Source organism: Rummeliibacillus sp. TYF005 (assembly GCF_003844195.1).
In the GTDB taxonomy this organism is placed as follows: Bacteria; Bacillota; Bacilli; order Bacillales_A; family Planococcaceae; genus Rummeliibacillus.
Genome location: NZ_ML122547.1, coordinates 57,672 through 98,803, shown reverse-complemented (window position 1 = coordinate 98,803; position 41,132 = coordinate 57,672). Strand labels below are relative to the sequence as shown.

Here is a 41,132-nt window from a genome sequence, read left to right as displayed (position 1 = left end):
GGTGCTGCACCCCAAAAGTTAGAGTAAAAAATCTAATTTTTGGGGTGTTTTTCTATGGCTAAATATAGCGAAAAATTTAAATTTAAAGTAGTACAAGATTATTTAAGTGGTCCATTAGGTTACACTTTGACAGCCAAGAAACATGGTATAGTTACTTCTCAATTAAAGAGGTGGGTACGTTCATATAAAGAATTTGGTCGAAATGGCTTATCTGTAAAGAAAAAGAAGCAGTTTTATTCTGTTCAATTTAAATTAGATGTATTAAACTTTATGAAACAAACAGGTGCTTCTTATCAAGATACGGCAATTCAATTTAAGATGAATAATTTAAGTTTAATCGCAAATTGGAACAGTAAATTTCTAAAAGAAGGGATAGAGGGCCTGCAAGAAAAAGCAAAGGGGCGTCCGTCTATGTCTAAGAAACCAAAATTAACATCGAAGAAACAAGAAAAAATAATGTCACGTGAAGATCAGTTAGAACGTGAAAATGAACTACTTCGTTTAGAGGTGGCGTATTTAAAAAAGTTGAAGGCTTTTCGAGAGAATCCGGATGCCTTCCTCGAAAAGCACAAGCAATCATTGCGTTCGAACTTAAAGAAGAGGGATTCCGATTAAAAGATGTTATAAAACAAGTGGATATTCCTGAGGCAACGTACCATTATCACATCAAGCAAATGCATCAAGAGGATCCGGATGAAACCTGGAATACCTTGATATTAGAGACTTTTGAGAAACATGAAGGTCGATATGGTTATCGCCGTATTCATGCGGAATTGAAAGCACAAGGATACACAATTAATCATAAGAAGGTACAGCGTATCATGCAGAAATTAAACTTGAAATGTGAGAAATTTGTACGCAAATCACGCTATAAATCTTATAAAGGGACGATAGGAAAGGTGGCAAAGAATCGTTTAAACCGCCGTTTCAGCACACCGAATCCCCTTCAAAAGCTTGTAACAGACGTAACGGAATTCAAATGTACAGATGGTGAAAAACTTTACTTAAGTCCAATCATGGATTTATATAACGGTGAAATCATTGGGTTTAGTATGTCAAAACGTCCAACACTAGATTTTGTGATAGATTCACTTAAACAAGTACTTCCTGTTATACAAGATCATGCAAAATATCGGACAACCATTCACTCAGATCAAGGCTGGCATTATCAACATAAAACATGGGTCAAAACATTAAAGCAGAACAAGATTTTCCAAAGCATGTCTCGAAAAGCAACGTGTGCAGACAATGCCGCAATGGAGAACTTCTTCGGCTTACTTAAACAGGAAATGTATTATGGGGAAGAATTGATTGCTTACGAAGCATTAAAAAAGAAAATTGTTCAATATATAGATTATTATAATAACGAGCGAATTAAACAAAAACTGGCCGGTATGAGCCCGGTAAAATACCGAATTCATACCAGCCAATTAGCTGCATAACAAAAACTCTAACTTTAAGGGGTCACTACCAAATGTATCTTAAGAGGTAATTTCAAAGAAATTATTATTTTTTAGCAATAATATGAATTGGGTTACCTAATGCAACTTCTGCAGTTTCCATTGTAATTTCACCTAAAGTAGGGTGAGCATGGATTGTCATTGCTACATCTTCAAGTGTCATACCAGCTTCAATTGCTAAGCCTAATTCAGCAATCATATCTGATGCACCAACACCAATAATTTGAGCGCCTAGTAATAAACCATCTTCTTTACGAGCAACAAGTTTTACAAAGCCTTCTGTTTCGTTTAATGCTAGAGCACGGCCATTAGCTGCGAATGGGAATTTGCCAGCAGATACTTCAAAGCCTTCTTCTTTTGCTTGTGCTTCTGTAAGACCTACAGTAGCCATTTCTGGATCTGTGAAGCATACAGCTGGAATAGCTAGATAATCGACAACTGATTTTTGTCCAGCAATAGCTTCTGCAGCAACTTTACCTTCATAAGATGCTTTATGGGCAAGTTGTGGTCCAGGAACGATATCACCGATTGCATAAATGTTTGGTATATTCGTACGACCTTGTTTGTCAACTTTTAATAGGCCACGTTCGCCAAATTCAATACCAATTTCTTCTAAGCCCATATCATTTGTATTTGGACGACGACCTACTGTTACTAATACATAATCAGCATCCAAAGTTTTTGCTTCGCCTTTTACTTCGTATTTAACTGTAACACCTGTTTCAGTTTCTTCAACACCTTGTGCTAAAGCTTCTGTTTCAATTGTTACACCTTTTTTCTTAAGACCTTTTTTAACAATAGTTGTCATTTGTTTTTCAAAGCCAGCTAAGATATCTTTACCGCCTTCAAGAATTGTTACTTGTGAACCTAGATTTGCATATGCAGAACCAAGTTCAGTACCAATGTAACCGCCACCAATTACAACAAGTTTTTCAGGTACTTCTTGTAATGAAAGTGCACCAGTTGAGTTTAATACACGTTTTGAGAATTTAAATGTTGGAATTTCAACGGGGCGTGAACCAGTTGCAATAATAGCATTTTTAAATGTATAAGTTTGTGCAGAGTTTTCAGTGATTACTCGTAAAGAGTTAGCATCATGGAAATAAGCTTCGCCTTTTACAACTTCAATATTATTTCCTTTTAATAAGCCTGATACTCCACCAGTTAATTTTTTAACTACAGAATCTTTGAATGCTTGAGCCTTTTTAAAGTCCATTTTAACTTCTGGAACAATAACGCCCATATCATCTGAGTGTTTTGCTTGTTCGAAACGATGTCCGACAGAGATTAATGCTTTTGATGGAATACAACCAACATTCAAGCATACGCCTCCTACGTATTCACGTTCTATAACTGTTACTTTTTGTCCAGTTTGTGCTGCGCGGATTGCTGCTACGTATCCACCAGGGCCAGCTCCTATAACAATTGTATCTGTTTCGATTGGAAAATCTCCTACTACCATTTTAATTACGCCTCCATTAATAATAATTCAGGTTCGCTTAACAAACGTTTAATATGGTTTAACGCATGTTGAGCTGTTGCGCCGTCGATCATTCGATGATCAAAGCTCAATGATAATGCTAACACAGGTGCCGCTACAATTTCACCATTTTTTATCACAGGTTTTTCAGAAATCCTACCGATTCCCAAAATTGCTACTTCAGGGTGGTTAATTACTGGAGTAAACCATTGACCACCTGCTGAACCTATATTAGTAATTGAGCAAGAAGCACCTTTCATCTCATTTGAAGCCAATTTTCCTTCACGAGCTTTTGTCGCTAATTGATTGATCTCATCTGAAACGGCAAATACTGATTTACGATCAGCATGTTTGATAACAGGAACAAGTAATCCTTTATCTGTATCTGCTGCAATACCTATGTTATAGTAATGCTTTTGAATAATTTCTTGTGTTGCATCATCCAAGGAACGGTTAAACTCTGGGAATTCACGAAGAGTACTTACTAGAGCTTTTACCACATAAGGAAGATAAGTTAGCTTAATACCTTTTTCTGCGGCAATAGCTTTGAATTTTTTGCGATGTGCCACTAATTCAGTTACATCTACTTCATCCATTAGCGTTACATGAGGTGCTGTTTGTTTAGAGTGAACCATTGCTTTTGCGATGGCACGGCGAATGCCAGACATTTTTTCTCGTGTTTCTGGGAATTCACCTTGAAGTTCAACAGGTGTTGATGTAACTGTTTCAGTCGAATTTTCATCAATTGCAGATGACACATCCACTTTTTCTGCGTCTTCTTTTGCTCCGCCATTTTTAAATGCCTCAATATCCTCTTTTAGGACACGACCATTTTTCCCTGTTCCTGCAACTGATTTAATATCCACACCGTTGTCACGAGCAAATTTACGAACAGATGGCATCGCAATTACACGCGCTGGTGAATCTGCTTCTACTGCTTTAGTTTCAGGTTCTTTTTGTTCTACAACAGGCGCTTTTTCTACCTTTTTGCCATCTTCAGCAGTCGCTTGTACTTGTGCTTCTGTATTTGCTGCTTCCTCATCTTCCTTATGCCCATGAAGCTCAAGATCTTCGTATCCAGGCGCATCAATTTCTAAAAGAACCGTACCAACTGTTGTTAATGTACCCTCTTCAACAAGAACCTTTTCAACTGTACCTTCAACTGGAGAAGGTATTTCTACAACTGCTTTGTCATTTTGCACTTCTGCCAATACCGTATCTTCTTCAATTTTATCACCTGGTTTAACAAACCACTTTACAATTTCTCCCTCATGGATACCTTCTCCTATATCTGGTAAACGGAATTTATATGCCATGTAATTCACCCTTTCTTTGTATTAGTTAAATTAGAATTCTAAAACTTTTTTAGCTGTTGCAACAATATCTTTTGAATTTGGTAACCATACAGCTTCCGCTTGTGGGAATGGGTAAACTGTGTCAGGTGCTGTTACTCGTAAAACTGGTGCTTCAAGACTTAAAATAGCACGTTCTGTAATTTCACTTACAACATTTGCAGCAATACCAGCTTGTTTTTGAGCCTCTTGAACAACAATTGCACGGCCTGTTTTTTCAACAGATGCAATAATTGTTTCAATATCTAATGGCTGTATAGTTCGTAGGTCAATCACTTCAGCTGAATAATTTTCTTTTTGCAATGCTTCAGCGGCTTTTAACGATTCATGAACCATAGCACCATAGGCAAAAATAGAAATATCTGACCCTTCACGTTTAATATCAGCTTTACCAAGAGGAATTGTATAAGATTCTTCCGGTACTTCTTCACGGAATGAGCGATAAAGTTTTAAGTGTTCTAAAAATACAACGGGATCATTATCACGAATAGATGAGATTAAAAGACCTTTTGCATCGTAAGGAGTTGATGGAACGACTACTTTAAGTCCCGGTTGAGATGCAACTAAACCTTCTAAACTATCTGAGTGCATTTCAGGCGTATGTACACCGCCACCAAATGGAGAGCGAATTGTAACAGGTGCTCCTAGGCTTCCCCCTGAGCGATATCTCATACGCGCTAATTGACCACAAATCGAATCCATTACTTCATATACGAAACCGAAAAATTGAATTTCAGGTACTGGTCGGAATCCTTGAAGAGCGAGTCCAATAGACAGACCACCAATTCCAGATTCAGCAAGTGGTGTATCAAATACACGATCCTCACCAAATTCTTTTTGAAGACCTTCAGTTGCACGGAAAACGCCTCCGTTTACACCTACATCTTCACCGAATACTAACACATTTTCGTCTTCTTTTAATTCACAACGAAGTGCATCTGTAATTGCTTGAATCATTGTCATTTGTGCCATCGGTTACTTCGACTCCTTCTCAGTGTAGATTTGAAATTGTTCTTTCAAGTTGAATGGAAGATCTCCATCATTCATATTACGGATAAGATCTGTTACTTTTTGTTTTGGTGTTTCATCTGCTTTTTTGATAGCAGCTTTAATTTCTTCTTTTGCATTTGCAATCACTTCTGCTTCTTTTTCTTCACTCCATAATCCTTTAGACATTAAGAATTTACGGAAGCGAACAATAGGATCTTTCTTTTCCCATTTAGAATCTGTTTCAGAAGTACGATAACGAGTTGGATCGTCTCCTGCCATTGTATGTGGACCATAACGGTAACAAACTGTTTCGATTAATGATGGACCTTCACCTGCAATTGCACGTTTGCGAGCATCACGAGTTGCCACATAAACTGCCAATGGATCCATACCATCTACTTGAATACTTGGAATACCTGCTGCTATCCCTTTTTGAGCAATTGTAGAAGCAGCTGTTTGCAATTCACGTGGAGTAGAAATTGCATATTGGTTGTTTTGGACGATGAATATTGCCGGTGCTTTAAATGCTCCTGCAAAGTTGATTCCTTCATAGAAATCACCTTGTGATGAACCACCATCACCTGTATATGTTACGGCAACTTCTTTTTTGCCGCGTTTTTGAATACCTAGTGCAACTCCCGCTGTTTGAACATATTGGGCACCAATAATAATTTGAGGTGATAACACATTCACATCTTCAGGAATTTGACCGCCTACGAAATGTCCACGTGACCATAGGAAAGCTTTCCAAAGTGGAAGTCCGTGCCATACAATTTGTGGTACATCACGATAGCCAGGTAAAATATAATCTTCTTTTTCAAGTGCATAATGTGAAGCAATTTGAGAAGCTTCTTGACCAGCAGTTGGTGCATAGAACCCTAAACGTCCTTGACGATTCAATGAGATTGAACGTTGATCCAAAATACGTGTAAAGACCATACGACTCATCAATTCAACTAATTGTTCATCGGATAACTGAAGGTCTACCTCCGTGTTAACAATTTCCCCTTCTTCATTTAAAATCTGGAACATTTCAAATTTCTCTTCGATTTCCTGTAAATTTACTACCGGATCGAATTGTTGAACTTTTTTAGAAACCATGCTATCACATCTCCTTCATTTCTGTATTATAACTTTATACTAATTTCAGTAATACAGCAACCATTTATAATAGTATACCGAATAGTCACTCAACGGTCAACGTAAGTATATATAATATCCAATAATAAGCGTAAACTTTTAGATAACATACTGTATCATACAGAATCGGCACACTGTTATATATAACAGTATTGTTTCATCATTCTTTACTAACACAGTTTTAACAGTTCAATTATTACCTTTTCTTTCATTCCTAAAACAATCTTTTATGTATATTAGTTACTTTCCATTGAATGCAAAGGTTCTTAGGTTATAATAAATAGGAACTATTATTGAAAGGGAGAGCACTATGATTTTAATGCACGATATCATTCGAGAAGGTCATCCAACTTTAAGAGAAGTTGCAAAAGAAATGACTTTCCCTCTATCTATAGAAGAAAAGCAACTAGGTGAAGATTTACTTCAATTTTTGATTAACAGTCAAGATCCAGAAATAGCAAATAAGCATAGCTTACGTTCAGGCATTGGTATTGCAGCTCCACAAGTAAATGTCTCTAAAAGAATGTTTGCTTTGCATTTACCTGATAGTAAAGGCAAACAAATTAGCATGGTTGTCATCAACCCTAAAATTGTCAGCCATTCTGTAGAAGGATCTTATGTATCCTCTGGAGAAGGTTGTCTTTCAGTTGACAGGGATGTACCGGGATATGTTCCCCGTCATGCACGTATTACAGTAAAATTCTTTACACCAGATGGTGAAGAAAAGAAAATGCGTTTAAAAGGTCTACCTGCGATAGCATTTCAACATGAACTAGACCATCTAAACGGCATCATGTTCTACGATCACATTAATAAGGACAATCCTTTCGCTGAAATACCAAATGCTAGTCCATTAGAAGAATAAAAAAGAGGCTATACAAGAGTGAAAATCCTTCACTTTTGTATAGCCTTTTTTTATAACTAAATTTAATACATTAACATAAACCTAATTTTTTCATAGCTAGCGCTAATCCATCGTGATCAACATGATCGGTTACAAATGTTGCTGCCTCTTTTGCTTTTTTATGGCCATTCCCCATTGCAACACTAGTTCCTACAGATTGAAGCATTTCTACATCATTCAATCCATCACCAAACGCTATTGCATCCTCAATATCAAAATCCGTATTCTTTAAGAACTGTTTTATTCCGTATGCTTTTGACACGTCTTTATTAATAACATCTACAGAAAATTTATGCCATCTAATAAATTTCAACTCAGGAAACAGAGATGCATATTTCCCCTCTTCTTTTTCATTAACATATAGCAATATCTGATAAATATCTGAATGCTTATAATATTCTTCGTCGACTTCTGGCATCGGATAATACAAAGAATCCATACTAACTTGTACTCTCTCATCATCTTTTGTTGCTGAAGTCATTTTCACATCATCTAAATAGACAATAGGGACATTTTCATTTGTAGCTTGTGCCACAAGTTTATCAATTGTCTCCATCGGAATTGGTCTTTTTGAAATTACCTTTCCTTTGTATACAACATATTGTCCATTAAAGCTAACAAAGGAATCTAAACCGAGCTCCTCTAATACTGGTTTCAAAAAAAATGGTGATCTGCCGGTCGCTATCGCTATCTCATGTCCATTCTCCTTCGCCTTCTGAATAGCATTGTAGGTTGCTCTTGGTAACTTTTTTTCTGAATTATATAAAGTTCCGTCAATATCAAAAAATAAAATTTTATTTTTCATAAAATTTTGCCAACCCTCTTTCATATTTTCACTGTTAAGGAAATTATCTTTACATTTATTACCTAATTTAATATAATAAAAATAAGGAGTGATATGCCATGTTCAAACGTCTAAAAAAACAACTGTTGAAAAGGCTTCGTGGCTTACTCGAGAAAAAAACAATCGCATAAAATCACTTTGCCCTTCATAATTTGGAGGGCTTTTCTTTATTTTAGTTTATCTACATGATAATATAAAGGAAATGCAATTATTTTGAACGTGTTAAAGGAGAGCAAAAAAATGATTTACAAAGTTTATTACCAAGAAAATGTGCTTGAAGTACCAGTTCGCGAAAATACTAAAAGCTTATACCTTGAAGCAGAGGATGTACGTGAAGCCCGTGAAAAGCTTCAAGGTCGCGGTTACAACATCGAATATATTCAATTGCTTGAAGGAAATTATTTAGAATACGAACAAGCAAGTGAAAATTACAAATTGGAGAACTTCTAATTTAATGAAGTTTGTCAAAAATGACCAAACTGCAGTTTTCGCACTCGGCGGACTGGGCGAAATCGGTAAAAATACTTATGCAGTTCAATTCCAAGATGAGATTATCTTAATAGATGCGGGTATTAAATTCCCCGAAGATGATCTTCTTGGTATCGACTATGTCATACCTGATTATACTTATCTAGTACGTAATGTCGATAAAATTAAAGGTCTTTTTATTACTCATGGTCATGAGGATCATATTGGTGGTGTACCTTATTTACTTCGCCAAATTAACATTCCTGTTTACGGAGGCAAATTAGCACTCGGCTTGTTACGCAACAAATTGGACGAGCACGGCTTACTCCGTCAAACAAAACTGATTGAAATTAAAGAAGACGACGTTATTAAATTCCGTAAAACATCTGTAAGCTTTTTTAGAACAACACACAGTATTCCAGATGCATTCGGTATCGTTGTAAAAACACCACCTGGTAATATCGTTCACACAGGTGATTTTAAATTTGATTTCACTCCTGTAGGAGAACCAGCAAACCTCACTAAGATGGCTGAAATTGGTCGCGATGGAGTTCTTTGCTTATTATCCGATAGTACAAATGCTGAGCGTCCAGAGTTTACAATGTCTGAACGTAAAGTAGGAGAAAGTATTGATGAAATACTTCGTAACGTAGAATCTAGAATTATTTTTGCAACATTTGCATCTAATATTCATAGATTAAAACAGGTTACAGATGCAGCGGCCAAACACGGTCGTAAAGTAGCTGTATTCGGTAGAAGTATGGATAATGCGATTACAATAGGTCGAGAATTAGGCTATATTACGGCACCTAAAGAAACATTTGTAGATGCACAAGCATTAAATCGTTTACCAGCTAACGAAGTTATGATTCTTTGTACTGGTAGTCAAGGTGAACCAATGGCTGCTTTATCTCGAATCGCAAATGGTACACATCGTCAGATTCAAATTCAACCTGGTGATACAGTCGTATTTTCTTCTTCTCCAATTCCAGGAAATACGATTAGTGTAAACAAAACCATTAACTTGTTATATCGTGCTGGAGCCGAAGTTATTCATGGTTCACTCAATAATATCCATACTTCTGGTCATGGTTCTCAACAAGAGCAAAAGTTAATGTTACGTCTTATTAAACCAAAATTCTTTATGCCAATTCATGGTGAATACCGTATGTTGCGTATGCATGCAGGTTTGGCTGAAGATTGTGACGTTAATCCAGATAACATCTTTATCATGGAAAATGGTGAAGTTCTAGCATTAAGTTCAGATGAAGGCCATGTTGCAGGTCGTATCCCTTCAGGTTCAGTCTATATTGATGGGAATGGCATCGGTGATATAGGTAATATCGTATTGAGAGATCGTCGTATCCTTTCAGAAGAAGGCCTTGTTATTGTAGTAGTAAGTGTTGATATGGAACAACAAAAAATCGTCGCTGGTCCAGATATTATTTCACGTGGATTTGTTTACATGAGAGAGTCTGGTATGATGATTAATGAAGCACAACAAATGCTAAACAAACATTTGCAACAAACATTACAAGAGAAAACACCTCAATGGTCAGAATTGAAAAGTGAAATCACAGATGTTTTAGGACCATACTTATTTGAAAAGACTAAACGACGTCCAATGATTTTGCCAATAATAATGGAAGTATAATAGAAAGTTCTTTACATGATAGGCTATGAAAAAGAGTGTCTGAAAATTTAGAGACACTCCTTTGCACCAAAGATGGTGGAATTTTGATTCGCCCACCGCTGGGGCATACTTCATAAATTTATTATAAAAAAAGGGGTTATCCAAAAGTTTTTCACTTATTGGATAATCCCTTTTAGCTTCCAAAATTAATTCGTTTAGTTAAGCATTTTCTTCTCAAAGCGACTAATATCTGCATCTGCACCAATAACAATTAGTATATCGCCTTCATGAATAACTTCATCAGCTTGAGGTGATACAATAATATCGGTTTCTCGTTTAATAGCAACAATATTAATACCATATCGTGCACGAATATCTAGTCCTATAATCGTATGTCCTTCAAGTTGATTGTTTACTTTGATCTCCATGATAGAATGCTCATCTGATAATTCTAAATAATCGAGTACATTATTAGACATCATATTGTTAGCAATCCGAATCCCCATATCCCGTTCTGGGTGCACTACGTGATCAGCGCCTATTTTCCGAAGTACTTTTTCATGGTAATCATTCTGAGCCTTAACAGTTATTTTTTGTACACCTATTTCTTTTAACATTAACGTCGTTAAAATACTTGATTGAATATCATCACCAATTGCTACAATAACATGTTCAAAATTGCGGATTCCTAAAGATTTTAAAACAGATTCATCTGTTGTATCTGCTACAACGGCTTGTGTAGCTATTGCTGCAAATTCATCGACTCGTTCAGGGTGTTTATCGATAGCCATGACTTCTGCACCTTGATGGACAAGTTCATTGACTATACTACCTCCAAATCTCCCTAAACCGATGACAACAAATTCCTTTTTCATGCTTATACCTCCGATTTCTGTAGCACATCTCCAAGCTGTATCTCAATCTATTTTACCAAACAATTTCAAGTTTCGCTTTCAAGATTAAAAAAAGGCTACCCTATACAAAGGCAACCTTTTATTTAAATTGATTTAAATTATGCATTTCTTACTTCATCAAGCACCCGATTAACACGTTTTTCAAGCATTTTCATGCCGCTACCACCTGCTTGGAAATGACGAAGTTTGCCGTCTTTATCAAAAACATAATATGCAGGTACATATTGATTTTCAAATACATCTGTAAGTTTCAACTCACTATCAACAAAGATTGGTTGAGTAATACCATGGTTTTCAGCAATAACTTTAATTTCATCCAGATCCAAGTCTTTTTCAGAACGTGGTATATGAACTGCCACTACATTTAACTCATCTTTATATTTATCGCGGAAGTTATTTACTTCTGGCATAGCTTCTTTACATAAATGACAACTTATTGACCAGAAGTGGATTAATGTTGGTTTTTCACCAACTAAATCAGCTTTTGAAACTTGACCATTTAACCAAGCTACTTCACCTACTAATTCAGGCATTTCAGAACGTAATTTCATACTATTTCACCTCATAATTTTCATTAAGTATGTTTTTTCAATATACTTTTTTTAAAAAAGGACCTAACTCATGTTAGGCCCTAGAATTAAGAACTATCAGGATTAACCTTCTAGTAATGCATCACCTGGGTGCCAGTTTGCTGGGCAAAGGCCACCAGTTTGTAATGCTTGAAGTACACGTAAAACTTCGTCTACGTCACGACCAATATTGTTGTGATGTACTACTTGGTATTGTAATTCGCCTTCTGGATTGATGATGAATAGACCACGTAGCGCTACGCCTTCTTCTTCAATTAGAACGCCATATTCTTTTGCTACTTGTTGGTTATGGTCAGCTGCTAAAGGATAATTCAATTGACCAATCCCATTATCAGTACGGTCTTTGTTAATCCACGCTAAGTGAGTGTGGATTGTGTCCGTTGATACACCGATAATTTCTGCATCAAGATCTTCAAATTCGTCGAAACGGTCAGACATTGCAGTAATTTCAGTTGGGCAAACAAATGTAAAATCCATTGGATAGAAGAAAAGTACTGTCCATTTGTCGTTTTTCATATTTTCTTCCAGACTTACTTTGCCAAATTCTTTGTTTGGCATTACTGCATGCATTTCAAAGCGTGGTGCTTGTTTTGCTACCATACGTTCTGCCATCTTAAATCCCTCCATTAATCTTTAATTTCTGTAGCTTTTCGGTCTACCATCTATTTGATAATGTAACAAATACTTCTATTAAACGCAAAGATTACAACCTATAATTTCTCGTAATTCCGATAAAATGTGGCGAAATTTCTAATTTTTTCTTTCTTATCGTCCGCATTTATTTCTATCAACAATTAATAGTTTAATTATAAAAACACAATAGATCGCCCCCAAGAAAATAGGCCATCCATTGTGTTTTATCAACATGATATTTTGTGAAAATCTATTCTTCTTTGCTTCCTAGGCAGCGTTCACATTCATATAATGTAGATTCGACTTGCTCCACAATTTCACATCCGCATTCAGTACAAAGTTTTGGAAATCTTTCGTTTTGTTCGTTTTGCATACTATCTCCTCCTAATTATAGTTAATGTTTGGCTACCAAGCTGTTTAGAATTTTAAGAAATATGTTGGTAGCTTGGGATTGTTAAAAATTCTTCAAATTCATCTTGTATTGTTAACTCAGAAAAAATTTCAGCTGCTTCTTCAAAACGCCCAGTTACATAATTTTCATATCCAACTTGGTCTTCAATTTTTTGAAGCTCTTCTTTTAGTATTTTTTTAAATAACACGACATCAATTTTTTGGCCATTTTCTAATTTACCCTCAGGATGTCTAATCCATTGCCATACTTGTGTACGAGAAATTTCAGCTGTAGCTGCATCTTCCATCATATTATTGATAGGTGCAGCACCGTTACCTCTCAACCAAGAAGCAATATATTGCACACCAACACTGCAATTGATTCGTAATCCATCTTCAGTAATCGTACCTTGTGGAACTTCCAATAAATCTTCAGCAGTTACATGTACATCCTCACGCTTACGATGAATCTGATTTGGCGTTTTCATATGCTCATCAAATTGTTCCATTGCAACAGGTACTAAGCCAGGATGCGCAACCCATGTTCCATCATGTCCATCTGTCACTTCACGTCTTTTATCTTCACGAACCTTTTCAAACGCAATCTCATTTGCTACAGCATCATCCTTGATAGGAATTTGTGCAGCCATACCACCCATAGCAGGTGCATTACGTTTATGGCAAGTTTGGATACATAATTGTGTATACGCTCTCATAAATGGCGATGTCATCGTTACTTGGCCTCTATCAGGTAAAATAACATCCGAATGATTACGTAGTCGCTTAATATAACTAAATATATAATCCCATCGCCCACAATTTAAGCCAGCAGAGTGATCTTTTAGCTCATATAGTATTTCATCCATTTCAAATGCCGCCGTTATCGTTTCAATTAGGACTGTTGCTTTAATCGTACCTTGCGGAATATCAAGATAGTCTTGCGCAAAGACAAACACATCATTCCATAATCTCGCTTCTAAATGACTTTCTAATTTTGGTAAATAAAAATATGGACCAGATCCACGTTCGATTAATTCTTTTGCATTGTGATAGAAATATAAACCAAAATCAAAAAGGCTTCCTGACATTTGCTCACCATTGATTTCTACATTTCTTTCCAATAAGTGCAACCCTCTTGGACGAACTAACAACGTTGCAGTTTTATCATTCAAACGATATTCTTTACCATTTGATGATTGACTAAAGGAAATTGTTTTACGTACTGCATCGTACATATTAATTTGACCTTCAATCATATTTTCCCATGTTGGAGAAGTAGCGTCTTCGAAACATGCCATAAACATTTTAGCTCCTGAATTTAAAGCATTAATAACCATCTTTCGTGTAACTGGACCAGTAATTTCAACTCGGCGGTCTTGCAAATCTTCAGGTAAGGTGGCAATTGTCCAATCACTTTCCCGGATTTCCTTCGTTTCATCTAAAAAGTTTAAAGCAGTGCCTTCATCTAATTGCTTTTGGCGTTCTTCCCTTTGTTCTAATAATACTTTTCTTCTTTCATTAAATCGCAACTGTAATGTTGCAATAAATTGCAAAGCATCCGGTGTCAAGATTTTTTCTGTTGATGCATTTTGTGAACCTTTTATCTCAATAGTAGGCTTGGTAGTTTGTTGAATCCCCAAATGAATCATCCTTTCAAATTAGCTACTTAGAAAAACAATGATAGACTGTTTGAAGCACTCTATGAATATCTATATCTCAAATTATTGTAAGCAATTTAAATATAGGTTTTATAAATAGAAGGTACAACAAACAGTCGTGTTGTCATATTTGACTAATTGGTTCAATTAAGCAAACTGTGCAGTTTCAGTTGAACCTTTCATAGCTGTAGTTGAAGACGTACCACCTGAAATCACTTGTGATACTTCATCAAAGTATCCAGTACCTACTTCACGTTGGTGTTTAGTTGCTGTATAACCCTTTTCTTCACTTGCAAATTCTTCTTGTTGTAATTTAGAGTATGCAGCCATTCCATTATCTTTATAGTCATGAGCTAATTTGAACATACTATGATTTAATGCATGGAAACCTGCTAGTGTTACAAATTGGAATTTGTATCCCATTTTTCCTAGTTCAATTTGGTATTGTGCAATCGTTTCATCATCAAGATTTGCTTTCCAGTTGAACGATGGAGAACAGTTATAAGCTAATAGCTTGCCTGGGAATTTCTCATGAATCGCATCAGCAAATTGTTTTGCTTCTTTTAAATCGGGTTTAGATGTTTCACACCAAACAAGATCTGCATATGGTGCATAAGCTAAACCACGAGCAATTGCTTGATCGATACCAGGTTTTGTACGGAAGAATCCTTCTGGTGTTCTTTCGCCTGTGATAAATTCTGCATCACGAGGGTCAATATCACTTGTAACCATGTCTGCTGCATCCGCATCAGTACGAGCGATTAAAATAGTAGGAACACCTGATACATCTGCTGCTAAACGAGCAGCAATTAGGTTACGGATTGCATTTTGTGTTGGTAATAACACTTTTCCACCTAAGTGACCACATTTTTTCTCAGATGCTAATTGGTCCTCAAGGTGAACTCCTGCTGCACCAGCTTCGATCATTCCTTTGATTAATTCAAAGACATTTAACGGGCCACCAAATCCTGCTTCTGCATCTGCTACGATTGGAGCAAACCAGTCAAACTCGTCTTTACGACCTTCTGCATAATCAATTTGATCTGCACGTTGTAGTGCTTGATTGATACGTTTTACTACTTGTGGAACAGAGTTTGCAGGATATAAAGATTGGTCTGGATACATTTGACCAGAAAGGTTTGCATCAGCTGCAACTTGCCAACCACTTAAGTAAATTGCTTTTAAACCTGCTTTAACTTGTTGAACTGCTTGATTTCCCGTAAGGGCTCCAAGTGCATTGATAAAATCTTCTTCTTGCAAAGATTTCCATAAACGGTTTGCACCTTTTTCTGCTAAGGTATGTTGAATTTGTACTGATCCTCTTAGTTTTACTACTTCCTCAGCCGTATATGGACGCTCAATACCATTCCAGCGCTCCTCATTTTTCCAGCTTTTTTCAAGTTGCTCAATTTGTTGTTGTCTTGTTAACATATAATCCACACCTTCCACTTTGTCTTTTTAACGCTAGCTCTTTATATAAAATACACCCCTATATTTTGTTGCATAACAGCTATCGTTGTTATAAACTAATATACAACAGAAGGTGTATTTTGTTATTATTTTTGGATGAAATCCCCTTTTTTTGAGATAAATGATTGTATTTCAAAGATGAATGAGGAGGAAGATAAAATGGTACAGGAAACAGAAATTTCTATTAAGATAGCAGCAAATCAGTACTGTTCTTTATTAAAAGATTGGCTTCCAGAAGATGCTTCAATTGCAATTGCAGTTGAGGAGACCTATGTTTATTACGCTGCTGGTACACATGACATTCTATTAGATAACGGGAAAAAGATTAAAAGAGGAAGTATTGCAGATCAAGTGATTAATAAGCGAAGGAAAGTAGAAGCTATTATAGATGAGGAACTTCTTGGTACTGCATACTACGGTATTGGTTATCCTATAAATTTCTTAGGGAAACCTGCTGCTTTAATCATTATTCTTTCCCCTGAACACCCAGAGGCTAAAGGTAAACCTTTACGATTCGTGACAGGAAAACAGCAAGATCAATGGGTACCAATCTCCATTGAACAAATATCTCACTTTGAAAGTCTAAATAAAAAAACTTGGTTTTATGTTGATGATGAACAATACAAAATCAATTTTACCTTAAAAGAACTATCGAGAAGATTACCAGACTTCTTTTTAAGAATCCATCGTTCCTATATTATTAACATCCACTCTATTGATCGAATAACACGTGATTTTTCATCGAACTTAATCATTAGCATGAAAAATGGTACAGAGCTTCCTGTAAGTAATTCATATTTAATTGATGTGAAACGAGTATTAGAATTTTAATCTTTTTATTTAAACAAAAAGCTATTTCTGAAAAGCCCTTTAAGACACATCCATAGTAACGAAACGTGAAAGTAATGATTGGATAATCGCTAGAGCAGTACTTTATAGCTTATATTTTTTACAAAAAGAAGGACTTTCCTATAAGATTTTTATAGGAAAGCCCCTCTTTTTTAAGATGCTATTTTACTAATATTATAGTTTAAATCGTACCACTTTATTTTGAAGTTCTTCGGATAGGTTAGCTAACTCTTGTGCATTTTTGCTAATTTCTTCATTTGAAGCAAGTTGTTCTTCAGTAGCAGCACTTGTGTCATTTGCACCATCAGCAACTGAAGATGCCAATTCTTGAACTTGTTTTGCTCCATTAGTTACTCGTTCTGTTTCATCTTGGATTTTTTTGATTGCAACAGAAACAAATTCAACTTTTTCAACAACGCCTTGAACGCCTGTCTCAATTTCATTGAAAACACTTAGTGATTCGTGAGTTTTATTAAGTCCCTCTTTTACTTTTTCTCCACCAGTAGTAATCGCTTTTACTGCATTGGCAGAAGCATTTTGGATTAATTGAACCATTGATTCAATTTCAGATGCTGAATTTTTAGATTGTTCAGCGAGATTTCTTACTTCTTCAGCTACTACAGCAAAACCTTTACCATATTCTCCAGCTCTAGCTGCTTCTATTGCTGCATTTAGCGCAAGTAAATTAGTTTGTTCTGAGATATCTGTTATTAAATTTGTAATAGATTGAATGTCATCAGAATGCTTAGCCATCATTTGCATAATTTCTGTTGTTTCTTGGAATGTACTATGGATGGTATCCATTTGAGTAGCTACATCTGAAACAACTAAAGAACCTTGATCGACTAAACGATTTACACCATTTGTTGCTTGAAGCATTTCTGTATTATGACTAGCAATTTGATCGACGCTTTGTTGCATTTCTAACATAGAATTTACAGAACTAGTTATATGTTTAACCTGTTGTTCACTAGCTGCCATTTGTTCCTCTGCTGATTTTGCAACCATTTGTGTAGATGCTAAACTTTCTTGTGAGCTTGCAGATAATTCTTCTGCATTCGCAGCAACTTGCAAAGAAGTATCACGTACACTCGAAACAATACCTCTTAAATCCTTCGACATGCGATTAAAAGTAGAGGCCATTACACCTATTTCATCTTTATTGTTTACTTTAATCGGTTCAACAGCTAAATTACCGTTTGCGATTTCTTCCAATCCATTTGTGATTTTATGTACAGGTTTTGAAATACTTTTACTTATTAAATATGAAATAACAATACCAACTAATAAACTGATGATGGTTAATACAATGACAATTATATTAGCTGTATTTTGATATTTTTGTAACTCAGTTCTCGTATCTGCCATATGATTTTCTTGGACTTTTTTTAAATCTGCTAAGATTTTTAAAACTTCCCCATTTAATTTATACGATTGAGCTGAATATTGACTGTAATCTTTTCCTGCTTTCTTTAGTTCGATAACTTTGTTGTTAGATTCAAATAATAATTGACTTTGCGTTCTAAGATCTGCTAATAGTTTTTTGGATTCCTTATCCTTGGAACTCTTAATCAATGCTTTTGCGGAAGCTGACCCTTTCTCAATTTGAGCCTGAAAATTGGCTACAGCCTCGTCTTTACCAAACATTACATATTCCAAGATTGCAGTTGCCATATCTTTTTGAATGACAACAATATCTTCTACATAGTTAATGCGCTCAACATCATTATCTAAAACAACTTCATATCTGCCTGTGAGATCAAAGGTTGAATAGATAGATAGAGTAGAAATTACTATTAATAAGATTAAAATGGATGAAAAACCAACCCACATCTTTTTAGCTATTGTTTTTTTCATATTACGACTCCTTTTGACTATATTCGACACTGTAACATTATACTATATTCACTTATTTAGTAAAACAAAAAGGTAATTATACTCAAAAATTTAATAATAAATATAATCCTATGTAACTATATAAATTACTACAAAACATCTTATTTATTATTATCACTTTTGAAATATAAAATTTCTTCTTCTCTTAATAAATAAAATATATTTATTTTTACAAAAAAGGTTGAAAAATATGCTTAATTTTGTATAATAAATAACGTTTTAGTAAACTTGAAGTTTTGTAAAACTAAACTTTTGTTATTCAGAGTTAGGCGAAAGTAAACTTACCTAGCTCCTAGTTTACAGATAGTAAATAATTGAGGAGTTCGTTTAGATGCAAATTGGCAAAAAAATTAAACGACTTCGCCTAAAAAAAGGGCTAACCCAAGAAGAATTAGGCGAAAGAACAGATTTGAGCAAAGGATACATCTCTCAACTAGAAAGAGATTTAAACTCTCCTTCTATTGAAACACTCTTCGCATTATTAGAAGTTCTTGGTTCTACCCCCAAGGAATTTTTTGATGATGAAGTAGAGGAACAAAAAGTTGTATATACAGAAGAAGATCACACTATTTACACGGACGAGGAAAAAAAATATTGTATTGAATGGCTTATTCCAACTTCCAATGAAAAAGAAATTGAACCCGTCATGATCACTTTTGAAGAACACGGGGAATTCAAGCAATTCGAGCCTTCTTTATCCGAAACTTTTATATACGTCTTAGAAGGACGAGTAAGACTTATTTTAGGTAAACAAACATTTGTCGCATCAAAAGGACAGACAATCTACTTTGATGCTTCTGACAATCATCAATTATTCAATGATTTTGCAGGTAAGACAGAAATTTTATTAGTTGCAACTGAATCATATTTGTAGCATTGGAGGACAGTAAATGACAGAAAACACTATTATTCGCTTTGATAATGTTTCAAAATCATATAGCGATGGCACGATTGTATTAAAAGATATTAGCTTTGAAATGGAACGTGGTAAGTTTTATACCCTACTAGGTCCATCAGGCTGTGGTAAAACAACTATTTTACGTCTTATCGCTGGCTTTATGGAACCAACAAACGGGACTATTTATTTTAATGGTAAAAAAATTAATAATGTTCCTGCAAATGAACGACAAGTTAACACTGTATTCCAAGACTATGCACTGTTTCCTCATTTAAATGTCTTCGAAAATGTTGCATTTGGTTTACGTATTAAAAAAGTAAGCGAAGCAGAAATTATTAAAAGAGTGGAAGAAGCTTTAAAGTTTGTTAACTTAGCTGGTTATAGTCAAAGAGAAATATCGGAAATGTCAGGTGGTCAACGTCAACGTGTTGCGATTGCAAGAGCGATAGTAAATGATCCAGAAATCATTCTACTAGATGAACCTCTTTCCGCACTTGATTTAAAACTACGTACAGAAATGCAATACGAACTTCGTGAATTACAACAACGTTTAGGAAAAACTTTTGTTTTTGTAACACATGACCAAGAAGAAGCACTTGCAATGTCAGATGAGATTTTCGTATTAAATGAAGGACTTATCCAACAAAGTGGCTCCCCTGTTGATATTTATGATGAACCAATTAACCGCTTTGTAGCTGATTTCATTGGTGAATCCAATATTGTTCCAGGGATTATGGTAAAAGACTTCGAAGTTACGTTTACGGGTAAAACTTTTGAGTGTGTTGACCAAGGGCTGAATCCAAATGAAAAGGTAGATATCGTCATCCGCCCAGAAGATTTAGAAATAACTGATGTTGAGCATGGAAAACTAGTTGTTAAAGTAGATACTCAGCTTTTCCGTGGCGTACATTATGAACTTTCAACTTATGACCAAGATGGCAACGAATGGCTTGTACACTCATTGAAAAAAGCAGATGTTGGTGCAAAAATCGGCTTAGACTTTGACCCAGAAGCTATTCATGTAATGCGTTTAAATGAATCTGAAGAAGATTTCGATAAACGATTAGAATCCTATGGAGAAGATGAAAATGCGTAAGAAAGGGAATTTACTTTCACTAATCCCCTATTATATTTGGATTCTATTATTTGTAATTGCACCAATTCTTTTAGTCGCATATTATTCCCTATTAGATTTACATGGTCATTTTACGATAGAAAACTATAAAAATTTCTTTACTAGTGTTTATTTGAAAATGACATTGAGTTCTTTCTGGTATGCGTTTTTAATTACTTTATTTTCATTGTTGGTATCTTATCCAGCAGCATATTTCATCACAAAATTGAAGCATAAACAGCTTTGGCTTATTTTAATCATTATTCCTTCATGGATTAATCTACTTTTAAAAACATATGCATTCATAGGCATTTTTGGTAATAAAGGACCTATTAACGCTTTTGTACAAGCTATTGGCTTACCAAAGCAACAAATTCTATTTACAGATATTGCATTTGTATTTGTAGCTGTTTATATCTTTATACCATTTATGATACTACCTATTTTCAATGCACTCGATAAGTTAAATCCTGCATTAATCGATGCTTCACGTGATTTGGGTGCTTCTAAATTTACTACTTTACGTAGAGTTGTGATACCGTTGACGATGAATGGTATTAAATCAGGGATTCAAGCCGTATTTATCCCTTCCCTATCTCTATTTATGATTACACGCTTAATAGCAGGGAACAGAGTGATTACGCTTGGTACTGCTATTGAGGAACAATTTTTAGTTACTCAAAACTGGGGAATGGGTTCCACAATTGCTGTATTTTTAATTATCTTCATGTTGATCATCATGCTCTTTACTGGTGAAAAACGGAAAGGAGCGGTACGTAATGGAAAAACTAAGTAAAAAATCTAGACTCTACTTAGCATTCGTCTTTGTTGTTCTTTACGCACCTATTCTTTTCCTAGTGTTTTATTCTTTCAATAGTGGAGATTCAATGACGAACTTTAAATCATTCACATTAAGTCACTATAAAGATGTGTTCAATGATTCAAGATTGATAGTAATATTGATCAATACGGTTGTCGTAGCCTTACTTTCGGCCTTGATATCAACAATTATAGGTACACTTGGTTCAATCGGTATCATCGCTATTCGCAATCGCAAACTACGAAATATGGTTTTATCATTAAATAATATTCTTATTGTTAGCCCAGATGTTATTATCGGTGCATCATTTTTAATATTATTTACGATGGTTGGCGTTAAATTAGGGTTTACTTCCGTTTTACTTTCCCATGCAGCGTTTAGTATTCCGATTGTGGTCTTAATGGTATTACCAAAATTGCAAGAAATGAATTCATCATTGATTGATGCCGCATTGGATTTAGGGGCAAGCCGTCGTGATGTTTTAACACGTGTCATCTTGCCATATATCAAACCTGGTATTTTTGCAGGATTCTTTATGGCCTTAACTTATTCTTTAGATGACTTTGCTGTTACATTCTTTGTTACGGGAAATGGTTTTAGCACTCTTTCTGTTGAAATCTATTCAATGGCTCGTGCTGGAGTATCTTTAACCGTTAACGCTATATCAGGAATCGTATTCTTTGTAACATTGATCCTTGTATTAGGTTATTACTTTATCTCAAATCACCAATCTAGAACGGGGGCTCAAAAATGAAAGCATTAGTACGAGCTACCATCGGTATTCTACTTGTTAGTGGTGTTCTTATGTATATTGCGCATGCAATGGATACTACTTCAGGTAAATCCGGAAAAAATATTTTAACGGTCTATAACTGGGGAGAATATATCGATCCAGCATTACTTAAGAAATTTGAAAAAAAAACAGGTATTCATGTTGTATATGAAACCTTTGATTCAAATGAAGCAATGATGACAAAAATCGAACAAGGTGGAACGAACTATGATATCGCTGTTCCATCTGAGTATACGATTGAACAAATGAAAGAACGTCATTTATTAAAAAAAATCGATCATAGTAAAGTTCCAAATTTAAAGAATATAGAACCCGATTTCTTAAACCTAGATTTTGATAAAGATAATCAGTATTCTATTCCTTATTTCTGGGGAACAGTAGGAATTGTTTATAATACAAAAATGATTAAGAACCATAACTTTGAAAGTTGGGACGAACTTTGGGATCCTTCTTTAAAAGGTAAAGTTATTTTGGTCGATAGTGCTCGGGAAGTTATGGGTGTTGGTTTAAATAGTATGGGTAAATCTCTTAACTCAACCGATAGCCATGAATTACAGGCTGCTACTAATAAACTGATTAAAATGGCACCTAATGTAAAAGCAGTTATTGGAGATGAAGTTACTCAGTTAATGATTAACGGTGATGCTGAAGTAGCCTTAACATGGTCTGGGCAAGCTGCAGATATGATGTACGAAAATGAAGACTTGACCTACAGTGTTCCTAAAGAAGGATCTAATTTATGGTTTGATAATATGGTTATTCCAAAAACGTCAAAAAACATTGACGGAGCACATAAATTTATCAACTTCATGTTAGATCCTAAAGTTGCTGCACAAAATGCAGACTACGTCGGTTACTCTACTCCGAACAGAGCGGCATTAAAGTTACTCGATCCCGAAGTTGTCAATGATGAACGCTACTACCCTCCTAAAGAAGTTCGTAACAAGCTTCATGTATATAAAAACTTAGGAAAACAAAAAATCGGTGAGTACAATGAACAATTTTTGAAATTCAAAATGTCCATTCGGTAAGATTTAAAAAATATAAGTTATCTAAGTCTATGAGAAAGGGAAATTGCATGACGCAATTTCCCTTTTCTGCATATATGTATAACTTTTTTAATCTAATTTTATTGAATGACATATACACAACCGTTATAATGAAAAATAGTTTTAACATATATTTAGCATCACGAAATAAATAAGGAGATATTATACTATTATGAACAAAAGCAACAAATTTGCACTCCTATTATTAATGTTCAATATGTTTATAACGATGAGCGCTATTGGCTTAATCATTCCAATCATGCCTAACTTTCTTAAGGAATTTGGCGCAACGGCAAAAGTATTAGGATATTTAATCTCCATTATTGCTTTTGCTCAATTTATTTTTTCGCCAATTGCAGGAAGTCTTTCTGATCGCATTGGAAGAAAAAAATTAATCATCTTTGGTTTACTTCTTAATGGCTCTTGCCAAATTCTATTTGGATTAGCTACAGATTTATGGGAATTGTTCATATTACGGTTTCTAATAGGGGTAGGTTCTGCTTTCATAACTCCTCCTATAATGGCATTCGCTGCTGATATTACTACCTTAGAACAACGTGGTAAAGCCATGGGGATGATTGGTGCAGCTATTTCTTTTGGTTTTATGATTGGACCAGGAATTGGTGGCGCATTATCTAATGTAAGTTTGCACTTTCCTTTCTTTGTAGCAGGTGCAGCCGCTATTATCTCTGGTATTTTATCATTACTCTTTTTACCCAAAACGGCACCAGTTATTGTTGAAGCACCAGCTGGCAATAATATCGTAAAAGAAATGATTCGCTCGGTTAAAACACCTTATTTTATATTGTTAGTGGTTGTTTTTGTTTTCTCATTTGGTATTGCTAATTTCCAAGCAACGTTATCTATGTTTTTAACCTATAAATTTCACTACACTCCAAATGATATTGCTATCTTAATGACGGTTGGTGGGTTCGTTGGGGTAATTGTCCAAGGCCTTTTACTTGGACGTCTATTCAAACGATTTGGTGAGATGAATATTATTTTGATCAGTTTAGTTGTAGCGGCTATTTCTATGCTCGGTATGATTTTCGTTAGTGGTTTCTTTATTATTTTATTTGTTGCAACCACATTCCAAACAGCGACTACTCTAATCCGACCAGCGGTAAATACGCTTATTTCAAAAGTAGCTGGGCAGGAACAAGGTTATGCTGCAGGGATGAACAATGCTTATATGAGTCTTGGTAATATGATTGGACCAGCATTAGCAGGAACCCTGTTAGATTGGCATATGAATATTCCTTTTATCTTAGGGACTGTTATATTAATAGTGTGCTTCGGAATCACTTATATTTGGAACAAAAAATCATTTTCAATTCAATAATCTTAAAATTAAGCGGCACCCTCTGATCGCGAGATGTGCCGCTTTTATTATTTTCTTTTTTTCTTTAATAAAGATTCAACATCTAATCGCTTGTCTTCAATTTGTTTTTCTGTTTTTGTAGAGTTTTCCCTTATCAATACTCCTCTAATAGTCTTCCAACCAAAACGTCTTAAAGTAATATCAACAAAGAACAAGACCATAGCTATTAACACAAACCAAATTGTTATGTTTTGTTGTTCAAAACTACTTTTAGGCAAATTGCGAAATGCCTCTTTTGGTTTTTCTAACATTTTCCCACCAGTAGATTTAGCTATTTGTTGTAGTAGTTCAGAGTTTGGCTGTTGCAGCTGATATTCTTTGTTATATGGTATAGTAATACCCGCTTTAAATGTACCATTGTCTTCGTTTGAAACACTAAAGTAAACAAGCCCTGGCTTATGGTCAATATAAACCTTTGTTTTTCCTGGTGCAATTGTTTCTTCTGTTATTTCTACATCTTTTCCATCATCATCTACTACTGATATATCCATAAAAGCACTCTTTTGGGCTACGTCAGTGATTAAATAAGAACCATCCGTTTGTTGAGAAATGGAGTATGGTACTTCGTCAAATGAAGGAAGAATTTCAGAAACCGCTAAATTCCAGAATTGTGACCATTTGTTCCAACGTGCCCAATCACCTGCCCATTTTCCAGATGTATCTGATGTGTAGGCAATAGATTTTCCAAGACCATAATTCCATTGTGTAATAACTGGATCGTCTTTTTCGCTTTTCGCAATGACTTTCGCAGTTTGCTTTGCTGTAGTTGCAATATATGCATTCATCTGTGGAACGCCATCATTAAATAATGTATCCCATGGAGTTACAGAAGATATAATTGGATAAAATGGATGATCTTCAATATATGTTCTTGTCATCATTGATGTTTCACGCGCTAAAATGGAGGGAATCGTTTCCTCATCCCTTACATCATAAAAACGTCCATTTCCAAAACGCGAGAGTTCTTCTAATAATTTACGATCAGCATCATCACCAATTGCAACAGTCGACATAGTAATATTAGATTTTTTACCTTCTGCAGTCAGCACTTCATACGAAGCATTTGTTGAGGATTGCCCATCTGTTAGTAAGATAATATGCTTTCTCTGTAGCTTTAATGGCTTTAATTGTTCATATGCCATTTGCAGCGATTGGTATATTTCTGTTCCACCCTCTGGATTAACAGCTAAAATGTCTTTAATCGCTTGCTTTTTGTTTTTCAAAGGAGCTGTATCAATAATGCTCCACGGCTGACTATCAAATGCGATAAATCCGAATGTATCACTTTTTCTTAGTAATTCTACAGATCTTGCTGAGGCTTCCTTCGCCAGTTCAATTTTGTTTCCTGACATACTTCCTGAACGGTCCATGACGATGACTAGCCCTAAAGAAGGTAATTGTTCCTTCCCCTTCACTTCCATTTCTACAGGTAATAGTTTCTCAATTGGCGTTTTAAAATATCCACCTAGCCCAAAACTATTATCTCCCCCTACCATCATAAAACCGACACCAAAGTTTTTAACGGATTGTTCAATCAGCCTCATTTTCGCTTCTCCTACTTCATGACCAGGGACATTATCAAAAATAATCGCTTCGTATTGCAAGTATGAAGTTTGGCTAGAAGGTAATTCAGAAGCTGCAATATTCTTAATCGTTAGCTCTTTTCTTCCTATTATTTTTGCCAAAGTAGTAGATTGATTGTTTCCGTGCACTAGTAAAACACGTGGGGTACCTTTTACATTTGTGATGCTCATCCATTTATTATTTTCGATAAATGTATCATTTTTCACTTTAAGTATAGCTTCATATTTTAATAAGCCTTGTTTATTAGCAATATGTTTAACTGTGATCGTATTTTTCCCTACGTCTAATGAAACATTTTTCTTTGCAATCGTTTCATCATTTAATGTGATTACTAACTCTCCATCTGTTGGTTCAGTTGTTTCTATTTGAACTTGCAGTGGTTGTTCTTCACCTTCATAAGCTATGTTTGGTGTTTGGAAATCCGTGATGGCTGTATCTGTCACTTGATTGTTTGCAAGTTGGACTGTATCGATTTGTATATTATTATTCTTGAAATAATTTAATTGATTTTCTACATTTCCATTTGTCTCTAAACCATCAGAAAGCAATACAAGTCGTGATGCTTTATTTTTCGGTAACAGATTCGTGACCAATTGTAGTGCACTTGCTATATTTGTTTCGCTTGTATCAGATAAATCTTGCCATTTTGGTAATTGAATCGCTACGTTTGTAATACCAACATCTGTTTGAATCCCCTTTGCAAAGCTATAAACACCTACATTTTGCTTATCTTTTCTAGTCTTTAAACTCTCTTCAATCCAAGAAGCTACATTCTTATCTGTTCCCTTCATCGATGCAGAGCGATCGACTAAAAAAACTACTTGTTGTTGTCGAATAGGGAGCGAGAGATATGGGCTAGTAGCTGCAAATAGTAAACAAAAAATCGCAATAAATCGTAAGAAAAAGATGAACCAGTGTTCACGTGTTTGTAACGTTTTTGTCTTCAAAATCCAAATCATATATAAGACGAGGGGAATGACTAATAATAGCCAAATTGGTTGGTCAATTCGTAAATCCATATCTACGCTGCACCTCCCATTCCACTATTAGTAAAGCAAGTATCATAATGATAAGAATTGTACTAAAGATTGAATTGTCTTTATTGATAGTATTTTGTTTTGACAGCTCACCATACTGGAAACTCGTACCTTCAGACAAAGTCTTTTCTTGTTGCTCCAGTGCAACTACAAAATAAAGGGGGTCGCTATCGGTTTTAACATAATATAATCCAGGTTTTGATGGCGCTACAAAGCTACCACCATCCGCTATACTCTTGATATATTCGTTATTTGGAGTATAAATATCTATGCCTTTTTTACTTTCTGGTAAGGAAACAACTCTTTTTTCTCCGGGTTTAAAGGTCCCGAGTTGACTGTTATGGGCAGTCAGTTTTTCCTTTGCACTCCATAAGAAAAGAGGAAATGAAGGATGTAATGCCCAATCTGTCATCTGCAAATCCATTAATACAACAATATGACCATTTTCTGTTTGCTGTATTAATGGAGTATCTCCAACCGTTACTAAAGTTTTTGCATTCCGTACTTTTGGATAAACTTTTTCTACATAGATATCCTCAATTGATGCATATGAAAATAGTTTTGGATCAATTATTTTTACTTCACCGTCAACTTTTAGAGCTTTCTTATCATCTCTTCCAATTAATAATATTGGATTCTTTGATTGATGCAGTAGATCTGTATGATTTGTTACTAATATACTTTTACTCTGTATACTTTCCAATTGATTTGAAGAAATGGTACTTGCTGATGAATCAATCGATTGAAATGCTTTTGAAATTAACTGATGCAAAGATTGGTCGACAAATATTTGAGAACTATCAGTTGCTAATAACGTACTCATTGATTGGTCTGCAGCATATTCATCATTTGCCGTTAATCTAGCTGTTAAAGCATCTGTGCTCTTTAAATTATCCAATCTTACTTTTGTAATATGATTTGCTTTTAAATTGATGGTCTTTCTAGCAATCTCTTCTTGATTTGCATTATATATTTTCAAAGTAGTTTGTTGACTTTTTTGGTTTTGGTTTTCTATTTGAGCAATAGCCTCAATACCCTCTGCTGATTGAATTGCACCGAACCTTTGCAGTGAAATGTTTTGATGCTTTTTTTCAGATCCTTGAACAATCCATTTTATATTTTTCGTCCGCTTTGGTAATTGTTTTGGTTCAATAGCATCTGTAAAAATGTAAACTGCCGTTGATTTTTTTCCTATTATGCTTTGTAAAAAGTCCATCGTATTTGGCCAATCTTCATGACTATATGTAACTTGTAATTGTTGGATTGCTCTTTCAATCCTTGCTCTATTCTTTTCATCTTGTAATACTATTTTAGGTTCTGCCCCTACAGTTACAATTGTTACTGCTTTACCACCTAGTTTTTTTGATAGTGCTAGCATTTCGTTCTTATGCTTTTCAAAAATAGTTTCGTTTTCTTCCTTCGCTAGCATGGTCGAAGATGTATCCACTACCCAAATAATTTGTTCACCTGAGATGTTTTTTGTTTTTATATAGGGTTGTAGTAATACGAACATCATAAGAAGTAATGCGAACAATTGCAGATAAAATAGTGCATTTTGTTGTAGATGCTGTAAATAAGGGGATACTTTCGTTTCTTTCATAATTTCTCGCCAAAAAAGTGTGGATGAAACAGATTGCTGAATGTATTTTTTACGAAAGAAATAATAGATTATGACAATTAGTGGCATAATCATTGTCCATAAAAATGATAAATTTAAAAATCCCAATTACATCACCTCACCCAATCCAATGTACCTTTAACAATTGTTGGAATAATATATGCTGGATTCCATCATTCGTGTTAACTGGCAAAAAAGAAATTCCATATTGCTGGCATAACGCTATCAATTGACTTTGATGACGCTCACGCAGTTGTTGATATGAATTGAACACTGTTTGAGACATCGAAACATTTAAGGATTCTTTTGTTTCCATATCTAGAAGTTCTACATCCCCAGTATAAGCTGGGGCAATTTCTTGAGTAGTTTGTATTTGTAAAAAACGTATATCTCCAGCAACCTTTGGCGTTTGTTTCAAAAAAGTTCGCCACTTTTCAATAGGTTCTAATCCATCTGAAATAATTATTAATACTGTTAAATCTTTTGGAATGACTTTCATCGCATGATCAGTAAAATCACCAGCTATAGTAGGCTCCTCAAGCTGAGCTACTATTTGTTCAAATGCTTTTTGAAAGCTTGCGCCTTTTCTTCTAAAAGGAGGGACATTTTTTTCACTAACAAAACTAAATGATAAATGGTCGTCTTGGTTTAGTACCATGGCACCAAGTGCTACTGTTAATTGTTTTGCGACCATCCATTTAACTTCTTGGGACATCGACTTTGTAGTGTCTAAAAGAATATGAACACGCATTTCTTGTTCATCCAAAAATCTTTTAATATAATATTTTTCAGTTCGTGCATAGACATTCCAATCAATCTGGCGTACATCGTCACCGGAGTGGTACTCTCTAAAATCTGAAAACTCTAATGATGAACCAAAGCGTTGTGAGCGGTGAGAACCTTTATATTGACCACGTATTTTAGAATGACTTTGTAAACAATACCTGCGTATCTTACTACTCCATTCTGGAGGTAATATTGTATTTTTTATGTTCATACTTTTTGTCCTTGTTGTAATGCTTCCACAAGTTGATCAACTATATCGTCAACTTTTAGTCCTGAAGCCTCACCCTCATAATTTAATAGTAAGCGATGACGAAGAGCAGGTTTAACGACCGTTTTTATATCTGCAATTGAAACATGGAATCTTCCATTCATCAGAGCTCTTGATTTTGCTAATTTAATAATACTTTGTAAACCACGAGGACCACTTCCATACTCCACGTATTGCCGTACTATTTCTGGTGCATCTTCTTGATCCGGATGCGTAGCAACAACTAAGTCAGCAGCGTATTCCAACATATCATCAGCAATAATGACTTCTTTGACCATTTTTTGAATCTCTATTAGTTGGTTTGTTGATAATTTCTTTTCAAGCACAGTTTTGTTAACACCTGTCGTTCTTTTCATAATTTCTATCAATTCTTTTTTGGTTGGAGTAGCAACTTGAATCTTACATAGAAAACGGTCCATTTGTGCTTCCGGAAGTGGGTATGTTCCCTCCATTTCTATTGGATTTTGAGTGGCTAGAACGAAAAAAGGCTTTGACATTTGTTTCGTGTCACCTAGAACTGTCACTGTTTTTTCACCCATCGCTTCTAGCAAAGCACTTTGCGTTTTTGGGGTTGCACGGTTTATTTCATCTGCAAGTACCATTTGGCTAAAAATTGGACCTTCTTTAAATTTAAATTGAGATGTTCCATCAGGCATTCTTTCTATAATGCTTGTACCTGTAATATCTGCTGGCATCAAATCAGGTGTAAATTGAATCCTCGTAAAAGATAAATCTAAAACCTCAGAAATTGTACGAATAAGCATTGTCTTTCCTAATCCTGGAAGGCCTTCTAACAGTGCATGACCATCTGCTAATATTGCGTATAGCGTGAAGTCGATTGTTTCATCTTGCCCAACTATATATCGTCCAATTTCTCTTCTCACTTGCTCTAACTGTTTACTTGTTTGTTCGTATTGCTCTGCAGTGTATGTCATTATATTCCCCCTACTATTTCTCAACGGTTGAAAAGTATTGTTGAACAATTTGATGCAACTCTCCTGGAAGTTGCAAACGTTCAGTTGTTTGCATATAAGAATCTTTATAATTGCCTACCACTTCTTTGTATGAGCGGACAGATCCTCTTGAAATTTTCGCATTATTACTTTCTTGTATAGATTGAGGGCTTCCTCCATTTAACTTTCCACTATCAATCGTTGTTTTTCCTTTTTCCCCCATGCGTTTTGGAATAGCTATTAAATCCCTATTCCCTTTACCTATACCTGCACCAACACCGCTAGAACCAATGCCAGTGCCTTTACCTTGATTTCCGTTGCCACTTCCATTACTATTTCCACTGCTGCTACCACTGTTACTGTTAGTGCCATTATTAGTACTTCCATTGTTACTACTACTTTGTTGACCGTTTGATTGTGTTTGGCTATTTTGGTTACCAGATCGTAAAGGTGACTGATTTTGATCACCGCTTTGATTACTACTTGTTGTGTTATTGGTGGCATTTGATGGTGAAGATGAATTTTGACTTTGTGCCAGAGATGAATTTGATTGTGCTGACTGATTCAATGCAAGTTGTAAGCTTGGACTGATTGATGTTCCAGATTGACTTAATACTTTTTGGGTTTGTAAAACTTTTTTTGAAAGTGTTGTAGTTGTTTTCCTTAAATCTTTTAACTGTTCTAATTCCTCTTTTGATAATCCTTTTCCATTAGAAACTTTCTTTTCCTCAAGTTTTTGTTTTTTTAGTGCTAGCTCTTTTTGCTTTTTCACTAGTGCTTGTAATGTTTCTTCAGTCGTTTTTGACTTTTTTAAATCCTTTTGAAGTTTCTCAATTGCATTCTTTGTTTCTTTTGAGTGTGCTTTTTTCTTTATTTCACTAATATCCTTTTTCACCTTTGCTATCATGATTTTTTCTTCTTTAAAAGTCTTTGCAAGTTGCTGTGATGCAGAAGGAAAGAGGGACAATATTGCAATCCCAAAAATAATGGCCGTACTAGAAATGATTAACTTAAAATCCCATAAATTTTTTTGCCTTTTCTTATATTCAGATATTGCACTTGTTGTTTTTTTCTCTGTCCGTTTTATTAACTCTTGTGCTAAAGGTGTATTTACATCCTCTATCGAATACACTGTACGCAGTAAGTTGTCTGGAAAATATTCATCCAGAACATCTAATGATTGCTTTTTTGATGGTCGTTTGCACCATAAATAGAAAGCTGCTATAAAAAATGTTATAACAGCTACCCCCATTGCAATCTCTTGATAAAAAGGAAGGACAAAAAAGCGAGATAGAAGCAAAATTAGAAATGCCAATAATAAGGTATAGACAATCACTTGCTGACTATTTTTCAAAAAATACTCAAACAGCATACTATATCGAGCCTTTTGAACAGCATTAGCTATTTGACTACTACGTTTGCTCATTTACACACTCCCTATTTTTTCTTTTTCATATTTACACGAAGCTTTTTCAATGCAATCCATAAACAAAGACTAGTAATCAAAGTATAAAAAATCAGATATCCAGCCCAAACTGGAAAATGAATTTTTGTTAACTCATAAAGGGAATCTGACATTTCTGGAGTGATTAATGTCATCATTAAAGCGATTGGGTTAATCATTGCCCAAAAATGTGTCAAAGGTGCTGGACTCATCTGCGAAGGTGGAGTGTTTTGCACCATGCTCATACCAATCATAAAGAAAAATGCCGTAATTCCCGTCAAAAATAACATTGCTCCATATGTCGTAATCATTGAAATAATCGTTTTACGAATTAGCGTCGAAAACATAATGCCAATACTCGCAATCGTTATCATAGTTACGATTAAATAAGCGAAAATGATTAATAATTGTCCTGGCGAAATACCACCAAAAAGAAAAACTAAACTATAAAGTGGTAACCCAGCTATTAAAAGCAAAAACAGAAATACTATAGATGAGCTCATTTTCCCAAAAATAATTTGGAACGAGCTTTGAGATGTTGTTAGTAAAATATTCAAAGTTTGTTTCTCACGTTCTGAACTAATAGCTCCTGCTGTTAAACCGGGTGTGATAAATAAGATTAACGCAAGTTGTACATATGTTAACATGCCAAACAAAATAACACTTTGTTCAGGGTTGATGAATCCACTGCCAGTAAAATTCGTAGAAATAAAGATAAACCCAAAAACAAAGATACTTAAAACTAAAAGGTAAAATAAGATTCCTGCAAAACTTTTAAACGAACGAAAACGAAGCTTTAACTCTTTTATTAGGACTGGATTATTAAATGTGGATTTCATACCTTTTCCACCTCCTCTGTAATTGCCATAAAGACATCTTCTAAATCTTTTTCCTCCTCACCAAAAGAAAGAATCGGTAATTCATGTTCAACCATCTTCCTTAACAATTTCATTTGATCTTCATCTGTACCATTAAAGCGGAAATTCACCTTGTAATCTATAATTTCAATAGAAGAGACAAACGGGATCTCCTCGAAGTATTGTTTCGCCATTTTCATGTCATATCCAGCTTTGTATTTCACTGAAATATATTTTTCACCCATAAGTTGTGCTTGAATTTCAGCTACAGAACCATGTGCAATTAGCTTACCTTGTTCAATTACTCCAATTTCATCACACATTTCAGCAAGTTCTGGAAGTATATGAGAAGATATCAAAATAGTCTTCCCCATGTCTTTCAACTGTTTTAAAATATCACGCATTTCCACTCGAGCTCTTGGATCTAGTCCCGATGCAGGTTCATCTAATATTAAAACTTTCGGGTCATGGATTAACGTTCGAGCGAGACATAAACGTTGTTTCATCCCTCTAGATAACACATCTACATATTCATAACGCTTATGTGACAGATTTACTAACTCTAATAATTGAGGGATCAATTTTTCCCTTTGTTTAGCAGGAATACCATAGCTAGAACCAAAGAAATCTAAATACTCTTCTGCCTTTAATTGATCATAAACACCAAAAAAGTCTGGCATATAACCAATTAGCTTGCGAATCTCTTCTGGATTTTGCATTATATTAATACCATCAATAGTCACTTCTCCATCTGTAGGTTGTAATAATGTAGACAATATTGAAAATGTTGTGGATTTACCTGCTCCATTTGCACCGACAAATCCAAAAACTATCCCTTCTTTTATAGTGAGATTGAGCTCATTTAAGGCGTAAAATGAGCCATACTTTTTGGTTAATCCTTTTATTTCTATCATTGTTTAACCTCCCCTTTTAATTGAAGAGTAGGAATGTTTGTATGTTGATCATCAGACATTTTCCTATCAAGTTTAAATTTGATAAGACCCTCATCCGAAATATAATCTTTAACATTTTTTGTAATTGTGAACCTACCATCATTAATAGCTTCAAAACTTGAAGTTTTTACGTTTAAAATCTGGAGTTGTACATTTTTGGGATCTGTATTAGCTAGCTGTAATTCTGTCCATTTGAATTTTTTATCTTGCAGCATTTCTGGAATCACCCAATCGAAATCATAGGTACCTTCCTCAATGTACCAAGATGAACTGTTTTCAGGTCTATCGGCCATAGCTGAATTAGAAGTAGGAATGATATCGTAAGTCATAGAATTAGCTGGTAATACAAACTCACCTGTTAAATTTGTTTTTGGGTTAAAACTTTGAACGAGCAAATTGACATTTGACATGTCTGCTTTACTGTCTTTTAAAGAAATCGGCGTAATAGCATCATCTACCCATCCTACGAGTGCAGGTTGCTCTTTTCCTACGATTAAGTCATAAGCAGCATTTTTTAACATTTCCTTACGTCCATTCATGATATCTTCTTGATTTTTCACTTGATTAGGATAATTTGAGTAAATTGGCATTGCAGGCAATAAAAGAGCTCCATTAAACGTTTGGGTAATCTTCAGCGTTTGCTCTGGTTTGATGGAACCTAACTTCAACCACTGGCTTCCATACCATATTGATAAATCTTTTACAGTATAGGGTAAATTGTTTTTTACAGTTCCTTTGATCGCACTGTCTTCTACTTCAATATCAATATCAAAACTACCTACATTTCTCATTTGCATCTCCCCAGCAATTGTTGAAACAGACCAATAGCGATTATTAAGTACTGTAATTTTATTTTCCTTTTGATAATGTTCTAAAATTCCTTGTTTGTGAATTGTTCCTCCATTATTAAAATTACGTATCAATGTTGACGTACTATTTGTTGGCGTTGTAAATGTGAAATCACCACTGCTATTCGTTAATAACGAATTCATATAATAGCCATTCAAGCTATCGTCTCCATCAATCTTATATACAGCTGATTGTTGGATTTGTGGCTTTGATAATCGATCCTTTGCTCCATATCCAAATACTAAAATAGAAATGAACAATGAAAGTGCAGGAATAATCCACCAAGCATATTCTCGTTTGTCTTTCCTTTTCAAGAGAAAATACAATAATGGTCCAACAACGATAATATAAATCGCAATAATGATAATTAACAGTAAGGTTGATACTTGAAATGTCGGGAACATTTCATTCACAGAAGTATTCCCCTCTGTAAAGTTTGCAAATTGGTAATTTGCATTAATATTACTAATTGCATTGAAAGGAATAATTCTTTGCAATAATTCTCCATAATTTTTTTCTGTAGAAAGTGGCTCATCACCCAATGAAAAAGCTGTTTGAATAATTTGCCCATCTCCTAGACCACTTTTTGCAGCTAAAATATGATTATTTAGTTCCAGAATAGTTTTTACTTCTGCGTCTGCTTTTTTTGCTTTATAGGAAACTATCTCATTAGAAAGCTTAACATCTTTAAACTTTTTCTGAATATCTTTAGACTGTGTTTTAACTGTTTCATCGCTTAAGAATAACGGTAAAAAATCTTTGAATATTCCGATTTCCCCATCTAAATTGTCAGATGCACCAATTAGCAATGTTCCACCTAATTTTACCCACTCTAACAAGGATTGTTGTTCTTCTTCCTTCAAAGAAGAAATTGAATATTCGTCGACAACAACTATATTTGCCATTGACCAGCCCTTTGCAGTTGTAGGTATTATATCTTGTTTCAATCCACCGAGATGAATAATTTCCGTAGAATCAGTTGAGGAAGTCGATGAAAGTGCAGATAAACGGTCAGTGCTATTCGTAAAAGTTAAGATGAAATTATTACTTCTATCATAAACTCGAGGGTTAATCTCCTCGTCGCCGGTAAAACGTATTTCTTTTCCTGTTTTCCAATTACCCTCATATATATGAATCATTTGATTTTTACCTAAATTATTTGAATATTGGTTTGAAAAATAATCTAGCATAATTTTAATAGACTTCGTTTCATTTGATCCGATTTCTAAGGGTGTAACGATTCCCATTCCACCACTATATACATGTTCATTGTCAATGACAATCTCACCTGAAAATGCATCCCCCTTATTTGTTATAGTCAACAATACAGGAAGACCTTTTGTTTCTTTCGCCTTATTGTCTAATCCTGAATGCACTTTAACAGTCAGATTGGATTTTGCCGATACATCTAATGAGAAGGTTGATAAAATATTTATAAATAAGACCACACATGTAAAAAGTATCAACAATCTCTGCTTCATATTAAACGCCTCCTTTTCTTCTCTCTGATACTAATACGAAATTTCATTATATTAGGTTCCATTTTTGGCACATTCGATAATAAATTACATTTTTCTACAAAATAAAAGAGCTGAAGGTCATCCTTCAGCTCTTACTATTTTAAATTTTATATACCATAATATCGTAAAAAACGTTCAACAAATCGTACATTTACTTCGATCAAATCTTCATCAGGTTGAATGGAAGCATGATGTAATCCATATTCTGTATTGGCACCGCCCCAGAACATGGCACCTGGAATATCTTTTAAGAAGAAACCAAAATCTTCACCAGTCATTGCAGGTGGACATTCATAAGGTACGACTCCTTCAGTTTCTTCAGCGCATGCTAATAGAGCTTTAGCACATTGTTCTTGGTTATATACTTGATAATACGAAGAGCCATAGTCAATTTCTACTTTACATTCGAAAGCAATTTCAGTTGCTTTACATAACGCTTCTATTCTCTTCTTAATAAGCGACATTGAGTCTGCGGACATTGTACGAATTGTGCCCTCTAATCTTGCATTTTCTGCGATTACATTTTGGACATATCCTGAAGTCATTTTGCCAATTGTAATAACTCCACTATCTAGCGGGTTTAAGTTACGACTAACAATCGTTTGGAGTTGCAACATTAAATTTGCGGCTGCAACCGACATATCCTTTGTATGGTGAGGATATGCAGCATGACCACCAACTCCTTGAAGATTGATGAATAATTCAGATGTATTTGCAAAAAGCATTCCTGGACGTGTAGCAACCGTACCAACTGGATATTCTGGTGCAATATGCATTGCAAAAATATAGTTAGGAACTAAATCTGGACGTTCTTTCTGCATCCACTCTAGCATTGGTTTTGCCCCACCTGGTCCCTCTTCTGCTGGTTGAAAATAGATGATAATCGTATTTTCTGGTTGTTCTTTCGAAAAGGCTTCTACTAATCCAAGTGCAATTGTCATATGAAAATCATGACCACATGCATGCATAAAACCAGGATGCTCAGATTCATACGGTAATCCGGTATTTTCTTTAATAGGCAATGCATCGATATCCGTACGCCAACCTATTTTAAGTTGTGGATTTTTCCCCGTAATTGTAACAATGATACCTGTTTTCCATGTATCAATCTTAAAATATGGCTTCCACAATTGTTCAATTATATTGAGCAAATATCTATGTGTCTTTTTTTCTTGAAAGCCTATTTCCGGAATTCTATGTAAATCCCTTCTGATTTCCAATAAAGACTTCATCGTAACAACCCCTCTTATAATTGACGAAGATCTTGCATAATTTCTGTTTTAGATTTTGTTTTTTCATCGATTTCTTTAATAACTTTTGCAGGTGCACCTACTACTACAGTATATGGAGGGACGTCTTTTGTCACAATCGCACCAGCTGCAACAACAGCACCTTCTCCAATTCTGCAGCCTTCTAATACAACTGCATTGGCACCAATCATTACATTGTCTTCTACTATTACTGGATCTGCACTAGGTGGCTCAATCACACCTGCAAGTACAGCACCTGCCCCAATGTGACAATCTTTACCTACTGTAGCACGACCGCCTAATACTGCATTCATATCAATCATTGAACGATCACCAATTTCAGCACCGATATTAATGACGCTTCCCATCATAATAACAACATTATTACCAATCGTTACTTGGTCACGAATAATTGCACCTGGTTCAATACGTGCATTAATTCCCTTTAAATCTAAAGTTGGTACAGCAGAATTGCGGCGATCATTTTCAACTACATAATCTTCAATAATATTCTTATTTGCTTCTAAAGTTTGTTGTACTTCAGCCCATTCACCAAATACTACAATAGAATTGCCTTCACCAAAAACCTTACTATTTTCTCCAAATGCTAAAGATGAAACATTCTCACCCTTTATATAGACTTTTACAGGTGTTGCTTTTTTAGCATTTGCTAAATACGAAATAATTTCTTGCGCGTTTAATTTTTGCATTCGACAATTCCCCCTATAAATTTGAAAATATGCCCTTATTGTACACGAAAAGCAAGAATATTTCATTTATTTTTTGAATAATCATACAAACATTCTGCATGTTTTTTCACAAGCTCTACAAATGCTGCTACTTGTCTAAGTTCAAATGAAGACTCATAACCAATTAGCCATGTGTCACGGGTTAACTCAAATTCTTCTTCATTATTTGTTAATGGTATCTTATTGACCTCTTCTTTTCCGCTTAATGTAATGGATGGTAAAATAGCGTACCCTATTCCATTCAGCGCCATTTGTTTACAAGTTTCAATTTGATCTACAGTGATTTGGTGACGAGGATTGGACGGAAAATGTCTTTGCCACCATTGTTGAATTTCTTGATAATAATTCGAATCACTCTTAAATTGGATAAAGGGTCTTTCTGTCTTATATACATCCTCTATCGAATTTATTTCCGTATCTACTAAATATAATGTATCTCGAAAAAGATGCTGTTTGGCACCTTTCCAATCTGTGTGGCCACGTACAATCCCAACATGTGCTTCTCCATCGTAAAGTGATTTTACAATTTCTGAACTCCATCCAGTTATAAGAGATATTTTGGCATCTGGATATTGTGTCACAAAATCCTTTAATACTTTTGGTAACCACGTATGGCCAACAATAGATGCACAAGCGATTTTCAATGTACCATGCACCTTTGAATTTAATGATTGAATGTTTTCATAAATTTCTTCTTTTTTTGTAATTATTTCAATAGCGTATTGAATAACTAGTTCACCGGCTGGTGTTGGTGTCAATCCTTTTTGTGAACGTATAAAAAGTTGAGCACTCCAATCTTTTTCAATGGATTGTAAACGTTGGGATAAGGCTGGCTGGGACAAGAATAATCGTTCAGCAGCTTTTCGCATATTCCCTTCTTCAGAAAGCACTTTGATGATCTGAGCTTCTGTTGTTGTCATTCAAAGAACCTCCTTTTCATAAAACCAGTTATACTTATCTTCATACAGATTTGATGAATTTTCAATCCAAATATCTTAAAAGCAAAAAGAAAAGGCCCTGATAAGGACCTTTTCTTAATTTTCATATTTAATTATTTACTTGATAAATATGTTTTTTTAATTGCTTTAAAATTACACGTCTCGTCATAATACCTACGAATTTTCCTTCATCATCAATTACACATAAGAACGCATGGTTAATAACAAGATCTAAAGCCTTTTGGAATTTATCATGAATATTTAATGTCGCCACTTTCGTGTCCATAATGTCATTTACTTTTATTTCGTTTAGTTTTTCAAATTCGATATGATCGAGCCCTAATATAGATTCTGTAATCATGCGTATACTAAGTAAACCATGTAGACGGTATTGTGCATCAAGTACTGGGATGGATGAGTACCCTGTTTTGGTCAGTACAAGCAATGCGTGTTCTGCACTATTTCCTAATTGGACATGCGCAACTTTTTCAGAAGAAATGATTAAATCTGCTATAGGTGTTTCAAGGAAATCTTTACTAGTCATAGAAATCATAGTATTCTACTCCTTCACTTGTTCAAAATCGAACAAAACTACAATTTCATCTTACCATATAGTATTCAAAGATTTCCAATACTGTACGTGAAAGCATTTACATTTTTCGTATTTCTAAAAAAGTTGCCATGCTATGAGCGCAATTCTTATCTATAGAGCAGAATATAATATATAATGACAATCCCCATAAAAATACCAGAAATAATATAACACCAAATAATGGGGTTTAACATTGTTGGGTTATTTTCTACAGTTTCCGAATACGATTCATCATAAGGTCCACTTTGTGCTCCTTGATTTTTTGCAATTTTTAACGTCCATATAAAAGAAATCGCACTAATCAGTATCACAACAAATATTAATGGCCAAGTCCATACGCCCATAGAAAACCTTCTCTCTTTTTTAGTGCTTATTATTCCACTTTATATTCCACTTTATTCATGAAAAATATTGTATTATTGCACATTTAAAAATTATCAAAGTTTTTCCTCCAAATAATCAAGGTGAGTTAATACAATAAAAAAAATAAAGACGGCTAAAGCCATTTCATTAGCTTTAAATCGTCTTTAAATTCATATATAAGTTAGGATAACGGTATGTTTTTCATCAATTGATCGATTGGAACTGGTTTACTAAATAAAAAGCCTTGTGCCTTTTTGCATTGTTGATCCTTTAAGAATCCAACATGTTCTTCTTTTTCCACACCTTCTGCAATGACATCTAACCCAAGACTATGTGCCAAGTGAATAATTGTCTTGGCTATTGCTCTATCTTTTTCATCATTATCCATATCTCTTATAAACGATTGATCAATTTTAATAATGTCTATTGGATATCTTTTTATGTAACTTAACGAAGAGTAGCCTGTACCAAAGTCATCAATTGAAATAATAAGCCCCATGCTTTTTAGCTGCTTTAATATGATCATAGTATCTTCGGCATCTGTCATCGAGCTTTCGGTAATTTCAAGCTCCAACATTTTAGGATTAACATCATATTCACTTAAATATTGGAAAATTTTAGAAGATAACTTAGCTTCTCTGAATT

Annotated in this window: 38 protein-coding genes (1 of these 38 only partly in view); 12 read left to right on the top strand and 26 right to left on the bottom strand. The window is 34.8% G+C overall.

The features are described from left to right. Window positions 1-54 precede the first annotated feature (54 nt). Together CW357_RS06240 and CW357_RS06235 are read left to right on the top strand one after the other, a co-directional pair. Window positions 55-615, top strand: coding sequence for a helix-turn-helix domain-containing protein (locus CW357_RS06240; protein ID WP_119417445.1), 561 nt, complete (start codon window positions 55-57; stop codon window positions 613-615). After that, the gene (locus CW357_RS06235) at window positions 576-1,442 is read left to right on the top strand and encodes an IS3 family transposase (protein WP_233548173.1); all 867 of its coding nucleotides are present in this window, start codon (window positions 576-578) and stop codon (window positions 1,440-1,442) included. Before CW357_RS06240 ends, CW357_RS06235 begins: the two co-directional genes overlap by 40 nt. 64 nt (window positions 1,443-1,506) lie before the next feature. Here CW357_RS06235 and lpdA read toward each other — a convergent pair whose 3' ends face one another. The 4 genes from lpdA to pdhA are packed head-to-tail and all read right to left on the bottom strand — an operon-like array spanning window position 1,507 to window position 6,383. Beyond that, on the bottom strand, window positions 1,507-2,922 hold the full coding sequence (gene lpdA, locus CW357_RS06230; protein WP_124217610.1) for a dihydrolipoyl dehydrogenase: 1,416 nt from the start codon (window positions 2,920-2,922) through the stop codon (window positions 1,507-1,509). Window positions 2,923-2,927: 5 nt separating this feature from the next. Next, window positions 2,928-4,256, bottom strand: coding sequence for a dihydrolipoamide acetyltransferase family protein (locus CW357_RS06225; protein WP_119414731.1), 1,329 nt, complete (start codon window positions 4,254-4,256; stop codon window positions 2,928-2,930). A 30-nt stretch (window positions 4,257-4,286) separates the two neighbouring features. Next, window positions 4,287-5,264: an alpha-ketoacid dehydrogenase subunit beta gene (locus CW357_RS06220; protein WP_119414730.1), complete on the bottom strand. Its 978-nt coding sequence runs from the start codon at window positions 5,262-5,264 to the stop codon at window positions 4,287-4,289. A 3-nt stretch (window positions 5,265-5,267) separates the two neighbouring features. Beyond that, window positions 5,268-6,383 (bottom strand): pyruvate dehydrogenase (acetyl-transferring) E1 component subunit alpha, encoded by a 1,116-nt coding sequence (pdhA, locus tag CW357_RS06215; protein WP_119414729.1) that lies wholly within the window; start codon window positions 6,381-6,383, stop codon window positions 5,268-5,270. A gap of 349 nt (window positions 6,384-6,732) precedes the next feature. Here pdhA and def point away from each other — a divergent pair, with 349 nt between their 5' ends. Further along, window positions 6,733-7,287: a peptide deformylase gene (gene def / locus CW357_RS06210; protein WP_119414728.1), complete on the top strand. Its 555-nt coding sequence runs from the start codon at window positions 6,733-6,735 to the stop codon at window positions 7,285-7,287. Window positions 7,288-7,357: 70 nt separating this feature from the next. On the opposite strand, the gene CW357_RS06205 is transcribed toward def, so the two are convergent. Beyond that, window positions 7,358-8,131: a Cof-type HAD-IIB family hydrolase gene (locus CW357_RS06205; RefSeq protein WP_124217609.1), complete on the bottom strand. Its 774-nt coding sequence runs from the start codon at window positions 8,129-8,131 to the stop codon at window positions 7,358-7,360. 279 nt (window positions 8,132-8,410) lie between these two features. Between CW357_RS06205 and CW357_RS06200 the strand changes: the two genes are divergently transcribed. Next, complete coding sequence (locus tag CW357_RS06200; protein WP_119414726.1) at window positions 8,411-8,620, top strand: DNA-dependent RNA polymerase subunit epsilon; 210 nt, start codon at window positions 8,411-8,413, stop codon at window positions 8,618-8,620. 4 nt (window positions 8,621-8,624) lie between these two features. Beyond that, window positions 8,625-10,292 carry a ribonuclease J1 gene (gene rnjA / locus CW357_RS06195; protein WP_119414725.1) on the top strand — a complete coding sequence of 556 codons (1,668 nt, stop codon included), beginning with the start codon at window positions 8,625-8,627 and terminating at the stop codon, window positions 10,290-10,292. A gap of 194 nt (window positions 10,293-10,486) precedes the next feature. Here rnjA and CW357_RS06190 read toward each other — a convergent pair whose 3' ends face one another. The 6 genes from CW357_RS06190 to aceA all read right to left on the bottom strand — a co-directional run bounded on the left by CW357_RS06190 (window position 10,487) and on the right by aceA (window position 15,887). Next, entirely contained in the window at window positions 10,487-11,146 is a 660-nt protein-coding gene (locus tag CW357_RS06190) for a potassium channel family protein (protein ID WP_119414724.1), read from the bottom strand. A 137-nt stretch (window positions 11,147-11,283) separates the two neighbouring features. Further along, the gene (locus CW357_RS06185; RefSeq protein WP_124217608.1) at window positions 11,284-11,736 is read right to left on the bottom strand and encodes a TlpA family protein disulfide reductase; all 453 of its coding nucleotides are present in this window, start codon (window positions 11,734-11,736) and stop codon (window positions 11,284-11,286) included. A 102-nt stretch (window positions 11,737-11,838) separates the two neighbouring features. Beyond that, window positions 11,839-12,387: a peroxiredoxin gene (locus CW357_RS06180; RefSeq protein ID WP_119414723.1), complete on the bottom strand. Its 549-nt coding sequence runs from the start codon at window positions 12,385-12,387 to the stop codon at window positions 11,839-11,841. Window positions 12,388-12,658: 271 nt separating this feature from the next. Further along, window positions 12,659-12,781, bottom strand: coding sequence for a YhfH family protein (locus tag CW357_RS18470; protein WP_199670654.1), 123 nt, complete (start codon window positions 12,779-12,781; stop codon window positions 12,659-12,661). 52 nt (window positions 12,782-12,833) lie between these two features. Next, window positions 12,834-14,432, bottom strand: coding sequence for a malate synthase A (gene aceB, locus CW357_RS06175; RefSeq protein ID WP_369973747.1), 1,599 nt, complete (start codon window positions 14,430-14,432; stop codon window positions 12,834-12,836). Window positions 14,433-14,603: 171 nt separating this feature from the next. Then, the gene (aceA, locus tag CW357_RS06170; protein WP_119414721.1) at window positions 14,604-15,887 is read right to left on the bottom strand and encodes an isocitrate lyase; all 1,284 of its coding nucleotides are present in this window, start codon (window positions 15,885-15,887) and stop codon (window positions 14,604-14,606) included. Between the two features lie 198 nt (window positions 15,888-16,085). On the opposite strand from aceA, the gene CW357_RS06165 reads away from it, so the two are divergent. Beyond that, window positions 16,086-16,757 (top strand): LytTR family DNA-binding domain-containing protein, encoded by a 672-nt coding sequence (locus CW357_RS06165; RefSeq protein WP_119414720.1) that lies wholly within the window; start codon window positions 16,086-16,088, stop codon window positions 16,755-16,757. A 192-nt stretch (window positions 16,758-16,949) separates the two neighbouring features. Here the strand turns inward: CW357_RS06165 and CW357_RS06160 are convergent, their stop codons facing one another. After that, window positions 16,950-18,632: a methyl-accepting chemotaxis protein gene (locus CW357_RS06160; protein ID WP_124217607.1), complete on the bottom strand. Its 1,683-nt coding sequence runs from the start codon at window positions 18,630-18,632 to the stop codon at window positions 16,950-16,952. A 370-nt stretch (window positions 18,633-19,002) separates the two neighbouring features. Here CW357_RS06160 and CW357_RS06155 point away from each other — a divergent pair, with 370 nt between their 5' ends. The 6 genes from CW357_RS06155 (at window position 19,003) to CW357_RS06130 (ending at window position 24,687) form a co-directional block, all read left to right on the top strand. Next, window positions 19,003-19,545: a helix-turn-helix domain-containing protein gene (locus CW357_RS06155; protein WP_124217606.1), complete on the top strand. Its 543-nt coding sequence runs from the start codon at window positions 19,003-19,005 to the stop codon at window positions 19,543-19,545. A gap of 16 nt (window positions 19,546-19,561) precedes the next feature. After that, the gene (locus CW357_RS06150) at window positions 19,562-20,665 is read left to right on the top strand and encodes an ABC transporter ATP-binding protein (protein WP_119414717.1); all 1,104 of its coding nucleotides are present in this window, start codon (window positions 19,562-19,564) and stop codon (window positions 20,663-20,665) included. Next, window positions 20,658-21,479: an ABC transporter permease gene (locus CW357_RS06145; protein WP_119414716.1), complete on the top strand. Its 822-nt coding sequence runs from the start codon at window positions 20,658-20,660 to the stop codon at window positions 21,477-21,479. Before CW357_RS06150 ends, CW357_RS06145 begins: the two co-directional genes overlap by 8 nt. Then, window positions 21,463-22,257, top strand: a complete 795-nt coding sequence (locus tag CW357_RS06140; RefSeq protein ID WP_124217605.1) for an ABC transporter permease — start codon at window positions 21,463-21,465, stop codon at window positions 22,255-22,257. The genes CW357_RS06145 and CW357_RS06140 overlap by 17 nt, the downstream gene beginning before the upstream one ends. Continuing rightward, window positions 22,254-23,327: an ABC transporter substrate-binding protein gene (locus CW357_RS06135; RefSeq protein ID WP_124217604.1), complete on the top strand. Its 1,074-nt coding sequence runs from the start codon at window positions 22,254-22,256 to the stop codon at window positions 23,325-23,327. The genes CW357_RS06140 and CW357_RS06135 overlap by 4 nt, the downstream gene beginning before the upstream one ends. Window positions 23,328-23,517: 190 nt before the next feature. Beyond that, entirely contained in the window at window positions 23,518-24,687 is a 1,170-nt protein-coding gene (locus CW357_RS06130; protein WP_124217603.1) for an MFS transporter, read from the top strand. A gap of 47 nt (window positions 24,688-24,734) precedes the next feature. On the opposite strand, the gene CW357_RS06125 is transcribed toward CW357_RS06130, so the two are convergent. From CW357_RS06125 to CW357_RS06060, 14 genes are all read right to left on the bottom strand, one after another. After that, window positions 24,735-27,329 carry a VWA domain-containing protein gene (locus tag CW357_RS06125; RefSeq protein WP_124217602.1) on the bottom strand — a complete coding sequence of 865 codons (2,595 nt, stop codon included), beginning with the start codon at window positions 27,327-27,329 and terminating at the stop codon, window positions 24,735-24,737. Continuing rightward, a complete protein-coding gene (locus CW357_RS06120) occupies window positions 27,313-29,073 on the bottom strand; it encodes a vWA domain-containing protein (RefSeq protein ID WP_124217601.1) in 1,761 nt (586 codons plus the stop codon). Before CW357_RS06120 ends, CW357_RS06125 begins: the two co-directional genes overlap by 17 nt. A gap of 10 nt (window positions 29,074-29,083) precedes the next feature. Next, window positions 29,084-29,962, bottom strand: a complete 879-nt coding sequence (locus CW357_RS06115) for a DUF58 domain-containing protein (protein WP_124217600.1) — start codon at window positions 29,960-29,962, stop codon at window positions 29,084-29,086. Next, the gene (locus CW357_RS06110) at window positions 29,959-30,954 is read right to left on the bottom strand and encodes an AAA family ATPase (RefSeq protein WP_124217599.1); all 996 of its coding nucleotides are present in this window, start codon (window positions 30,952-30,954) and stop codon (window positions 29,959-29,961) included. Before CW357_RS06110 ends, CW357_RS06115 begins: the two co-directional genes overlap by 4 nt. 13 nt (window positions 30,955-30,967) lie before the next feature. Beyond that, the gene (locus CW357_RS06105) at window positions 30,968-32,398 is read right to left on the bottom strand and encodes a hypothetical protein (RefSeq protein WP_124217598.1); all 1,431 of its coding nucleotides are present in this window, start codon (window positions 32,396-32,398) and stop codon (window positions 30,968-30,970) included. Window positions 32,399-32,409: 11 nt separating this feature from the next. Continuing rightward, window positions 32,410-33,255, bottom strand: a complete 846-nt coding sequence (locus CW357_RS06100; RefSeq protein WP_124217597.1) for an ABC transporter permease — start codon at window positions 33,253-33,255, stop codon at window positions 32,410-32,412. Beyond that, window positions 33,252-34,187 (bottom strand): ABC transporter ATP-binding protein, encoded by a 936-nt coding sequence (locus CW357_RS06095; protein ID WP_119414707.1) that lies wholly within the window; start codon window positions 34,185-34,187, stop codon window positions 33,252-33,254. Before CW357_RS06095 ends, CW357_RS06100 begins: the two co-directional genes overlap by 4 nt. Further along, complete coding sequence (locus CW357_RS06090) at window positions 34,184-36,556, bottom strand: hypothetical protein (RefSeq protein ID WP_124217596.1); 2,373 nt, start codon at window positions 36,554-36,556, stop codon at window positions 34,184-34,186. The genes CW357_RS06095 and CW357_RS06090 overlap by 4 nt, the downstream gene beginning before the upstream one ends. Before the next feature lie 146 nt (window positions 36,557-36,702). Further along, window positions 36,703-37,827, bottom strand: a complete 1,125-nt coding sequence (locus CW357_RS06085) for an N-acetyldiaminopimelate deacetylase (protein ID WP_119414705.1) — start codon at window positions 37,825-37,827, stop codon at window positions 36,703-36,705. 14 nt (window positions 37,828-37,841) lie between these two features. After that, window positions 37,842-38,555: a 2,3,4,5-tetrahydropyridine-2,6-dicarboxylate N-acetyltransferase gene (dapD, locus tag CW357_RS06080; protein WP_119414704.1), complete on the bottom strand. Its 714-nt coding sequence runs from the start codon at window positions 38,553-38,555 to the stop codon at window positions 37,842-37,844. A 62-nt stretch (window positions 38,556-38,617) separates the two neighbouring features. Next, window positions 38,618-39,514 carry a LysR family transcriptional regulator gene (locus CW357_RS06075; RefSeq protein WP_119414703.1) on the bottom strand — a complete coding sequence of 299 codons (897 nt, stop codon included), beginning with the start codon at window positions 39,512-39,514 and terminating at the stop codon, window positions 38,618-38,620. A gap of 127 nt (window positions 39,515-39,641) precedes the next feature. Beyond that, window positions 39,642-40,085: a cyclic-di-AMP-binding protein CbpB gene (cbpB, locus tag CW357_RS06070; protein WP_119414702.1), complete on the bottom strand. Its 444-nt coding sequence runs from the start codon at window positions 40,083-40,085 to the stop codon at window positions 39,642-39,644. A gap of 146 nt (window positions 40,086-40,231) precedes the next feature. Next, window positions 40,232-40,468 carry a short-chain dehydrogenase gene (locus CW357_RS06065; RefSeq protein ID WP_119414701.1) on the bottom strand — a complete coding sequence of 79 codons (237 nt, stop codon included), beginning with the start codon at window positions 40,466-40,468 and terminating at the stop codon, window positions 40,232-40,234. Window positions 40,469-40,668: 200 nt separating this feature from the next. After that, window positions 40,669-41,132 carry the final stretch of a GGDEF domain-containing phosphodiesterase gene (locus CW357_RS06060; RefSeq protein ID WP_119414700.1) on the bottom strand. Its footprint extends 1,534 nt past the window's final position, so 464 of the gene's 1,998 nt are visible here — the last part of the coding sequence; its start codon lies beyond the right edge, outside the window; its stop codon occupies window positions 40,669-40,671.

Excerpts from the sequence above, each read along its gene's own strand:
- CW357_RS06240 (WP_119417445.1), top strand. The coding sequence starts at position 55 with ATGGCTAAATATAGCGAAAAATTTAAATTTAAAGTAGTACAAGATTAT.
- lpdA (WP_124217610.1), bottom strand. The coding sequence starts at position 2,922 with ATGGTAGTAGGAGATTTTCCAATCGAAACAGATACAATTGTTATAGGA.
- CW357_RS06225 (WP_119414731.1), bottom strand. The coding sequence starts at position 4,256 with ATGGCATATAAATTCCGTTTACCAGATATAGGAGAAGGTATCCATGAG.
- CW357_RS06220 (WP_119414730.1), bottom strand. The coding sequence starts at position 5,264 with ATGGCACAAATGACAATGATTCAAGCAATTACAGATGCACTTCGTTGT.
- pdhA (WP_119414729.1), bottom strand. The coding sequence starts at position 6,383 with ATGGTTTCTAAAAAAGTTCAACAATTCGATCCGGTAGTAAATTTACAG.
- def (WP_119414728.1), top strand. The coding sequence starts at position 6,733 with ATGATTTTAATGCACGATATCATTCGAGAAGGTCATCCAACTTTAAGA.
- CW357_RS06205 (WP_124217609.1), bottom strand. The coding sequence starts at position 8,131 with ATGAAAAATAAAATTTTATTTTTTGATATTGACGGAACTTTATATAAT.
- CW357_RS06200 (WP_119414726.1), top strand. The coding sequence starts at position 8,411 with ATGATTTACAAAGTTTATTACCAAGAAAATGTGCTTGAAGTACCAGTT.
- rnjA (WP_119414725.1), top strand. The coding sequence starts at position 8,625 with ATGAAGTTTGTCAAAAATGACCAAACTGCAGTTTTCGCACTCGGCGGA.
- CW357_RS06190 (WP_119414724.1), bottom strand. The coding sequence starts at position 11,146 with ATGAAAAAGGAATTTGTTGTCATCGGTTTAGGGAGATTTGGAGGTAGT.
- CW357_RS06185 (WP_124217608.1), bottom strand. The coding sequence starts at position 11,736 with ATGAAATTACGTTCTGAAATGCCTGAATTAGTAGGTGAAGTAGCTTGG.
- CW357_RS06180 (WP_119414723.1), bottom strand. The coding sequence starts at position 12,387 with ATGGCAGAACGTATGGTAGCAAAACAAGCACCACGCTTTGAAATGCAT.
- CW357_RS18470 (WP_199670654.1), bottom strand. The coding sequence starts at position 12,781 with ATGCAAAACGAACAAAACGAAAGATTTCCAAAACTTTGTACTGAATGC.
- aceA (WP_119414721.1), bottom strand. The coding sequence starts at position 15,887 with ATGTTAACAAGACAACAACAAATTGAGCAACTTGAAAAAAGCTGGAAA.
- CW357_RS06165 (WP_119414720.1), top strand. The coding sequence starts at position 16,086 with ATGGTACAGGAAACAGAAATTTCTATTAAGATAGCAGCAAATCAGTAC.
- CW357_RS06160 (WP_124217607.1), bottom strand. The coding sequence starts at position 18,632 with ATGAAAAAAACAATAGCTAAAAAGATGTGGGTTGGTTTTTCATCCATT.
- CW357_RS06155 (WP_124217606.1), top strand. The coding sequence starts at position 19,003 with ATGCAAATTGGCAAAAAAATTAAACGACTTCGCCTAAAAAAAGGGCTA.
- CW357_RS06150 (WP_119414717.1), top strand. The coding sequence starts at position 19,562 with ATGACAGAAAACACTATTATTCGCTTTGATAATGTTTCAAAATCATAT.
- CW357_RS06145 (WP_119414716.1), top strand. The coding sequence starts at position 20,658 with ATGCGTAAGAAAGGGAATTTACTTTCACTAATCCCCTATTATATTTGG.
- CW357_RS06140 (WP_124217605.1), top strand. The coding sequence starts at position 21,463 with ATGGAAAAACTAAGTAAAAAATCTAGACTCTACTTAGCATTCGTCTTT.
- CW357_RS06135 (WP_124217604.1), top strand. The coding sequence starts at position 22,254 with ATGAAAGCATTAGTACGAGCTACCATCGGTATTCTACTTGTTAGTGGT.
- CW357_RS06130 (WP_124217603.1), top strand. The coding sequence starts at position 23,518 with ATGAACAAAAGCAACAAATTTGCACTCCTATTATTAATGTTCAATATG.
- CW357_RS06125 (WP_124217602.1), bottom strand. The coding sequence starts at position 27,329 with ATGGATTTACGAATTGACCAACCAATTTGGCTATTATTAGTCATTCCC.
- CW357_RS06115 (WP_124217600.1), bottom strand. The coding sequence starts at position 29,962 with ATGAACATAAAAAATACAATATTACCTCCAGAATGGAGTAGTAAGATA.
- CW357_RS06110 (WP_124217599.1), bottom strand. The coding sequence starts at position 30,954 with ATGACATACACTGCAGAGCAATACGAACAAACAAGTAAACAGTTAGAG.
- CW357_RS06105 (WP_124217598.1), bottom strand. The coding sequence starts at position 32,398 with ATGAGCAAACGTAGTAGTCAAATAGCTAATGCTGTTCAAAAGGCTCGA.
- CW357_RS06100 (WP_124217597.1), bottom strand. The coding sequence starts at position 33,255 with ATGAAATCCACATTTAATAATCCAGTCCTAATAAAAGAGTTAAAGCTT.
- CW357_RS06095 (WP_119414707.1), bottom strand. The coding sequence starts at position 34,187 with ATGATAGAAATAAAAGGATTAACCAAAAAGTATGGCTCATTTTACGCC.
- CW357_RS06090 (WP_124217596.1), bottom strand. The coding sequence starts at position 36,556 with ATGAAGCAGAGATTGTTGATACTTTTTACATGTGTGGTCTTATTTATA.
- CW357_RS06085 (WP_119414705.1), bottom strand. The coding sequence starts at position 37,827 with ATGAAGTCTTTATTGGAAATCAGAAGGGATTTACATAGAATTCCGGAA.
- dapD (WP_119414704.1), bottom strand. The coding sequence starts at position 38,555 with ATGCAAAAATTAAACGCGCAAGAAATTATTTCGTATTTAGCAAATGCT.
- CW357_RS06075 (WP_119414703.1), bottom strand. The coding sequence starts at position 39,514 with ATGACAACAACAGAAGCTCAGATCATCAAAGTGCTTTCTGAAGAAGGG.
- cbpB (WP_119414702.1), bottom strand. The coding sequence starts at position 40,085 with ATGATTTCTATGACTAGTAAAGATTTCCTTGAAACACCTATAGCAGAT.
- CW357_RS06065 (WP_119414701.1), bottom strand. The coding sequence starts at position 40,468 with ATGGGCGTATGGACTTGGCCATTAATATTTGTTGTGATACTGATTAGT.